The 57,671-nt window shown below is 40.4% G+C and carries 47 protein-coding genes and 1 pseudogene (1 of these 48 running past the window's edge); 32 read left to right on the forward strand and 16 right to left on the reverse strand.

The annotated features are described in order from the left end of the window. A partial coding sequence (locus FCR06_RS09125) for a transposase (RefSeq protein ID WP_145973336.1) occupies window positions 1-278 on the forward strand: 278 nt, incomplete at its 5' end. A gap of 127 nt (window positions 279-405) precedes the next feature. On the opposite strand, the gene FCR06_RS09130 is transcribed toward FCR06_RS09125, so the two are convergent. After that, window positions 406-1,785, reverse strand: coding sequence for a UDP-N-acetylmuramoyl-tripeptide--D-alanyl-D-alanine ligase (locus tag FCR06_RS09130; protein WP_138498801.1), 1,380 nt, complete (start codon window positions 1,783-1,785; stop codon window positions 406-408). 278 nt (window positions 1,786-2,063) lie between these two features. Here FCR06_RS09130 and FCR06_RS09135 point away from each other — a divergent pair, with 278 nt between their 5' ends. Then, window positions 2,064-2,528, forward strand: coding sequence for a hypothetical protein (locus FCR06_RS09135; protein ID WP_138498803.1), 465 nt, complete (start codon window positions 2,064-2,066; stop codon window positions 2,526-2,528). Between the two features lie 85 nt (window positions 2,529-2,613). Here the strand turns inward: FCR06_RS09135 and thrC (FCR06_RS09140) are convergent, their stop codons facing one another. After that, on the reverse strand, window positions 2,614-3,705 hold the full coding sequence (gene thrC / locus FCR06_RS09140; RefSeq protein ID WP_138498805.1) for a threonine synthase: 1,092 nt from the start codon (window positions 3,703-3,705) through the stop codon (window positions 2,614-2,616). A 579-nt stretch (window positions 3,706-4,284) separates the two neighbouring features. Here thrC (FCR06_RS09140) and FCR06_RS09145 point away from each other — a divergent pair. Next, window positions 4,285-4,476: a hypothetical protein gene (locus FCR06_RS09145; RefSeq protein ID WP_138498807.1), complete on the forward strand. Its 192-nt coding sequence runs from the start codon at window positions 4,285-4,287 to the stop codon at window positions 4,474-4,476. Window positions 4,477-4,558: 82 nt separating this feature from the next. Here FCR06_RS09145 and FCR06_RS09150 read toward each other — a convergent pair whose 3' ends face one another. Continuing rightward, window positions 4,559-6,964 (reverse strand): hypothetical protein, encoded by a 2,406-nt coding sequence (locus tag FCR06_RS09150; protein WP_317616808.1) that lies wholly within the window; start codon window positions 6,962-6,964, stop codon window positions 4,559-4,561. Window positions 6,965-7,173: 209 nt separating this feature from the next. On the opposite strand from FCR06_RS09150, the gene FCR06_RS09155 reads away from it, so the two are divergent. Both FCR06_RS09155 and FCR06_RS09160 read left to right on the forward strand, forming a co-directional pair. Continuing rightward, entirely contained in the window at window positions 7,174-8,850 is a 1,677-nt protein-coding gene (locus FCR06_RS09155) for an iron uptake porin (RefSeq protein WP_138499179.1), read from the forward strand. Between the two features lie 1,387 nt (window positions 8,851-10,237). Continuing rightward, window positions 10,238-10,591, forward strand: a complete 354-nt coding sequence (locus tag FCR06_RS09160; protein WP_138498809.1) for a hypothetical protein — start codon at window positions 10,238-10,240, stop codon at window positions 10,589-10,591. A gap of 161 nt (window positions 10,592-10,752) precedes the next feature. Here the strand turns inward: FCR06_RS09160 and FCR06_RS09165 are convergent, their stop codons facing one another. Both FCR06_RS09165 and thrC (FCR06_RS09170) read right to left on the reverse strand, forming a co-directional pair. Beyond that, window positions 10,753-11,028: a MoaD/ThiS family protein gene (locus tag FCR06_RS09165; RefSeq protein ID WP_138498811.1), complete on the reverse strand. Its 276-nt coding sequence runs from the start codon at window positions 11,026-11,028 to the stop codon at window positions 10,753-10,755. A 78-nt stretch (window positions 11,029-11,106) separates the two neighbouring features. Next, window positions 11,107-12,414: a threonine synthase gene (gene thrC, locus FCR06_RS09170; protein ID WP_138498813.1), complete on the reverse strand. Its 1,308-nt coding sequence runs from the start codon at window positions 12,412-12,414 to the stop codon at window positions 11,107-11,109. Between the two features lie 929 nt (window positions 12,415-13,343). Here thrC (FCR06_RS09170) and FCR06_RS09175 point away from each other — a divergent pair. The 4 genes from FCR06_RS09175 (at window position 13,344) to FCR06_RS09190 (ending at window position 22,113) form a co-directional block, all read left to right on the forward strand. Next, window positions 13,344-15,878 (forward strand): beta strand repeat-containing protein, encoded by a 2,535-nt coding sequence (locus FCR06_RS09175; protein WP_138498815.1) that lies wholly within the window; start codon window positions 13,344-13,346, stop codon window positions 15,876-15,878. Window positions 15,879-16,057: 179 nt separating this feature from the next. After that, on the forward strand, window positions 16,058-16,618 hold the full coding sequence (locus tag FCR06_RS09180) for a DUF11 domain-containing protein (RefSeq protein ID WP_138498817.1): 561 nt from the start codon (window positions 16,058-16,060) through the stop codon (window positions 16,616-16,618). Window positions 16,619-16,807: 189 nt separating this feature from the next. Continuing rightward, window positions 16,808-18,358 (forward strand): DUF11 domain-containing protein, encoded by a 1,551-nt coding sequence (locus FCR06_RS09185; protein WP_138498819.1) that lies wholly within the window; start codon window positions 16,808-16,810, stop codon window positions 18,356-18,358. Next, window positions 18,355-22,113, forward strand: a complete 3,759-nt coding sequence (locus FCR06_RS09190; protein ID WP_138498821.1) for an Ig-like domain-containing protein — start codon at window positions 18,355-18,357, stop codon at window positions 22,111-22,113. Before FCR06_RS09185 ends, FCR06_RS09190 begins: the two co-directional genes overlap by 4 nt. 214 nt (window positions 22,114-22,327) lie before the next feature. Here the strand turns inward: FCR06_RS09190 and FCR06_RS09195 are convergent, their stop codons facing one another. The 4 genes from FCR06_RS09195 to FCR06_RS09210 form a co-directional block, all read right to left on the reverse strand. Continuing rightward, a complete protein-coding gene (locus FCR06_RS09195) occupies window positions 22,328-23,410 on the reverse strand; it encodes a peptidoglycan-binding domain-containing protein (RefSeq protein WP_138498823.1) in 1,083 nt (360 codons plus the stop codon). An 871-nt stretch (window positions 23,411-24,281) separates the two neighbouring features. Then, a complete protein-coding gene (locus tag FCR06_RS09200) occupies window positions 24,282-26,936 on the reverse strand; it encodes a TonB-dependent siderophore receptor (protein WP_138498825.1) in 2,655 nt (884 codons plus the stop codon). A gap of 441 nt (window positions 26,937-27,377) precedes the next feature. Next, window positions 27,378-30,044 carry a TonB-dependent siderophore receptor gene (locus FCR06_RS09205; protein ID WP_138498827.1) on the reverse strand — a complete coding sequence of 889 codons (2,667 nt, stop codon included), beginning with the start codon at window positions 30,042-30,044 and terminating at the stop codon, window positions 27,378-27,380. 191 nt (window positions 30,045-30,235) lie between these two features. Continuing rightward, a complete protein-coding gene (locus FCR06_RS09210; RefSeq protein WP_138498829.1) occupies window positions 30,236-31,213 on the reverse strand; it encodes a helix-turn-helix transcriptional regulator in 978 nt (325 codons plus the stop codon). Between FCR06_RS09210 and FCR06_RS34220 the strand changes: the two genes are divergently transcribed. From FCR06_RS34220 to FCR06_RS09240, 7 genes and pseudogenes are all read left to right on the forward strand, one after another. Further along, window positions 31,200-31,334, forward strand: coding sequence for a hypothetical protein (locus tag FCR06_RS34220; protein WP_262984660.1), 135 nt, complete (start codon window positions 31,200-31,202; stop codon window positions 31,332-31,334). The genes FCR06_RS09210 and FCR06_RS34220 overlap by 14 nt on opposite strands. Window positions 31,335-32,081: 747 nt before the next feature. Next, the gene (locus FCR06_RS09215; protein ID WP_138498831.1) at window positions 32,082-32,822 is read left to right on the forward strand and encodes a DUF2993 domain-containing protein; all 741 of its coding nucleotides are present in this window, start codon (window positions 32,082-32,084) and stop codon (window positions 32,820-32,822) included. 33 nt (window positions 32,823-32,855) lie between these two features. Continuing rightward, window positions 32,856-33,407: a DUF2231 domain-containing protein gene (locus tag FCR06_RS09220; RefSeq protein WP_138498833.1), complete on the forward strand. Its 552-nt coding sequence runs from the start codon at window positions 32,856-32,858 to the stop codon at window positions 33,405-33,407. Between the two features lie 792 nt (window positions 33,408-34,199). Continuing rightward, a pseudogene (locus FCR06_RS09225) lies at window positions 34,200-35,160 on the forward strand (orange carotenoid-binding protein). Between the two features lie 132 nt (window positions 35,161-35,292). Continuing rightward, window positions 35,293-35,619 (forward strand): hypothetical protein, encoded by a 327-nt coding sequence (locus FCR06_RS09230; protein WP_317616809.1) that lies wholly within the window; start codon window positions 35,293-35,295, stop codon window positions 35,617-35,619. A gap of 142 nt (window positions 35,620-35,761) precedes the next feature. Further along, window positions 35,762-36,178 carry a DUF2809 domain-containing protein gene (locus tag FCR06_RS09235; RefSeq protein ID WP_138498835.1) on the forward strand — a complete coding sequence of 139 codons (417 nt, stop codon included), beginning with the start codon at window positions 35,762-35,764 and terminating at the stop codon, window positions 36,176-36,178. Further along, window positions 36,156-36,383, forward strand: coding sequence for a DUF167 domain-containing protein (locus tag FCR06_RS09240; RefSeq protein WP_138498837.1), 228 nt, complete (start codon window positions 36,156-36,158; stop codon window positions 36,381-36,383). The genes FCR06_RS09235 and FCR06_RS09240 overlap by 23 nt, the downstream gene beginning before the upstream one ends. Before the next feature lie 108 nt (window positions 36,384-36,491). Here FCR06_RS09240 and FCR06_RS09245 read toward each other — a convergent pair whose 3' ends face one another. Continuing rightward, window positions 36,492-37,124 (reverse strand): glutathione S-transferase family protein, encoded by a 633-nt coding sequence (locus FCR06_RS09245; RefSeq protein WP_138498839.1) that lies wholly within the window; start codon window positions 37,122-37,124, stop codon window positions 36,492-36,494. Between the two features lie 198 nt (window positions 37,125-37,322). On the opposite strand from FCR06_RS09245, the gene FCR06_RS09250 reads away from it, so the two are divergent. From FCR06_RS09250 to FCR06_RS09265, 4 genes are all read left to right on the forward strand, one after another. Further along, window positions 37,323-38,000, forward strand: a complete 678-nt coding sequence (locus FCR06_RS09250; protein WP_138498841.1) for an SOS response-associated peptidase — start codon at window positions 37,323-37,325, stop codon at window positions 37,998-38,000. A gap of 86 nt (window positions 38,001-38,086) precedes the next feature. After that, window positions 38,087-38,608 (forward strand): photosystem I assembly protein Ycf3, encoded by a 522-nt coding sequence (locus FCR06_RS09255; RefSeq protein ID WP_138498843.1) that lies wholly within the window; start codon window positions 38,087-38,089, stop codon window positions 38,606-38,608. Window positions 38,609-38,714: 106 nt separating this feature from the next. Then, window positions 38,715-39,005 (forward strand): Asp-tRNA(Asn)/Glu-tRNA(Gln) amidotransferase subunit GatC, encoded by a 291-nt coding sequence (gene gatC, locus FCR06_RS09260; RefSeq protein WP_138498845.1) that lies wholly within the window; start codon window positions 38,715-38,717, stop codon window positions 39,003-39,005. A gap of 1,055 nt (window positions 39,006-40,060) precedes the next feature. After that, window positions 40,061-40,573: a hypothetical protein gene (locus FCR06_RS09265; protein WP_138498846.1), complete on the forward strand. Its 513-nt coding sequence runs from the start codon at window positions 40,061-40,063 to the stop codon at window positions 40,571-40,573. An 80-nt stretch (window positions 40,574-40,653) separates the two neighbouring features. Here FCR06_RS09265 and FCR06_RS09270 read toward each other — a convergent pair whose 3' ends face one another. Both FCR06_RS09270 and FCR06_RS09275 read right to left on the reverse strand, forming a co-directional pair. Further along, window positions 40,654-41,235 carry a thioredoxin family protein gene (locus FCR06_RS09270; protein WP_138498848.1) on the reverse strand — a complete coding sequence of 194 codons (582 nt, stop codon included), beginning with the start codon at window positions 41,233-41,235 and terminating at the stop codon, window positions 40,654-40,656. Window positions 41,236-41,378: 143 nt separating this feature from the next. Next, on the reverse strand, window positions 41,379-41,594 hold the full coding sequence (locus tag FCR06_RS09275) for a chlorophyll a/b-binding protein (RefSeq protein ID WP_138498850.1): 216 nt from the start codon (window positions 41,592-41,594) through the stop codon (window positions 41,379-41,381). A gap of 191 nt (window positions 41,595-41,785) precedes the next feature. On the opposite strand from FCR06_RS09275, the gene thyX reads away from it, so the two are divergent. Then, complete coding sequence (gene thyX, locus FCR06_RS09280; protein WP_138499183.1) at window positions 41,786-42,508, forward strand: FAD-dependent thymidylate synthase; 723 nt, start codon at window positions 41,786-41,788, stop codon at window positions 42,506-42,508. A gap of 407 nt (window positions 42,509-42,915) precedes the next feature. On the opposite strand, the gene dcd is transcribed toward thyX, so the two are convergent. Together dcd and FCR06_RS09290 are read right to left on the reverse strand one after the other, a co-directional pair. Next, a complete protein-coding gene (gene dcd / locus FCR06_RS09285) occupies window positions 42,916-43,485 on the reverse strand; it encodes a dCTP deaminase (protein ID WP_223280087.1) in 570 nt (189 codons plus the stop codon). Window positions 43,486-43,571: 86 nt separating this feature from the next. Continuing rightward, a complete protein-coding gene (locus FCR06_RS09290; RefSeq protein ID WP_138498854.1) occupies window positions 43,572-44,108 on the reverse strand; it encodes a P-loop NTPase family protein in 537 nt (178 codons plus the stop codon). A 343-nt stretch (window positions 44,109-44,451) separates the two neighbouring features. Here FCR06_RS09290 and FCR06_RS09295 point away from each other — a divergent pair, with 343 nt between their 5' ends. The 5 genes from FCR06_RS09295 (at window position 44,452) to FCR06_RS09315 (ending at window position 49,300) form a co-directional block, all read left to right on the forward strand. Further along, window positions 44,452-45,087: an adenylate kinase family protein gene (locus FCR06_RS09295; RefSeq protein ID WP_138498856.1), complete on the forward strand. Its 636-nt coding sequence runs from the start codon at window positions 44,452-44,454 to the stop codon at window positions 45,085-45,087. A gap of 76 nt (window positions 45,088-45,163) precedes the next feature. Continuing rightward, a complete protein-coding gene (gene rph / locus FCR06_RS09300) occupies window positions 45,164-45,910 on the forward strand; it encodes a ribonuclease PH (RefSeq protein WP_138498859.1) in 747 nt (248 codons plus the stop codon). Between the two features lie 382 nt (window positions 45,911-46,292). Next, window positions 46,293-47,015 carry a 6-phosphogluconolactonase gene (gene pgl, locus FCR06_RS09305; protein WP_138498861.1) on the forward strand — a complete coding sequence of 241 codons (723 nt, stop codon included), beginning with the start codon at window positions 46,293-46,295 and terminating at the stop codon, window positions 47,013-47,015. Between the two features lie 374 nt (window positions 47,016-47,389). Further along, on the forward strand, window positions 47,390-48,271 hold the full coding sequence (locus tag FCR06_RS09310; protein WP_138499185.1) for an FHA domain-containing protein: 882 nt from the start codon (window positions 47,390-47,392) through the stop codon (window positions 48,269-48,271). Between the two features lie 291 nt (window positions 48,272-48,562). After that, a complete protein-coding gene (locus FCR06_RS09315; RefSeq protein WP_138498863.1) occupies window positions 48,563-49,300 on the forward strand; it encodes a M50 family metallopeptidase in 738 nt (245 codons plus the stop codon). A gap of 379 nt (window positions 49,301-49,679) precedes the next feature. Here the strand turns inward: FCR06_RS09315 and FCR06_RS09320 are convergent, their stop codons facing one another. After that, on the reverse strand, window positions 49,680-49,994 hold the full coding sequence (locus FCR06_RS09320; RefSeq protein ID WP_138498865.1) for a hypothetical protein: 315 nt from the start codon (window positions 49,992-49,994) through the stop codon (window positions 49,680-49,682). A gap of 525 nt (window positions 49,995-50,519) precedes the next feature. On the opposite strand from FCR06_RS09320, the gene FCR06_RS09325 reads away from it, so the two are divergent. After that, complete coding sequence (locus FCR06_RS09325) at window positions 50,520-51,812, forward strand: hypothetical protein (protein WP_138498867.1); 1,293 nt, start codon at window positions 50,520-50,522, stop codon at window positions 51,810-51,812. A gap of 559 nt (window positions 51,813-52,371) precedes the next feature. Further along, on the forward strand, window positions 52,372-52,650 hold the full coding sequence (locus FCR06_RS09330; protein WP_138498869.1) for a hypothetical protein: 279 nt from the start codon (window positions 52,372-52,374) through the stop codon (window positions 52,648-52,650). Window positions 52,651-53,026: 376 nt separating this feature from the next. Here the strand turns inward: FCR06_RS09330 and FCR06_RS09335 are convergent, their stop codons facing one another. Further along, a complete protein-coding gene (locus tag FCR06_RS09335) occupies window positions 53,027-53,275 on the reverse strand; it encodes a Ycf34 family protein (protein WP_138498871.1) in 249 nt (82 codons plus the stop codon). Window positions 53,276-53,361: 86 nt separating this feature from the next. On the opposite strand from FCR06_RS09335, the gene FCR06_RS09340 reads away from it, so the two are divergent. From FCR06_RS09340 to rtcA, 4 genes are all read left to right on the forward strand, one after another. After that, window positions 53,362-54,681 carry a CCA tRNA nucleotidyltransferase gene (locus FCR06_RS09340; RefSeq protein WP_138498873.1) on the forward strand — a complete coding sequence of 440 codons (1,320 nt, stop codon included), beginning with the start codon at window positions 53,362-53,364 and terminating at the stop codon, window positions 54,679-54,681. Window positions 54,682-55,145: 464 nt separating this feature from the next. After that, entirely contained in the window at window positions 55,146-55,628 is a 483-nt protein-coding gene (locus tag FCR06_RS09345; RefSeq protein WP_138498875.1) for a tetratricopeptide repeat protein, read from the forward strand. Window positions 55,629-55,649: 21 nt separating this feature from the next. Continuing rightward, window positions 55,650-55,934: a hypothetical protein gene (locus tag FCR06_RS09350; RefSeq protein ID WP_189523360.1), complete on the forward strand. Its 285-nt coding sequence runs from the start codon at window positions 55,650-55,652 to the stop codon at window positions 55,932-55,934. A 771-nt stretch (window positions 55,935-56,705) separates the two neighbouring features. Beyond that, on the forward strand, window positions 56,706-57,671 hold the 5' portion of the coding sequence (gene rtcA, locus FCR06_RS09360; RefSeq protein ID WP_138498877.1) for an RNA 3'-terminal phosphate cyclase. 81 nt of this gene lie beyond the right edge of the window; 966 of the gene's 1,047 nt are visible here — the first part of the coding sequence; it begins with the start codon at window positions 56,706-56,708; the stop codon falls past the right edge of the window.

The raw sequence follows: 57,671 nt of genomic DNA on the forward strand, positions 1-57,671 counted from the left end.
AGCGCGGATTGCAGTTAGTCACAAAATCTAAGAAGAAAATGAAAAATCGTTTGGTAAAACTGATTGATAAGATTCTGTTACGCAAACGTGCTGTAATTGAGTCAGTCAATGACCATTTGAAAAATATATGTCAAATAGAACACTCTCGTCATCGTAGTCCATTTAATTTTTTAGTTAACTTGATGGCTGGTTTAGCTGCTTATACCTATTTGCCTAAAAAACCCTCGATTGACATTTACCCAAAAAATTTGCCTGTACTACCTCCTGCCATTTTTTAGTTCCGTCGAACTCACGTTGACCTATGGTTGAAATACTTAGTGTTCTAACTTATCTAGCGATCGCTAAATCTTCTTCGCTATTAAGGACAAAAGTCAAATAACGTACAACTTGACGATCGCCAGCCTATCAGACGTTCGATTTGTAAGAGTATAATTTGGGATATTCTGCACGTAACTGATTAACAACCCGATCTAGCCCCACTGAATGTGCAGCTTTGAACAGTAAACGATCGCCTGCTTGGACAAATGTCTTCAATCTCGCCACCAATTCCCCATGAGTTGCAAAGCACTCCGATGGGATACCTTGAGCACTTTTAGCGATAGCTTCGGCATCTTCTCCATCTACCAACACCAACAAGCCGTCTAATTTCAACTTTCGCACTGTTTCTCCGACTCTTTGGTGCAACTGCAAGGAGCGTTCTCCTAATTCTTTCATTGCACCTAAGACGGCAATTTTTCGCTTTCCGGGTGTGTCTGCCAATAATTGCAATGCTGCTAACATCGCTTCTGGCGCAGCATTATATGTCTCATCTAAGATTACTACATCGTTGGGCAAACTAAACCGTTGCGATCGCCCTGTCGGCATATCCACCACCACGCCTGCTTTCAAACTTGCCCAATCAATTCCCAAGACTTTTGCCACCGCTAAAGCCGCTAAGAAATTAGTCGCATTGTGACGACCAGGTAGCGGTAAAGGCAGTTGGATTCCTGCAACTTCTACAGTTTCGTTATCAATCAGCACTGCTGGAATATCCCCCCCAGAAAAGCCGTAAGTTATGACTTCTCCTGTCCAAAATTTCGCTGCTGTGGCCATTAATAGAGGATTGTCGTAATTGAGAATTGCTACACCATCAGCAGGCATTTCGGCTAATAACTCACATTTGGCCTCGGCAATTGCTTCTTCGGAACCCAATAACTCAATATGTGCCGTCCCCACATTGGTAATCACTCCAATATTGGGACGCGCTATTTGTGTGAGTTCGGCAATTTGTCCCCTACCGCGCATCGCCATTTCAATCACAGCGTGGTCATGTTCTGTACCCAATTCTAGGAGAGTTTTCGGGACACCGATTTCGTTATTGTAATTGCCATGAGTTTTGTGAACTGCTTTTTTTGTTCCTAAAACTGCCGCAATTAATTCTTTAGTAGTAGTTTTACCTACGGAACCTGTAACCCCAATTACAGGAATCTCAAAGTTATCGCGCCACCATCTGCCAATTTTTTGATACGCCTTGAGGGTATCTGATACCTGCAATACAGGAAATCCGGGATTTTCGTATTCCAGATCTACAATTGCAGCTATTGCACCCTTAGCGATCGCTGTTTGCACAAATTCATGTCCATCAAACTTATCGCCTCGTAAAGCCACAAACACTTCACCCGGTTTGAGGATGCGCGTGTCTGTTTGTATACCATTACTGAATTGTGTTAAACCAATTTCATGTAAATTTACAGGACGAGCTAAAAGAACTTCGGCCAGTTGAGCAAGGGTGGCAGAACAAGGCATAAATAGAGACTTGAAAATTATAAAATCGAATTATGACACAATCCGATTCATAGCGCTTCTGGTTTACAGCAATTTTCAGCCAAATAGACCAAGTAAAAAATTGTAGATTTGAAATTTTCGATAAAAATACTTTTTATCGAACTCATAATTTGATTTTTAAAAAAACTCAGTATACTTTTATTCTTCTGTTAAGAGTTTCCTGCCTACGCAAATGATTTGATTCATCAAATCGGATTTCTGTATGTAATAGTACTTGCATAGTAAGTGTGAGGATAAAAATGGCTGAGAATATTAATCAAGCAACCGCTTTAACACAACAGTGGTTGACAGAAATTCAGACACTCAAACAGCAGATGGCAGAACTTCAACACGATCGCGATGCTGCTTGGGAAAGTGCCCAAAAATGGCGTCAGCTTTACAACACAGAAGCAGAACAACGACGCACAGATGCCCAATTGTCCCAACAGGCGATCGCATCTCTGAAGGCAGATTTACATAAACTCCAAGGTTTAGAGACAGGGATACTGGCTGATACACCAGTCACGGCTATCCAACAAGAAATAGAACAGTCACAATCTGTGGAGGAATTACAAGCTAAACTGGTCGCTGCAATAAAAGAACGTGATCGCCTTTTGCAAGCCTTGAAAACTGAGCAGGAAAACCACGCTCAAACTCGCAAAAGTCTGACTACTGCCTTGGGTGATGCTATTGATAGTTTGACACAGGAGCGAGCAGGGAGATGAGGAGATAGGGGAGTGTGGGGAGAGAGGGGGAAAGATTTGTTCCCCATCCTCCAACACTTGCCAAACTTTCTGTTTGCCCCATGCCCTAAAATCCCATTGCTTCGGCTACTGCTTTGAGTTCGGCTGCAATACCCTGTTTAAATTGACTTTGATTGTGCTTAATAGCTGTATCTGGGTCTTTTAAACCATTGCCTGTGAGGACGCAAACCACGGTTGCTCCTGTGGGAATTTGGTCTTTCACCTGTAGCAAGCCAGCTACAGAAGCCGCGCTAGCAGGTTCGCAGAAGACGCCTTCTGATGCTGCCAAAAGTCGATAAGCGTCCAAAATCTCTGCATCGGTAACGGCGTGGAAACTTCCCTGACTGGCAGATTGGGCGGCGATCGCTAATTCCCAACTAGCAGGGTTACCAATACGAATTGCTGTGGCGATGGTTTCCGGATGCGCCACTGGCTGACCGTGTACTAAAGGGGCTGCACCTGCGGCTTGGAATCCCATCATCTTGGGTAGGCGATCGCATTTTCCCGCTTGATGATATTGACAAAATCCCATCCAATATGCTGTTATATTTCCCGCATTACCCACGGGAATGCATACCCAGTCTGGGGCATCACCTAGCACATCGACGATTTCAAAGGCTGCTGTTTTTTGTCCTTCCAAGCGATAGGGATTAACCGAATTAACCAAAGTCACGGGATAGCTTTCGGCCATCTCGCGGACAATTTCTAAAGCTTGGTCAAAATTTCCTTTAATTGCTAATACTTCTGCCCCGTAGACTAAAGCTTGGGCTAACTTACCTAATGCTACATAGCCATCGGGAATCAGCACAAAAGCGCTCATCCCGCCACGCGTAGCATAAGCGGCGGCGGCGGCAGAGGTGTTGCCTGTGCTGGCACAAATAACTGCTTTTGCCCCTGCTTCCTTTGCCTTGGAAATTGCCATAGTCATCCCTCGGTCTTTGAAGCTGCCAGTGGGATTAAGACCGTCGTATTTGACAAATACACGTACTTGTCTGCCAATACGTTCTGCGATCGCTGGCACTGGTATTAGGGGCGTATTACCCTCCAATAGAGTGACAACCGGGGTTGTTTCGCTGACAGGCAAATATTGGCGATAGGCTTCTATCAGTCCGGGCCAAGGTTGGCGATGAGATTTAGCAGCAGACAGGCTCAAAGTCACAGGATTTAAAATTCTTTAATTACGGATTAGGGATTAGGGACTAGCGACTAGGGATTAGGAAATTGGTTATTTTGCAGTTTCCAATACCCACTTCCCAGTTCTCAGCCCTTTAATTCCAACATATTATTCAGAATATTATTTTTTGTGGTGCAAGGCGTCCCACTTGCCATTTTTATTTTATAAGAACACTCTTTGAAAACCCTGTGCGTTGATGCTAGGGACAAAAACGGTTTAAGGCGTTTACGCCTAAGTGAAGTTTTGTTTTGTGCTAGACCGGGAAGTGTCAATTAGGATGTAAGTCTATCATAACGAGTGGAGAGTTTGTCATTAAGCATCAATTATTAATTATTGCCTTCTGCACCTGAAGCCCCTTCCTTAGAACCTCAGGGGTTGCTATAGACCTCTGCTCTCCTGCCTCTTGTGTTGGAACACGCCCATTACCATCACCGTCTGTTATTATCTAACCTGAAACCTATTAGACTATATGATTTAAAATTCATAATATTTTAATAAATCTTAAAATAGGCTTATTATAATATTTCTAATGGTGTGAGTTTAAGAAAGCGGATTTAATTAAAGATGCCTACTTGTTTATCCAGTGTTTCCGATCGCGAGTCCCAAACTAGCTTAGTTAGTAAGTTAACCAAGTCTTATTATCAAGACGATCAGCAAGCTAAATTTATGCATTTACAAGCAGAGGTAGACTCACTCTTGCAACAGTTGGAAAGCCTGAACCACCAACGTTTAGCTGCAACTAGCGAAAAAGAATAACTTAGGATTTTAGATGGCGATGTATACGACGGGCTACGCCAACGCCAGCAAGCCTTTGGGCTAAATTTTAAGTAAGTGCATGTTATTCAAAGCGCTGATTTTTCTCTGACCAGCGCTTAAGGCTATACTTACCAGCATTTTCTACTAGTAAAGCTAAGGATGGCAGGCCTGAAAGCTTGGCGATCGCAGATAATCTTTGAGAAGAATTTTTTTGAAAATCTGTGTAAATCACTTCATTGCCATCGGACAAAATGATAGTGCGGTCAGGAGATTGATTTGTGTTTTTCTGGGCAATTCCAGCTTGGGGCTGATTCAAGGATGCGATCGTTGTTCCTGAAATTGTCAGTACTATCTCCGGCTTACCATTATTTGTTAAATCAATAGTTTGAACAGGCCAATCGCCTAACTTTTCTTGCATTTGTTCAAAATTAGGAATAGCACCAAGCGGAACCTCACCGGATTTCTGTAAAGATTCCCACAGACTTGATAATAGTGCCTTGACTGTTAACGGATTTTGTGCGTACAGTTCTTGGAGAGTAATGGGAGATGGTTGCACCCATTCCAGTGCTGAATTTGTCAGCGCTAGGGGTTTGGGTTGGAGAACATTGTTTTGATTCTCTGGAATTTTTGGCGCAGCAACTAGTAGGCGCAAGACTTTATCCCGTAGTTGTACCGCTTTGATAGTAGCTATAGTAATTTGCTGTTGTCCGTTTGGTAGCCAAACTACTATCTGCATTTGCGGGTCAGAATTAATTCCCAAAGTTTCCCACAAAAATTTTCCAGGGGAAGTTTTAGGTGGATTCAAATTCTCAAAAGGAAAATTTAGCCAGCGTTTACCATCAGAAAATGCACTCACTTGTACTTGATACCAAACTTCGTTATCTGTAAGTTTCAAGTCTGCTGGAGAATTTGGTTGTAGCCATTCGCTATTAGTAACTTGAGCGATTGGTTGGACTGTACCAACAATCTGACTAGGATGGGATTGCGACTTGGTAGCCTCACCATTGAGTTTTGTTAACAGACTTTGAATATAAGCAAGACTATCTTTGGGAATTTGTGGTTGCGCCTTCAACCAGGAATCAGCAGCTTCTTGCCCCTGTTGAACTGCTAAAATCAAGGCAAACCAAGCTTGCACCTCTGGTCTATTTGGATTCACCCGTAATGCTGCTACTGTGCGATTCCACAAGCGTTTTTCATCAGCTTTTAGCAAGGTAGCAATTTCTTGGACATTATGTGCCGACTCTTCAAACACCTGTAAAGCTTTCTCCCAGCGTCCATCAATTAAATCTGCTAGTACTTGTTCGCTAGGACTTGCCCAACTTTTCTCAGCTTGAGATTTAGTCAGTTGGGAGTGCAAGCCAATGAGATCCATTTGGGCTTGTGCCGCCTCTGGTAATCCTTTACGCTGTTTTTTGATAAATTTCAACCATTCAAAAGCTGGCGTCCACAATCCGCTACGGGCAATTGATAACGCATTTTGATATCCAGAATCTTTAAGGACTGGTGATTCGAGGCTAATTGCTTCTAACTCAATTGGTTTAAGAAATAGCTTCAGAGGCTTGACTTGGTAAACCTGCAAGTGTGGTTCCAAACCTACAGTTTGATCGATAACTAACTCTTTTGTAGCATCACCAGTTACCTGCTGCCATTTGGGTAATTGACCGCTAGGACTTGCCCAAGCCAACATCTGTTGTAAATTGTTGCGTTGTGGATTGTAGTATACGATCTGACCATAAGCGATCGCATTAGTTCCTTGTTGGCGTTCTCCCCGCAAATTAAACCAAACCCCTGGTGATGGCGTCTTGTCGTCAAAGCGTTGTACTTCAGTTAAAGGTAGGGGAATACTGATATCCTGGGGTTCTAATGCTGCATCAACCAAGCTAGAAATTACAAAGGATTCTTCTAGTCCAGTTATTGGTAATTGAGTTTCTAAATAATAATAATTTTCCGACTCAGACTTAAACTCTAACTCTTGTGAGCGTTGATAAACCCTGATTTCAACAAGTTTTTGACAATCAAATTCACAATTAGCACGCTGCTGAAAAACTGGCATGAAAAACGAGTTTTTTGTACCTTGGTACAAAGGCAGAATTTGCTTGACTATGAGCTTTTTTCTACTCAAATCGAGTTCAATTTGTTTAAGAGTTTGGGGGCGTTCGTGGTTAGTGAGGGGGATTTGTAACCATGCAGGTAAAATTTTATTTAGCCAGCTTACTTGATCTGGATTGAAGATAAAGAGAATACTAATCCAGGCAAAAGCCATAACTAAACTAGCACTACTCAACAGAATTGCGATCGCTAGCATTGACGGCAACCAACTTCCCCGTTTCGGTTTTTGAGGCGGTTTTTTAACGACGCGTTTAAACGCACCAGTACAAGACTCATTGAGTTTAGAAGTTTTTGGTGTCAACTTGCGTGAGCGGTTTGCCATCGGTGGGGAGTGGGGAGTGGGGAGTAGGGTGATGGGGTAATGGGGAGAGAATTTCACCCCACCCCTCCCACACTCCCTATTGCTTAATAGTTATACTCTTCCTTGCTGAAGTTGCCCAGAACAATAATGTCTAATTTTGTACAAATTCAGTAAATTTACTCATGTTAGTGCTAAACAATCGCGAATACACTCTTCACTTAAGTATGTGAGCAGAGTATAAAAAATTGAAAGGTAGACTTATTAGCCGCAGCCATACCAAAATCTGGATGCTCGCATTGTTACTTGTTGCGGGAGTCAATACAAACTTTGAAAAAGCGATCGCTATTCCCACTGACACAGGAACTACTCAGAATCCAGAATTCAGAATTCAGAACTCAGAAATTGGGAGCAATAGTATCTCTTCATCCCTGCTGACAGTAGATCCGATGGCACAAGTCACATCAGTGTCCCAACTAAAAGACGTACAACCTAGTGATTGGGCATTCGCTGCATTACAATCTTTGGTAGAACGCTATGGTTGCATAGCTGGTTATCCAGATAGCAACTATCGCGGTAATCGCGCCCTAACTCGGTATGAATTTGCTGCTGGTGTAAATGCTTGTTTAGATAGAATCAACGAGTTAATTGCGACAGCTACCAGTGATTTAGTTCGGCGTGAAGATTTAACAAAATTACAAAGATTGCAGTCAGAATTTGCAGTTGAATTAGCGACTTTACAGGGTCGTGTTGATAGTTTAGAAGCTAAAACTGCTGAAATCCAAGCCAACCAATTTTCAACAACAACTAAACTCAGCGGATTATTAATAGTTGGGCTTCAAGGACGGACTAGTAATCGTGGTGATGTTAATCCAAGAGATGGACAAAAAGATACAGATGATGGCGGGACAAATATTGATGTTATTTCCTTGGCGCAGTTGTATTTAACTAGTCAAATTACTCCTCGTAGTTACTTATTAACAGGTCTGTTAGATGGTAAAGGCACTAGTGCACCAAGATTTACTAATAGCGTTTCTCGGAATGATGTTTTACTTGGCTACGAATTTCCTACAGATAATTTGATTATTAGTGACCTCAATTTTCATTGGCTAGTAACAGATAAATTAGCAGTAATGGTGGGAACAGAAGGCGTAAGTATGCCAGCTGCTTTCCGAGGACCAAATCGGGTAGAAGGTGCTGCAACTGGGCCGCTGTCTTATTTTGCTCAAAGAAACCCAATTTTAAATATGGGATACGGTCACGGTGGTATTGCTATTGATTGGCAATTTGCTAAACGCGCTAGTTTGCAGGCAATTTATACTAGTTATCAACCAGGAAATCCGAGTAAAGGTAGCGGTTTATTTGATGGAAACACCACTACAGGTGTACAACTGTTGTTGACACCAACTAATACTGTAGATTTAAGTTTATATTACGTTAATAATTATTCATCAAATGGTTGTCTATTAACTTTTGTTGGCGATGAATGCTTAACTGCAATTAATAGCACTACTGGCAAATCAGCACCCCTACAAACTAACGCTGTAGGTGCAACTGTAACTTGGCAAGTTTCAAAGAGTATTAGTTTGGGTGCATGGGGTGGTTATACTAAATCTTATATTCCTGGGCAATCGGGAAATGTTGAAACAACGAATTATATGGTATTTTTGAATTTCCCTGATTTATTTGCCAAGGGCAATTTGGGCGGAATTTATATCGGACAGCCTCCGAAAATCACTAGTAGTAATTTATCTATAGGGAATAATGTCCCTAATTTTATTAATACTGGTTTAGGACGCGCAGGAGGACAACCAGGGACAACTACCCAAATTGAAGCATTTTATCGCTTCCAAATAAATGATAATATTAGCATTACACCAGGCATCATTCAGATTTTTGAACCTGGTCACACACCAGATAGTGACTCAGTTACGATTGGTATTCTGCGGAGTACTTTTAGTTTTTAGTCTAAAAATCGAAAATTTACAATCTTAGATTTAGAATTGAGAACTTTCAAGACTTTGATACCCAAATTTAATATTTTAAGTTTATCCCTTTGAATGTAAATAAAAATTTTAAAAAATATAAATTTTCATATATTTTGTGATACTTCATGATGTTATTTACTTTAAGAGATCAGACAGACCAGTTTCTCCACTTTAGTAAACACCAAGACTAGACTGGCTTCCCCATACTCTATATCCTATTTTTAGGAGATATAAAAAAGGTTTGGTAGTAAACCAAACCTCAATATAAATCCAGTGCATAACAACATCCCGAATTAATTTACTCAATATTATATTCATTAGGCATCTTCCTATAGGAAGTGTGCAAATATCCTCAAACCTGATAGGAAACTGATTGAGTATCACTGAATACTTGAAATAGAATATTTTTCTTCCATAGCATAAAGGCTACAGCATAAAGATATAGAAGTTATAGGGTTATTTTAAAAGTTATTATGTTATTTTAAACACTTTTTAAATACTTTAAATCATCCTTAAGATAGGTGAATTTTCAAATTCTAATGATGCCTTATTAAAAACAATTGAAAAAGATCTCTTTACAACTTAATGCTTTACAAATCTCCTCTAAAGATTCTTGTTCACAATTAGCAGCCAAAATAAAAGACGGAATAATTTATCCCATCCAAATACCTTCAAGTCCTAATAGACCTTGGATTATAGAAAAAATAGTATAAATAAAATTTAATAGGAAGAAAGGTTAATAAATAACATCAACTCTTGAAATACTAATTTACTATATTTAAATTATTGATATTCAAATCATTGTATTATGAGCAAATTATAATAAATGCAAAAATCTACAATAAATAGCAGTAAAAAGCACGTGCTTTAGCCCGGCCCGTGCTTTGTATAACAAGTAAAAACATCTTGATAATTTCTACAATATATCAAAATACCAAAATTACAAAATGCCAAATTGCCAAATAGCCGCCAATTATAGATAAGTATGGATTTATCTTGATTTTAGATATTTTTATTTGTAATAAATTTGACTGTAAACATAAATTAGTAGCTACTCTCTAGTTATTAAATAAAAAATATGTTTGAGTATTGTTATTAAGTTATTTGTTATAGTATAGATAAAATATTTTTATTAATACTTTATTTTTAATAATGTTGAATTCTGACGCTCGCCAAAGTCTTATTTTAGATGAATTAACAAGTATTTGGTATTTTTTATAGTATTCTATCAACAACACTAACGCAGCACAGTATTTATATAAGATTGCTTAATAACCTTGACCTTGTTAACATATAATAAATACTGCTTATGGTAGGACTTTTGTGAGTAATACTAGATAAAAAATTACTGACGGCGAAATAGATTGTGAACCTAAGTATAATTGATGATAAATTTCAGATTGAATTTACCCTCAAAGAGCAACTGCTAGCAGTTCGCTTGAATAAACTTTGGCAAATACCATTGGCCCATATTGAACAAGTTATGACAGCCGAACCCCAAAGTAATTGGCGAGAATTACGTGCCCCTGGTAGTTTTGTTCCAAAAGTGATTAAGGCTGGAACTTATTACACTAACAGGGGTAAAGAGTTTTGGTATGTGAATCGAGAGACAAATTATTTAACCATTGAATTACTAGATCAATCCTATAAACGGATTATCATAACTGTTGATAACAATGAATCTTGGCAACAAACACTTGCTCAGATAATTGCTGTTTAATCAGTCAAGTTAAATTAAAATAATAAGTTTTTTAAAGCAAATCATAATAATTTATTCTTTGAAGTTGACTTCACAATCATTCCCAGTCTAACGACTGGGAACGAGGAAATCTCTCAAAGATTTGTCTAGTCAGGATTCTACTTGATTTAGTGTTCTGAGTATTAACCACCAGCAACAGCAGGGACAATACTTACTTCATCACCATCATTAAGGTGTGTATCTGCACCTTTTAAAAAACGAATATCTTCGTCATTCAGATAAAAATTTACAAACCGCCGTAGTTTTCCTTCGTCATCACACAATCGTGATTTAAACCCAGGAAAGCTTTGTTCTAATGAATCCACAAGTTCAGCAATGGTGCTGCCACTGGATTCTACACTAGCTTGGTTATTAGTAAATTGTTGAAGAGCAGTAGGAACTAAGACTGTTACGGCCATAGAAGTAGAAAGTTAAGAGTAAAAAGTAAGGATTTGTCCTTTGTCCTTGGTTTTAGCAAATGACTAATGACAAAATAATTAAACGAGGACTTGTTGCCATTCCAAGCGATCAAGAGTACGCGATCGCTCTAGCGCACGTTCAAAACTATCGAGTTTAGCATCAATAGTCAAAGGTTCGCCAATGTAGCCTTGTACTGCTTCTTGGGTTTTGAGTCCATTGCCAGTGATGTAAACCACGGTAGTTTCATCTGGGTCGATCTTGCCAGCTTCTACCAGTTTTTTCAGGACGGCGACGGTTGTACCACCCGCTGTTTCTGTGAAGATGCCTTCGGTTTCTGCTAGCAGCTTGATGCCATCAATAATTTCTGCATCGTTGACTGATTCAATGTTACCACCAGTCTTCTGAGCTATATCCACAGCATAAATGCCGTCTGCTGGATTACCGATCGCAATTGATTTGGCAATTGTATTTGGTTTCACTGGCTTAATAAAGTCGCGCCCTTCTTTAAATGCTTGGGCAATGGGTGAACAACCTTCAGCTTGAGCGCCGCTGAAACGGACGTTCTTACCTTCTACCAAACCAACTTCTACGAATTCCTGGAAACCTTTATAAATTTTAGTAAACAGCGAACCAGAAGCTAAAGGAGCAACGATATGGTCGGGTAATTCCCAACCTAATTGTTCTGCAACTTCAAAGCCTAGCGTTTTGGAACCTTCAGAGTAGTAAGGACGCAGATTAATATTGACAAAACCCCAGCCATGCGTGTTAGCAACTTCCGAACAGAGACGATTTACTTGATCGTAGTTGCCCTTAACAGCCATCAGGGTAGGACTGTATATTAAACTACCAATAATTTTACCAGCTTCCAAATCTGCGGGGATAAACACACAGCAGTCTAAACCAGCATGAGCGGCGATCGCAGCTGTAGAATTTGCCAAGTTACCAGTGCTAGCGCAAGAAACTGTAGAAAAACCCAACTCTCGTGCCCTAGTCAGGGCAACTGATACCACCCGATCCTTGAAGCTGAGGGTGGGCATATTCACAGCATCATTTTTAATATAAAGCTTGTTTAGACCCAGGCGGCGGGCAAGACGATGGGAACGAACCAAGGGAGTCATACCAGTTCCCACATCTATAACATTATCAGTTGCGACAGGCAAAAACGGACGGTAGCGCCAAATTGAATTAGGCCCAGCTTGAATTGTTTCACGAGTGACAGTCTGACGTAGAGCGCTGTAGTCATACTTRACTTCCAAAGGCCCAAAGCATAACTCACAAACATTGCTGGCTTTGGGTTCATATTCTGCACCACACTCCTTACATTTCAAGGCTTTAAAAAATGTGGCATTACTGACTTGGGATTGGGTTGTGATTGCCTGAGTCATAAACTAGCTTTCCCTGTCTGTCCATCAACTGTCGCCTGATAGTAACACGAGCAAAAATACCAGTCAAACATACCCGATAAAATTTGTCGGGTATGTTTAGTAGTAAAAGTACTAATTTTTGTCAAATTTTAATGTCAATAAATCCTTATATCTAGTACTTACACTTAGTTAAGTATAGTTGTGAGACTAGATAATAATTTTGATTATTCAGTTTAAATACTGTTAGTAGTTATGATTAAGTTGCATTTATACTATGAGAATTTACATTAGTCTTAATTTTTAGTGTTTTAGTTCGGTTACTGAATTTATTCAAAGAGCTAGAAGTATTTTTATATAATTTTTAGTGTTTTTTATTTGAAATTCACTAGGAAATATACTATTGTTATTGAAACAATAAAGTTGATTTTTAACCTTGAATACACTCATTCATCTTTAGAGAAGTTACTTGTTTATACGGTAGATTTTTTTTGCAGTCAAAGTTAAATTTTTACTTGTATAAACGATTGGGCAGTACGCAACAGTAAGTTCCCTATACTTATGATTACCAGCCTTAATTACCAGAGGCGATCGCAAATTAAGATAGGCGAATCATTTCAAGGTATTGCTTCAATATATTTGATCAGGAGTGTCAATAACTGACAGCGAATTTCAAGAAGTATAAAATACACAAAGTAACTCTCCAAATCTGGTGTCAAGAGTGTTTTACTTTGTAAAGTTTCGATACCTAGTAGGGGTGGTGCGAATGTCAGCATTCAAAATTCTCTGGTGAATTCTGTTCAAAGAATTCACCAATTCTGCTTTAACTCCTCAAGTTTGCATTCTCAAAACATTAAAGTTTTAAGCAAATATCATCGGTAATTTTTTAAAAATTGCCGAACTTTCTCCTCCTTGAAAATCCAGGACACAAGTTCAGCAAACAAACTATACCTATGGAAAAACAAAATAAATTTGTAAACAAGCAGCATCACTACTATCAATCTTTAATAGCAACAGCATTATTAACTGGCAGCCTTTTCCAATTTATTGCACCTGTGTTAGCTGATGGAACTACTGCGGGTACATCTATCAGTAACACAGCTACAGCAACTTATGAAGATCCTAATAGTCCAGGAACAACAATCAACTCCACTTCCAACACTGTAGTTGTCACCGTGGCAGAGGTTGCTGGGATCACTGTCACTGCTTCTGGTGTCACAGATGCTACTACTAGTGCTACCAATACAACAGTCCAGGTTGGTGACTTACTCATCTACACCTACACTCTAACCAACGTAGGTAACGATCCAACCAAATTTCACATTCCTAACCAAGCTACAACGACTGGGCCGGGTACAGTTTCTGGCACATTACCAAATGGTGGTACAGCTAATAGCCTGCAATATAGCACTGACGGCGGTCAAACTTGGACAAATATCCCTCAAGGCGGTGTAGATACACCTTCTGTTCCGGTTGGTGGTACTGTGTTGGTGCGCGTACCAGTTACCGTCCAAAATGGCGCTCAAACCAATGACGTAATTACTGTTACCTTGGGTAATACCCCTGGTGATGCTCAAAACCAGCTGCGGAGTCCTGATGGTGGTGACGTGTTCACAGTAGATAACCCCGATGGTAGTGCTGGTGAGGTAGCTGGCGCGCCAGTTAATGGTACACGGGAAGCTAGCGCCACCGAGCAAATTAAAGTTGGTTCAACGCTAAAAACCTATACTTTAGCCACCATTCTCAAGATTCGCAGTGGTTATAACAATGCTGGCACGACTGCAATTACAGATGACAAGCTAACCTACGATTTAAGTTTACGAGTAGAGTCCAACGATCCTACTGGACAGGGAATTACACCAGCAGCCTTGACGGGCACAACTATCAATGTCAATGGTGCGAATGGCACCTATATATTGGTTTCTGATGCGATTCCTCTAGGTATGAATTTGGCAGTAGCACCAACTCCACCACCTGGTTGGCAAACTGTTTATACGACTACTCCAGTTACAACTAATGCTAATGCAGCCAGTTGGACTACGATACCACCAACTCTTACCTCAGTCACTCGTGTTGGTTTTATCAATAATCCAGCAACCATTACTTCCATTGCTCCTGGTACAACGGTCAATGGCTTCTCGATTCAGTTAGCTGTTAAATCGACTGCAACTTCACCGTTAACCGTTGCTAACATCGCTCAATTATTTGGTCAAACACCTACCAGTAATTTCCCGGTATACGACGAATCGGGCGACCAAAATCCCAGCAATTACGACGGTTCCCCAGGAAATATGACACCTCCTGCGGGTACAGATACTAATAATGATGGTGTTCCTGATACTCTACCATCTACCAGCGTTGATGATGGTTATATTAATACTCCAGCATCTCCGGAAACTGGAACTGACACAGGCAATAACAACAGTGGTAGTGGTCCTGGTGGTGAGGCGAATGTCTTTACTGTGCAAGCACCTGTGGCTTCAGCGGTACTCAACGGTCCCCAAAATGCGCCAGATGCTACTGGTCCATCGGGTCTGACCAACGATGACTTCACTAATAAATCTTCTCTAGTTCCTGCTGGTACGGCACCTAATAGTACACTCGATCCTCAGTCAGTTGGCTTCACCAACACAGTTAAGAATAGTGGTACTGACCCAGGCGTTTTGAAGTTAGAGCCAACGCCACCAGCAATTCCAGGAAATTTACCGAATGGTACGAAGGTGACTATTACTTATAATAGTCAGTCGGCTGTCTATACTTACAATAATGGAGCGTTTACAACACCTGGTACAGCAATTACAATTCCCAACTTTGCTACTGGTGCAACTATTAACTATGGTGTAGAAGTTGATTTACCTCCGGGTACGCAGTTATCTACTGATATTAATAGAGGTTTCCCAGTACCCATTACTGCTTCTATTGATAACTACACAACGGACACTAACGGTGATGGAATCAAGGATAGTGGAAACGATAATACCTTTGATTCATCCAATATCACTATTGATCGCGTCTACACTGGCTTCCTGAAACTGCTGAAAGTATCGCGAGTTTTACAAGGAAGTGGGCCTGTAGTCCAGGGGAATGATGGCTCATTCAGTATCGATCCTAAGAAGCCTGCACCAGGAAATATTATTGAGTACCAAATTCAGTACAGTAATATTTCCGAATCTCAATCTGGAACTGGTAACGTGATTTTGAATGCTGACAAAGTTGTAATTACTGAAGATGGTACGCAAAGCCCGAACAACTGGGCATTAGACAACGATGCCAGCGGTCAAATTGATACTAGCAATATTGTTGGCTCAGCTAAGGATTCTGGAAGTGCAACCATTCGATTCTTTAATGGTAATCCAGCTAATAGCTCTGGTATCGACCAAACTGGAACTACGGTAAACACTGATATTACCAAGTATGTGGATAGTGTATCTGGCGTAATCGCACCCGGTATTCAAAGAACATTTACCTTCCAACGCAAGGTCAACTAATTCGTTGAGATTGGGGATTAGGGACTCCAAAGCTTGCAAACTTGGAGAGATTGCACTATCACCGCAACCAGTTAACTTAACTCCCCAATCTTTAAACACTAAGCAAACACGAGAGTGACTATTTTTGAGTACAAGCAGGGAAAGATAAATCAACAATCAAGATTCTGGAAGTTATTTATATGAAAGGTATTTCTTTTGCAGGTTTAGCTACGTTCGCACTAATAGTTACAGTTCCGTTTTCCAATCAAATTCCCGGAGTTGCAAATATTTGGCATTCAGAAAGTGCCTATGCCCAAAATATCAAAACTCAAGCGCTTCAATTGCGTTTAGAAGCCGAAAAGCAAGTCATCGCTCAAGATCAACAAGGTAAACAAAGTCATAAATGGCAACCTTTAAAAGGTCAAGCTGTAGTCAGACCAGGAGATGTATTAAGATATACCTTAAGTGGCGAAAATCAAAGCGATCGCCCAGTGAAAAATTTAGCTTTAAATCAACCTATTCCCAAAGGAATGGTCTATGTACTGAAATCTGCTGATGTAAATAATAATGGAAAAATTACTTATAGCATTGATGGTGGGCGTAGCTTCGTCGAAAATCCCACCGTTAAAGTTACTCTTCCTGACAGCAAAGTGGAAACAAAACCAGCGCCAGCCATTGCTTACACCCACATCCGTTTACAGGTTCCGTCAGTTGCAGCAAAGACGACAGTTAAAGCGACTTATCAAACCCAAGTGCGTTGATTGAAATTGGGGTTGTCCTTTGTTATTAGTCATTAGTCATTGGTCATTAGAAAGGACAACCATTAGACAATATTTTACAAATAAAATTGCTTAATTTTAGCAGTTAAATTGCATAAAATATCAGTAATTTTTGGGAATTTATCTAAGTAAATAATTTTTTATTAACAACGAGCTTGGTATCCAGAGGAGATGTGTTCAGTGAGCCGTCCTCAAAAACAAAAGCAAATTACTTTTAGTAGTAGCTGGTGGCAAAGATTAACAGCAAGTATTTTATTGGGAAGTTTTTTATATACTAGTTTAGCTATATCAACGAAAGCACAGCAAAATAATAGTCAAGCTGTATCTTTACCAATCAAAAATCAAGCTGATTATACTTATACAGACCCAGCTACTAATAATAAATATCAAGGAACTTCTAGTCAGCTTAGCGTTACTCCCAACCCATTATTTGACCCATTAGGACGGATATTAGGTTGTGCTGGCACCGTTTTACCTGATTATACAGGTTTTTCAGTTGGGGTATATGAACCATTACCTAGCGACCCAACGGGTACAGAATTGGGTAGTTTAGTTGCTTTGACTCGAACAGAGTTACCAGATATTCCTAACAACAATGTACCTGGAGGTAAATCGCCAAATATTGAGAATAGTAACCCATATTTTATTACAAATAATCCTGCGGGTGTCTACAATTTTTTACTCGATCCAAATAAAGGTCAAACTGCTCCAGGGAAAACTTACATTTTTGTAGTTAATCCACCACCAACTTCTATCTATAAACAGCGGCGGATCAAGATTCAAATCCTTGATAGTACTGGTACACAAGGTAATAATATCATCCGATATATAGCTAGTTCTTTGGATGGACAACCAATTAATATTACAGGTGAAACCAGGGTAGAGCAAACTGTTGTTTTAGTTCCGAATGCAGAAGTGGTGGGACTGGACTTATTAGCCTTTGAATTTACTACAAATATGTGTCAAGCTAATCAGTTGCAGATTATTAAAACAGGCGATCGCGCTACTGCTGAACCTGGAGATACGGTAATCTATCGCCTCTCGCTTAAAAATCTTGCTGATGCTGGTTTGAATAATTTAGTTGTTACTGACAACCTACCTTTAGGATTCCAGTTTTTGCCGAAATCTGTACGTGGAGAGACGAGTGGGACAGCAGTCGCTATCACCTCACAACGGAACGGAAACACGGTGATCTTCCAGACAGACATGACAATTCCCCCAGGGGAAGTCTTGAATATTGCCTACGCTGCTCAATTAACCAGCGATGCTTTGCGTGGTAATGGGCGTAACAGTGCGATCGCTAATGCCCAACGAGCTGATAACCGTTTTAGCACTAAGGACGGCCCAGCAACGCACCAACTAAAAATTCGTCCCGGAATTGTTTCTGACTGCGGCACGATTATCGGTCGGGTGTTTGTTGATAAAAATTTTGATGGCGAACAGCAGCGTGATGAGCCTGGGATACCCAATGCAGTGGTTTTTTTAGAAGACGGTAATCGCATCACTACAGATCCAAATGGTTTGTTCTCCTTAGCTAATGTCTTACCTGGATACCACACAGGTGTACTAGACCTCAGCAGTGTACCTGGTTATGCCTTAGCTCCCAATCAAAAATTCCGCGAACGAAATAGCCAATCTCGCCTAGTGCATTTAGAACCAGGTGGCCTAGTACGCATAAACTTCGGTGTCACCCCCACATTTCAGGAGCCAGTCAAGAAATGAAACCCAGACTGCACTGTGCAAGTATTTTCAACTTGAGGTTGATGGGGGCAATGCCGATAGCTCTATGCCTCGTTTTGTATCCTGCCATAGTCAAAGCAGAACTTACTGGGGAAAATCTGGATTCTCCTTTGCAAGCAGAGAAGGGCGTCGAAAATCGAGTGGTTGAAAATAAAGTGGTTGAAAAAAGTATGGCTACTGTTACTTTAACTTCAGATGTGCAGCTAAGTGAAACGGAAATACAACCATTTCAACCAGCAACTTCTGTAGAATTGCCTAGAGGTTTACGCAAAATTGCCAGAATAGAGGAAAAGAAAGACCAATCTTCAAAGGAAATACAACCATTTCAACCAGCAGCTTCTATAGGTTTGCCTAAAGGTTTAAGTAAAATTGCCGGAGTAGTTAGTGGGGACAAGGGGACAAGGGGACAAAGGGAAAATATGCCTGTGTCTCCTACTCTCCCTATCTCTACAGCAATCAAAATTCTGACTCCCACAGCTAACAGTGTTTTGGATGTACAAGCTACTACGGTGATTGTACAGTTTCCATCTGGTAGTCAAGTAGAACTGCGAGTAAATGGTGCGTTGGTAGATCCTTCCTTGGTGGGGCGGACGGAAAGCGATGCGAGTACTAACTTGGTAACGCAGACATGGTATGGTGTTTCATTACAAGAAGGTCAAAATACTATCTCTGCACAAGTAGTGGGGGCAACAGAACCGCCTGTAACGGTGCAGGTCGCAGTCCGGGGAGCACCGCAGCAACTAACTTTGGAAACAGTAGAGTCTCGTATCCCAGCTGATGGACGTTCTACGGCTACAATCCGGGGTCAACTGCTCGATGCAAGTGGCAATCGCTCTAATCGTGATGCTGTTGTCACTTTGATACCAACTGCTGGGGAGTTGGTGGGGAAAGATTTCAAACCCGATCAACCTGGATTTCAAGTGGAGGCGAAAGGGGGGCAATTTACAGCAACGTTACGATCGCAATTGAAGGCGGAAGCTGTGACAATTCGGGCTGTGAGTGATAGTTTAGAAGCCTTTACCCAATTACAATTTGAAACGGCATTACGTCCGAGTTTGCTAACTGGGGTAATAGATTTACGTTTGGGCGCCAGAGGTACAAATTATTACGGCAGTTTCCGTGATTTCCTGCCTCCAGACAAAGACAATAGAACACAATTAGATTTCCATTCGGCGATATTTGCCACAGGTGCGATCGGAGAATGGTTGTTTACAGGTGCATATAACAGTTCTCGTAACTTGAATGAAGATTGCAACTGTGATAATCGCTTGTTTAGAACTTACCAATTTAGTGAGCAAAACTATCCTGTTTACGGTGATAGCTCGAAAGTTGATGTGGTTGCTCCTTCCATTGACAGCGTATTTCTGCGTTTCGAGCGTTCGAGTAGGATACCTGGATCTTCCCCTGATTATGCCATGTGGGGTGACTATAACACAGAAGAATTTGCGCGGCGATCGCAGCAATTTACTTCTATCACTCGTCAACTCCACGGTTTTAAAGCTAATTACAATTTGGGAAATTTACAGATTACAGGTTTTTATGGCAACCATTTAGAAGGGTTTCAACGAGATACTATTGCTCCTGATGGCACTAGTKGTTATTATTTCCTCTCTCGCAGACTTCTACAACCAGGAAGTGAAAATGTCTTTATTGAATTAGAAGAACTGAATCGTCCTGGTACTGTATTGGAACGCAWACAGCTTAACCGAGGCCCAGACTACGAAATCGACTACGACCGCGGTACTTTATTATTCCGCGAACCGATTCTTCGTACCGATATTGATGAAACTGGACAAGTGTTGGTGCGTCGGATTGTTGTTAGCTATCAATATGATGACCAAAACTCTGATAGCAATATCTTTGCTGGTCGTTTGCAATATAATCTTTCCCGAAAGCTGAACCAAGAAAGTTGGATTGCAACAACTTACGTCCAAGAGAATCAGGGAGTGCGTGATTTCCAACTGTATGGTGCAGATGCGCTGATAGCTTTGGGTGATAAGGGTAAGCTAATTGCAGAATATGCCCATTCGAGCAATGATTCTGATGTTGTGGGAAAGGTTAGAGGTGATGCATATCGTTTGGAAGCAGAGGGAGAAATTACTAATGGTATCCAAGGACGTGCTTATTATCGGTTTGCCGATACGGGTTTTGCTAATGACGCCACCATCAGCTTTGTACCGGGACAAACCCGTTATGGAGCGCAGGTTATAGCTAAACTGACTCCAACTACCAATGCTAGAGTCCAATACGACCACGAAGACAATTTTGGCATTGCTCCCCAACCACTAGACACTTTTGAAGAACTTTTTGCACCCCGTTCCGAGGCCATACCAGGAAGTAAAGTAGATAATTCCTTAACAACGATTACCGCTGGGATTCAGCAACGCTTGGGTAGCGCCATCATCGATCTCGATTGGATTCATCGCGACCGCGAAGACCGCATCCCCACGAATGCTTTGAGTAGTAATTCCGATCAACTGCGATCGCGTTTTACAGTTCCCATTGTTAAAAACCTGACTTTCCAAGCTCAAAATGAACTTAGCTTATCTTCTCAAAAAGATACTGTTTACCCAGACCGTACCATTTTAGGGTTGAATTGGGGGGTAATTCCTGGTGTAAATGTTAGTCTCGCCCAACAGTTTTACACTAGCGGTCAATTTTCTGGTAATTCTATCACTAGCTTGAGTGTCAACGGCGAACACAAACTCGGAAGCGATACTACTATAACTGGTCGTTACTCAATTTTGGGTGGTGCCAATGAAATGACTACCCAAGGAGCAATAGGTCTGAATAACCGCTGGACTATTGTTCATGGATTGCGGTTGAACTTAGCTTACGAACACGTATTTGGCAACTTCTTTGGACGCACTGCGGCGGGTCAACAATATCCTCAACCCTATGCTTTTGGTCAAGCTGCATCAGCGATCGGATTTGATGGTGGCGATAGTTATAGCGTCGGCTTGGAATACAGTGATAATCCCCAGTTTCAAGCCAGTGCCCGCTTTGAGCATCGCTCCTCTTCTGGTGGTAATAATACAGTAATTACCGCAGGTGCAGTGGGTAAAATTTCTCCATCTCTTACAGCTCTGGTACGTTATCAACAAGCAAACTCTTCCAATCAAAGACTTTCAGGACTGCCAGATACCGCTAATCTAAAGGTGGGTTTAGCTTACCGCGACCCCTATAGTGATAAATTTAATGCTTTATTGCGTTATGAATATCGTCAAAATCCGGCAGTGATTCCTGACACTATCTTATTAGGCAGTGGTACGGGTTCCCAAGACCATATTTTTGCTTTAGAAGCTATTTATGCGCCTAACTGGCAATGGGAATTCTACGGTAAGTATGCTTTGCGTAACAGTACTTCTTATTTGGCTAACGATTTGGTTGGTACAAGTACAGTTAATTTGGCACAATTACGAGCTACTTATCGTTTGGGATATAGCTGGGATTTAGTTGGTGAGGTTCGTTGGATTGGTCAATCTAGTTATAGCGAGACTGGTTTTGTTCTGGAAACAGGTTACTACCTGACTCCTAATTTGCGCCTTTCCGCTGGATATGTTTTTGGTGAAGTTGATGATCGCGATTTTTCCGGGACGCGTTCGGCTGGCGGCGCATATTTAGGGCTGACTGTCAAGCTAGATAACTTATTTGATAGTTTTGGACAACAAAAGCCTGTGCAACGTAAACAACAAGAATCTACGGCGCAAAGGCTGGTAGAGAAATTACGACAATAAAATTTGGCGTTCTATAGGTCAAACAGTTTGAGCCGAATGACACGCTTGTCAACGTGAAACCACGAGTAGGGGCGGGGTGTGGTGCAATGGGTGTTGATTATAGGAAAAAATTAAGAAAATTAAAAACTTGTGCCAACATTAATAAACTTCTTTGCTACCCAACGCTGGCGCGAACGTCACTATACCTCAAACCCCACCTTCTATACTCTTTGAACTAATGTCCATCATTAGACCAGTGGGGACGATCGCTAGATAGTTTAATTACACCGTAAGAACGGCCTACCTGCCATAAAGTAGAATTTTCATAACTTGTTCGTGGCTGAGCGATACTAACTGTAGTTCCAATAGCGTTTTTGACATTTAAAGTTCCTAACCAAGTTATTTCCCAATCAATTGCTAATCTTTGGGTATGACGAGAGGTAAGAACAGGTCGAAAAGCAATATTATAAACAGATACCATTTCTTTAGCAGCTTGGACAGAGGCAGCTGGCGTATAATGTAGCCAATTAATATCGACGTTGGGCATAGGTGGAACATCTAATGCAGCAATTTCATGATTACTAATACGGAAAGCGTAATGCATTAAATAAGCCCGTTCTGAAGGACGGAATACTGAAGCGATACTAATATCAGCTCCAGCATTTTTTAAAGCTTGCTCAAAAGCTTGTACTTTTTGACGGAAGGGAGAAGCCAAATCATCAATTGAGTCGCTGTCTGGGAATAAATTAGTCCAGTCTTTTCCACTGAGTTGTTGTCTTAATCTTTTGGCGTATTCTGTTATCTTGTCTAAAGCCAAGTCAAAATCAGTGCCAAGCTTGGTTTTTGTTGTATTAGAAAGCTGCTGAGCTAACTTAGCTCGAAAATTGATGTCTATTTTTTTATAAGTTTCAGTTATTCCCCTAGTACTGTTGGGGCCAAAGTCTCCATCAGGTGCTAATGGAGGATTCAAAGGAGCGATCGCTGTTAAACTTTTTTGTAAGTCTTTGACCTCATTATCGCCAAAGTTGAGATAAGCTAATAATTTTTTTCCCCCATCAGCATAAATAGCAAAATAGGTAAGGAAACCTTGCTCTAGTGCTTTTCCATAAGTCGCAGTATCTACAACTCCCGTGGCAGTTAAACCATTACGAATTTGATATTCACGTGTTGCTTTTTCTGTAACATTCCCAAAATCTCCATCAACCGCACCAATTGGGAAGTCATTCTCTAAAAGAAATTTCTGCCAAGCAGTTACAATCGGTCCTTCAGACTGTTTATTGAGAGTAGTCAGTTGCAAAGCTTGAAGTTTAAAACTCATAGATTTTTCTTGAATGAAAGAATTATTTCTTGTTAATTTTTTGTGTAGATTGAGGAGTTACAATACACCTGTCTGAATAGTTAAATGTCAAGAAATTAGAATAAATTAATATATTAATCATACTAGATTCTTTACCAATACTGACCTGAAAAAGTAGGCGAGCTTTCTTTAGTGTTCTTTTAGGTGCTGAATTCTTACAGATTTAGCAAAAGTCGATGTCTGACTAAGCCTCAAGAATTGCGATCGCTCAATGGAAAAAATTGGTATACAAGTGCTAAGCTGCTAAGTATTTAATTTGCACATTGAGGTTGCTGAGATTTAATTAGCAGTAGTTGAGCAATTTCAACTGTTAATTCCCACTTGCCAATCAGAAGATTAGAAACAGTGCGATCACCTATTCGGTTGCCTTCGGCTAGTACAACACAAATTTTAAATATTTTTATACAGGTTCTTGCTTCAGAACAAAGGCGATCGCTTAAATCAAAAGCTCACTAAATTCATTAAAATTCCAGCATAAACCTGTGAAAATTCTGGTGATGCCGTTAAAAATCACTTATTTCTGTATGATAAACTAGCAGGCTACTAGTTAAACCAGCAATAATCGCAATCAGTCCTACTGCTAACCCAATAGACCTCTTGCAAAAGTCCTTCTTTGTGTTCTCTTCTGTGCGTTTGTGTCTTGCAAAGTTCTGATGCCTCTGGTAAGCTGCCCTCCGGGTGTCTACGCCGCAAGCCGGCGCTCAGACTTTCCGCTGCTCCTCTGCGTCAGACAAAAAATATTTATGCAAGAGGTATAACGTAGCGGTGTAAAGCAAATACGAAGTTACGCAGAGTTTTGAAAGTTATGGTAGATATTCCTGCTAAATAAACGTCAAAACTCCACGGAAATTGTGCCCAACACAGTCAACGGCGCACCGGGATAGATGATATTTCTTGATTGAGCATTTTCGTAGTATTTCTCATCAAAGAGATTCTTGATATTGACGGCAGCTTTCCAGTTGTTGTGTTTGTAATAAAGTGCTGCATCCGTTCGGAAGTAGCTGGGTAACACAACACTGTTCTCAAAATCACCTTCTCTATCTCCCACATAATATAGTCCCAATCCAAACCCCAAACCTTGTAGCTTTCCCTTTGGGATTTCATAGGTTGTCCACAGACTAGCAGCATTCTTCGGAACGTTGTACAACCGATTCCCAACTGCAAATAGATTGTCCCTGGTGATTTGGGCATCCGTATAACCATAAGAACCAATAATTTTTAAACCTGATAGAATCTCGCCTGCAACATTGAGTTCAATGCCTTGACTACGTTGCTCTCCAGTCAGAATGGAGAAATTAGGATTATTGGGATCAGTAGTGAGAACATTCGACTTTGTAATGTGGTAAGCAGCCAGTGTTGCCGACACTCTATCACTCAAATCGGCTTTAACACCAACTTCGTACTGTGTGCCTCGCTCAGGATCAAATGTAGAACCATCGGCGGAAGTGCCAATGTTGAGAACGAAAGAACGGCTGTAGCTGGCGTAAAGCGAGATTGGTGGGATGGGCTGGTAGACAAGACCTACCCGAGGACTGAAGGCATGGTCAGATTGACTGATGTTATCTCCAGTGAGTGTATTTTTATTTTCCTGTCCAGTAAAATCGAAGCGTCCTCCCACTAGCAGCTTCAAATTATCCAGTAGGGTAATCTGATCTTGAAGATAAAGCCCTAAACTATTTGTGTTGAATTGGGTATTGAAGCCAATTGGAAGACCAGTAGGAATAGCAGTGTTGTAATCTGGATTGAAAATGTCAATTGGTGGTAAGTCAGCAGACCTAACTATGTATGGACCAGTATTTCGGTTCAACTCCAACCCGATGAGGGATTTGTGCGTAATTGACCCAGTTGCAAACTTGCCTGTAACCTCAGTTTGAAAGTTGTAGTTATCAGTTGGGAATCTATCATTAGTAAAAGACCTATCAAGGAATCGGTTGTCTGTCAACGGCGAATCGTCTGGATTTGCATAAAGATCGCCTGCTTTCATGGAGGTAATGAAAAGGGCATTGCGAAGCTGCCAATTATCGCTAAACCGATGTTCTAATGTATAACCACCTTTGTAAAGTGTGGTACGTTGGTATCCTTGAGGCAAACCTAAGAACCGACTAATCGGAATTGGCGCTGGTCTATTGCCAAGCGCAGGGATACCTCGATCAAAAACAGAATCATTGTTGAGATACTCAAAATCAAAGTTTAGCTTTGTGTTGGCACTAATTTTCCAAGTTAGAGATGGCGCAATGAAGATACGTTCAGAGTCAACAAAGTTACGAAAACTCCCAGAGTTTTGGTAAGCAACATTTAAGCGATACAACAAGGTTTTGTCTGAATTCAGCGGACCAGAAAAGTCCAACGTTGGTCGATAAAAATCGTAACTTCCAGCAGTAAATTCAGCCGCATAATAAGGTTCACTTAACGGCTGCTTCGTAATCAGGTTAATAATTCCACCGGGTGCCCCCTGACCAAAAAGCACTGAGGCTGGTCCCTTGAGTACTTCTACGCGTTCCACGTTCGCCAGGTCTACAGGAGTGACGCTATAGTTATCAAGAGATCCATTTCTAAAATATCCCCGCTGCTCGAAACCGCGAATGATAAATTGACTAAGTGACGCGCCTCCAAAGTTAGTTGATTGAGTAATGCCCAGGTTTTCCAGTGCATCCTGTAACCGCTCTGCCCTTTGATCTTCTAACACCTGTCGCGGCACAATCTGAATGGAGGCGGGAATATCACGTAGAGGTGTGTCAGTTTTGGTTGCAGTTGATGAATCTGTGGCGCGGTAATTATCTTGTTCGCCAGTCACCACTAACTCAATTGGCTGATCGCTATTAACTGATGGTTGAGTTGGTTGTGTCTGATTCTGTGACTGACTAGTTTGGGGCTGTTGCGTTTGTGGTTGCTGCTGTGATGGCGTCGCAGATGCAGAACTTGCAACAGAGAAAATCAGCCCCTCATTTGGACTGTCATATAACTCCACAACTGGCAAACTTACTTCACCTGTGACTGCGATCCTGATAGTATTGGTATCAAAGTTTGTCACCGTGATTTGGCTAACACCCGCTATTGGTTTATCTGAGCGAAAACTAAATGCATCACCCGACGGTAAACGTAGTTGGGCATTAGGAACATCAACAATGAAGTTATTGCCAGCACTGCGATTAACCAGTTGTAATTGTTGTCCTTGAAGTGTCTGTAAAATTACCTCCAGACCTTTATTGGTAGGGTTTACCTTCACTTGCGTAACTTGGACAATTTCTGATGTGGGTGTTGGCGACTGCACTAATAAAGTTTGAGCGCTAGTTGAAATCGGTTCTAGCTCACTTAATTGCTTAATTTTCCTATTTGCATTAGTTGCTGGGATTATCTGGGGTAAGCTACGATTTTCTCGGTTGTTTGTCAGATTGTCGCTACGACTGATTTGCTGTGCTGATACAGTTTGTGTAAAAAATACCGACACCAAACTAGCCGCCAACAATGGCAGTTTGAAATTCCACATCTTTTCCTCACACCAAGATAAACAGAGCAAGTATTTTTGTTCATTTCTCGAGAATACTTCTCAAATTGCTCTTAGTAGTACAATACAGGATTTCAATCAAAATAAATGGCTCCAAAACGGAATTTTTTTGCGTCTTAACCGAAGTTTTTGGCGTTGCTGAGATTGTAGTAAGCAGTAGTTGAGCAATTTCAACCGTTAATATCCATTTGCCAGTCAGAAGATTAGAAACAGTGCGATCGCCTATCTGCCTGCCATAAACTAGTACAACAAGACAAATTTTAAATATTTTGACACAGCTTCTTGCTTGAAAATAAAGGCGATCGCTCTAATCATTGGTACAGTCAAAACTTAGGACTGACGCTTTGCCATTGAGCCGTTATTGAAGGGGTGCACAGCGGGAGCATCCCTTTAACATATGGTGTTTAGGCATAAGTCATGAACTCAAAACTCCCAAGAAATTCTTCCCTCAATCGTGGTCGGACTACCGGGAACAACTTTTGTGATTTGACCGCCAGTTGTTTCAAAATAATCGATATTAAACAGATTTCTAAAATTCAGCTGTGCCCGGAGTTGCCCATACTTGTAGAAAAGAGATGCATCTGTTCGCACAAAAGAAGGTAGTTGAAAATCATTCTCTAAATCTCCTTCTCGCTCTCCGACGTAGAACAAACCTAACCCTACTCCAAAGCCTTTTAAGCCACCCCTTTGAAATTCATATGTTGTCCACAGACTGACGGCATTTTCCGGTGTTGCAAAAAGCCGACTCCCGACGCGGTAGGTGTTGTCTTTCGTGATTTGGGCATCCGTGTAGGCATAGCCAGCATAGATATTCCATCCTGGTAAAATCTCGCCATCGATGTTCAATTCAATGCCTCGACTGCGCTGTTCACCCGTTTGAATCGAAAAGCGGTCATCGTTGGGATCGCTCGTCAACACATTGGAGCGTTCCAGGTCATAAAAAGCCAAGGTAGTCGAGAGAGTTGGACTCAAATCGGCTTTTACACCGACTTCATACTGTMTGCCCCGCTCTGGGTCAAATAGACGGTTATCAGCCGACCTGCCAAAGTTTGGCGTGAATGACCGAGAATAGCTGCCATAGAGCGAAATCGCTGGAATCGGCTGGTAGACAACCMCTACACGCGGGCTGAACGCATCTCCTCCTTGGGATAGTTCACCATTATCCAAATCTTCATTTACCTGTGTAAACAGATCAAATCGCCCACCCAGCAGCAACTTTAATTTTTCGGAAATATTAACCTGATCTTGAAGATAGATACCCAAAGAATCAGTTAAAGAAAAAAGCCTATTGCTTCGGTTTAAAGGCACCCGCGGTGGCTGACCATACACGGGATTGTAGATGTCAAGCAGTGCTGCATCTCCGGAGAAACTCTGGTATGGACCCTCACTTCGATTGAGATCGACTCCAAACAGTAGCTGATGTTGAATCGAACCTGTTGAGATTTTGCCTATTAGATTGGTGATCAGGTTGTAGCTATCGGTAGAACCATTTTCAGTAAAGTAATTGCGATCAAGGGTACGGTTATCGTCTAGAAGGTCGTTGCGTGCGCCTCGAAAACTATCGAAACTTAAAAATGATGCTTGAAAGTAATTGCGGATTGACCAGTTGTCGCTAAATTGATGCTCCAGATCGTAACCAATGCTGCTAACTTTAGCGTGGGTGTAGTAATTCGGCTCACCGGTGTTCCGGTTGATGGGAATTTTGCCATTGGGGTTGGGTAACACGGTGCCAAACGCCGGTAGACCGAGAGTAAAGCCATCGTCACGCGTATCCCTATATTCCCCTTCTATTGTTAGCTTGGTTTTTGTCCCAAGCATCAAACTGATCGCTGGGGCAATGGAATAATTCTTAACGACCAGAAAATCGACAAAACTACCCGTATTTTGGTAAGCGGCATTCAACCGGTATAACACCGTTTTGGAATCGTTTAACGGTCCCGACAAATCGATCGCACCACGATAAGTATCGTAGTTGCCAACTGTGGCATCAACTGCATAGAACGGATCTCTTAGAGGTTTTTTGGTAATCACGTTGATGGTGGCACCGGGAGTTCCCAAACCAAACAGCACAGAAGCGGGACCCTTGAGCACGTCAAGGCGTTCCACATTGGCGAGATCGGCGGCATAAGCAGCATTGGAATCAGGCAAACCATTTCTGAGATAATTACCGCTGAACCCTCGCAGCACAAAGGAGTTGTCGTGGAAGCCAGGAAGATTGGCCAAAGACGCTCCACTGACATTTCTGAGGGCATCTTGAATGGTGGTCGCTTGTTGGTCGCGTAAAACTTGTTGCGGGATGACCTGCACTGATTGAGGAACATCACGTAGCGGCGTATCAGTTCTGGTAGCAGTTGATGAATCTGTGGCGCGGTAATTATCTTGTTCTCCTGTTACCACTAACTCAATCGGCTGATCGCTATTAACTGATGGTTGAGTTGGTTGTGTCTGATTCTGTGGCTGACTAGTTTGAGGCTGTTGTGTTTGCGGTGGCTGCTGTGATGGCGTGGCAGATGCGGAACTTGCAACAGAGAAAATTATCCCCTCATCTGGACTATCGAACAACTCCACAACTGGCGGACTCACTTGGCCTGTAACACTCACCCTAATAGTATTAGCATCAAAGTTACTTACCGTGATTTCACTAACACCTGCTATTGGTTTATCTGAGCGAAAACTAAAGGCATCGCCCGACACTAACCGCAGTTGGGCATTTGGAATATCAGCGATAAAATTATTGCCCGAAGTGCGATTTATAACTTGCAACTGTTGCCCCTTAGATGTCTGTAAAATTACCTCCACACCTTTATTGGTAGGGTTTGCTTTAACTGCTGTAACCTGCACAATTTCTGATGTGGGTGTTGGTGACTGCACTAATAACATTCGAGCGCTAGTCAAAACGGGTTCTAGCTCGCTTAATTGCCTAATTTTTCTAGTTGCATTAGTTGCTGTCAAATTTATCTGGCGTAAGCTACGATTTTCTCGGTTGTTTGTCAGATTCTGGCTACGAATAATTTGCTGTGCTGATACAGTCTGTGCAAAAAACACCGACACCAAAGTAGCCGCCAACAATGGCAGTTGCAAATTCCACATATTTTCCTCACACCAAGATAAAGAGAGCAGGCATTAGCAACAGAGCAAATATTTTTGCTTGTTAGTCGAGAAAGGTTCTCAAATTGCTCTTGGTAGTACAATACAGGATTTATGTGCAAAAAATGACCCAAAAACGGAATTTTTTTGCACGATAATCGGAGTTTTTGAGTAGATTAATCTAGTAATAGTGTCTAAATATTCTTTTGCATTTGATACGCTTTGGGATTTACACCGTATTTTTTTTTAAATGCAGTCGCAAAATGACTGCGGTTTGCATAACCAACTATTTGAGCAATTTGTTCAATTTTCATTTGACCTGACAGCAGTAATTGCCTGGCTTGTTCCATGCGATAGTCGTGTAAGTAACCAAACACTGTAGTCCCAAAAATTTGACGAAATCCGCGTTTAAGAGTGTATTCGTTAATACCCACCTGTTGTGCTAGATCGATTAATGAAGGTGGATTACCGATATTCCTTAGTAAAATCTCTCTGGCGTGATAGATGCGATCAATTTCTTGAAGCCGTAACAGCTTTTCTGTTGGCGCTGCTACTTGATCTGCTAGCTTGAGGGAAACCAATTCTAGCACTTTGCTTTCTAGATACATTTTGCGTGTTAGTCCCTGATAAGGACAATGAAGAATCTGCTGGAGGGCGACTTGTTTAGCTGGGGTAATCAAACTGGGGCGTAGATTAAAATATTCTGGTACACCTGCGATCGCTTTTTCTAAATCTGACGGTACTTGTTCCCCGTAACTTTCGATCAACGTCCTTAGCGTTTCTGGTTTAATTATCAAACTCACCCATCTCAGATTACCTGCTCCATCAATGTTGTTATTCGACTGTGGATATACACCACCAAATATATAGTCTTCTCCTGACTTTTTCGGTTGTCCATCACAATCTTGCCCTGACCCAGCTAAAATAAATCCAAATTCTAAACTTTTTTGATGATGGGCATGAGTAATCCACTTGATTGGCTGTGGCAAATAGGTATCGAAAATTTCGATGATAATGCCTTCACGCATCGGTATCCAGCGATAATAGCCTTTGCCCAGTTCTTGAGGATACCGACAAAGATAATCTTCTGGATGGATTGGATCGATTAGGAGTTCTGGATTTGCTGCTTTCCTCAAATTCCAAAAATCATAAACCGTGATGTTAATTGTCATCGTGACTTGTACTGTGCGATCGCTGTGTTTAGATATATTACATGTGTGCGATCGCTCAAATTTATATTCCTATTCTGCAATGCTGTGGAAAAGCTTTTCTGAGCGCTCTCAAGGCTGGTAAAGCACAAATTAAATCACCTAAACCAGGAAGCGCTTAACAAACTTTTAAAGTAACTTCTATTTTTAGATATTACAGCAAATCTAAATAGCGCGAACCCTTAGAAGTATATCAAGACCTTATTCTAATAACAAAGTTGTCGGTTAACAGCAAACTCACACCCGTAACTTAATAATACCAAAGCAGTTGCCCAACATATAGAATAGCCAGATAAAATTCTTGGCTTGCAACTCAATATCTTCTACAGTATCAAAGATAGAAGAATATATTGCTAATAGTGTTTAATTAGTATGATATTTAATTTTTAGTAAAAATCACCAATCTTTAATTGCTCGTAAAGACGATTAAATTACTCAATATACCGTTCCAGTAATCTTCAATTAATAAAATATACTACCTGAGTTTTTACACTTTATAAAACTTATTTTATGAATAATTTATTGATAATTTGTGTCAACTATTTTTAAAAAGGTCTTAAAAACAATATTACAAGCTTTTAAAAAAATCTGAATACATTTTACTATTTAAATAGTATTATTTTAAATAGAATTTATTATTTTATCTTTCTCCTGAGCAATTTGATGGAAAATTAAGGTTATAAAAGCAAAAAAATATTATGATTTCTATGATTCTACTTTTAGGTAGACAATATTTAGAAATTTACTACATCGGCAGATAGATAAAATTCTGATGGTGATTTATTAAATTGACTCAAGGATATAATATTTTCAAGTAGGAGTTAATTTAATAATGTCAGACAATCCTGGATTAGGAGAACAAGCGCTAAATAAAGGGGCAGAAATAGCTATATCTAGCCAGTTAGATGAAGTAGAAAATTTAGATATAAATATTAAAACTGACCCGCTCAAAGTGGTTCAGGGAGAGATAGACGCAGTCACAATTGAAGGTGAAGGTTTAGTAATACAGAAAGACCTTCGGATGGAAAAATTGGAAATGCAAATGAGTAGTGTTGCCATCAATCCTCTGAGCGTGGCTCTTGGGAAAATTGAACTCACAAAACCTACTGAAGCTAAAACACTAGTTATTTTAACTGAAGCTGATATCAATCGCGCCTTTAACTCTGAATATGTGCGATCGCAACTACAAAATCAAAAAATACACATTAACGGTGAACAAAGGACTATTGAACTGCAACATGTAGACTTTAAATTACCTGGTGAGCAAAAAGTCGTAATAAACGCGAGTGTAAAATTAGTAGAAACAGGTGAGAATCAAGAAGTTGGCTTTTCAGCAGTACCTTCTATTGATGCTAATGGAAAAAGTGTTTCACTAAAAAACGTCGAGTATAGCGAAAGTGAGGAAATATCACCAGACTTGACAAAAGCTTTGATAGACCAAACCAGTGAAATCTTGAATTTGAGTAACTTTGATTTAGAGGGAATCAGCCTAAAAATTAATCAATTAAAAGTAGAAGTTGGCAAATTAACACTGGAAGCTCAAGCTTATGTAGAACAAATTCCTTCTGCTTAAAAATCTGACACTAATAAATTCAGGATACTAATAATGGAAACCACAGAAACAACCCAAATAAATTCAACACCTTTTCCAAATATTCCACCAATTATTGAAAGTAACGATAGTGAGTATGTTGATAGCGGCGTACCCAGCACAGTTGCGATCGCCGGACATCCCCTTCACCCCCTGAGTGTAATCTTTCCCATCGCCTTTTTAGCCGCCGCCTTGGGAAGTGATTTCGGTTACTGGTTAACCCGTGATTTTTTTTGGGCTAGGGCTTCGCTATGGCTAATCGGACTTGGATTAGGGGGAGGAGTTCTTGCAGCTGCCATCGGTCTGAGTGACTTTTTTAAAATCGAACGAGTTCGCAAGCGGAGTGCTGGTTGGGCACATTTGATACTGAACGTTTCTATCCTAGTTTTAACACTCATCAACTTACTTCTGCGCTTAGGCGATCCGGAATCTGGAATATTACCTTGGGGATTGGTTATCTCGCTGATTGTTGGCACGCTAACTAGCGCTTCCGGTTGGTTCGGTGCCGAACTTTCCTATCGCCATAAAATTGGTGTAGTGGGTGCTGGAAGTCGAAGATATCCTTAAAAAAATTTGCAATTACGTTCAATGGAAAACCCACTTGAACCTGAGATAGGCGGGGATATCCATTCCATAGCCCTTTCAAAGTCAACGTTTGTACTATAGACATCTCCAGAAATTTATTCTGCCTTACCCGCAACTTTTGTAGAGACGTAGCAATGCTACGTCTCTACATTCATTTTCACCAGATGTCCGATCGCAAAAATCATGTTTCTCACTAAATTTTTATGATTTTGGCGCAGGCGATCGCTTCATTTACATCTAAAATTTTTTCTTCAATTCCAGCCAATGTCTCAAATGCGGTAAAAACTTAGAGAGTACATATGCTCACCTTGAAAGGGCTAATTAGTAAGACTTACACACTGTACAAATTAACCATGATATGGATAACCGTATTTAGTGGTTTCAGACGCTTCGTATAATCCTGATTTATTGGCTTGCTTTGCGTAGGCGTAACCCGTCGTAGACCTCGCTGAGTGCTAAACATAGCTGAAAGACTGAAATTGCGTGTAGTACTTACTTATGTATGATGCGTAAGCCTCAAAGATAAAAACTCCACGCTACTGGTGGGGTAGAGCTTCCCGCCACTTTCGATAAATGTAGTTCCTGTCTCATACCAGTTCAGAGCTCACCTTAGCAGCTATGAGTAGAGTTACATTTATTCAAGTTGTAAAAATTTTTATGTACTTTTGTTAAGTTTTGTGATATTTCTGGATATGTGAGGTAGTGGTTCCTGCCCTAAAAACTTTTAGTTGAACTTTTTTCAGTTACCAATTTAGTAAGGTAGAAAACTGTAATATGCCATTTACCATTGATTCAGCTCGTGGTATCTTCCCCAATACATTAGCTGCTGATGTTGTGCCTGCAACAATAGCTAGGTTTAATCAGCTCAGTGCTGAAGATCAACTTGCACTGATTTGGTTTGCTTACCTAGAAATGGGCAAAGCAATCACAATTGCAGCTCCAGGAGCTGCCAGTATGCAGTTTGCTGAACCAACATTGAATCAAATTCGGCAAATGTCTTTTATCCAGCAAGCACAAGTGATGTGCGATCTGGCAAACCGAGCGGATACACCTATCAGTCGCACATATGCCATTTGGTCTGCAAACATCAAACTAGGTTTCTGGTATCAGCTAGGACAATGGATGGATCAGGGGAGTGTTGCACCAATTCCCGAAGGGTATCAACTTTCTGCTAACGCTGCTGCTGTTCTGCAAGCAATTAGAGGACTAGATTCAGGTCAGCAAATTACGGTCTTGCGTAATTCTGTAGTTGATATGGGATTTGACCCAAATAAATTGGGTGGTGAAAAAAGAGTTTCCGAGCCTGTTGTCGTTCCTAAAGAGATATCACAGCGGACTAAAGTCACTATTGAAGGCGTTAGATAACCCAACAGTGTTAAGTTATATGAATAATCTTAACGCTAACGATTTTGATGTGCTGATTGAGCTATTTACATCTGATGGTGCGTTGCAACCTCCCTTCCAAAAACCGATAGTTGGTAAAGATGCCGTCCTACGGTTTTTTAGAGAAGATTGTCAAAACCTCAAATTAATCCCAGAAAGAGGAGTAGTTGAACCTGCTGAAGATGGTTTTACCCAAGTGAAAGTCACCGGCAAAGTTCAAACTCCTTGGTTTGGTGCTGGTGTGGGTATGAATATGGCTTGGAGATTCTTGCTGACTCCTGAGAATAAAATTTTCTTTCTAGCTATTGATTTGCTGGCATCTCCCAAAGAACTGTTAAACTTAGTTCGTTAGAAAGGTACTCAGTTTGAGTAAATTGTGACAAATTGGTGTGAACGCTCTGTAATCCAGGGCGTTCCCCTATTGTGGAGTTAAACGTGCAAGTCAATACAAAATGACTCGATCAATGAGATTTTAGGTTTGATAATGCAAGTGAGTGACACAGAGTGGTCTACAACAGAGAAACAGTTGGCTCAAGCAATCTTTAAAAGAGCCTACGAAAGAGAAATCAATGCTTTGATCGAAGAAGTTCGCGCCAAAGCAAGTGCGATCGCAGAACTTGATGATATGTGGCGTTTACATGACTTCTTAAGTGCAAGAAGACATGACATAGATGGGAAGTACGACTACAGATATTCTGTACTAATCTTTGTGTTTGCTAGGTTAGTCAAAGAGGGCTGGTTATCTCTTGATGAATTAAACGAACTCAACAAAGATAAACTTACCAAAATAGCAGCTCTTGCAAGAATGTAAACTAAAACTTTCAAAGCTTACCCCTACCTGAAAATTTCTTTTGACTCTGTGTTCTCTGTGCTTCTGTAGTTAAAAAAATAATTGATTTAACTATAGAGACGCAGAGAACACAAATATCAGGTAATTTTATCAAGTTGAAAAAATGCGCCGAAACCGAAACCAAACAATATATATTATTCTTTCCATGCTCATCGTTGTACCGATGGGCTTTTTGTTTAAGTATTACACTGGCTCTGGTCATAAGTGGTTTAATGACTATGGAGGAGATATACTTTATGAAATATTTTGGTGTCTGTTCGCATTTTGGTTTTTTAGAAGTCGAGCGGCAGTAATCCAAATCCCAATATGGGTTTTTATCATCACCTGTATAATAGAATTCTTGCAACTTTGGCATCCGCCACTATTAGACGAAATTCGCACCAGATTCATAGGCAAATTATTACTTGGTACCACCTTTGTTTGGTGGGATTTTCCTCATTACCTATTGGGTTGTGTTTTAGGTTGGTTATGGCTGCAACAATTACTAAAAATTGGTTATGCGAAAAAAAGTCAAGGTTAAACCTAACTCCAAGCAGCAAAAAATCACAGAACAACGTGATGGTAGCCTGATTGTATATTTAAAATCGCCCCCAGTTGATGGGAAGGCCAATGAAGAGTTAATTAAGCTTCTTGCAAAGAAATTTGGTGTAGCTAAATCTGATATCACAATTAAGTCTGGTTTGTCCTCTCGGCAAAAGCTGATTGAAATTGACACACTTATCTAGTGTCGATTATTTTATCTTTACTGGTTCGCTGCTTGGTAATACTTGATGTAATGGTATGTATCACCTGCAACTAAGAATTAAGAGGCACAGACTACTAAAACGGGGTTTTTAATAATATTGTAGATCTTTGTGTACATCGTTGATACTAATATACCTCGACTGCGCTTTGATTCTTTCTATCCAAGCTTGGATAGCAGGAAATTGTGTTAAATCAAATCCACCTTCATCAGCTACATGAGTATAGGCAAACAAGGCAATATCAGCAATCGTGTAACGCTGTCCTACAAAAAAAGTTTGAGCGGTTAAGTGTTTCTCCATCAAGTTAAATGCTGCATAACCTGGTTCGCGTCTTTGCTTTAATGCATCACTATATTCTTCAGCTTTACCTAAAATAGAGATCCAAAATCTTGATGTGCCAATAAAAGGTTGATGGCTATACTGCTCAAAAAATAACCATTGCAGCACTTGCGCTCGCAAAAAGCGATCATAGGGTAAAAATTCTGTACCTTCACTCAGATAAACCAATATAGCATTTGATTCTGCCAAATATTTTTCTGGCTCGATTTCCAAAACAGGAATCTTGCCGTTGGGATTTTTACTTAAGAATTCTGGTGTTCGAGTCTCGCCTTTCAAGATATTAACCTCTACCCATTCAAAAGGCATACCTAGTTGTGTCAATAAAAGACGTATCTTATAGCCATTCCCAGAAGGTAAAAAATCGTACAAACGCAGTAGTTCCATGCTAAAATACAATAAGGAATATGTTGAGAACTTAAGGTTCAAAATAGAATATCTTACCAAAATATTTTCACAAAACCGGATAATTGTCTTTTATATTTAACTTCTTAATACTAGATAAAATAATCTCTAAAAATAAAAAAAGTATTATTTATTTCAAGGATGAGATGTTTAATTTATTCAAGCCGAGACAATAAAAGTATGTGTGGAAGATTTACTCTAAACCAATCAGCAGAAGCTTTAGCTAAAGTTTTTGATGTTCAACAACTTCCTGATTTACCAACCGGATATAACATTGCACCTACGCAGATAGTGGCAACAGTGTTACAAAATCCAGAAAGCAAAAAGCGTGAATTTCAGCAGTTGCATTGGGGGTTAATTCCCTCATGGGCAAAAGATCCAGGAATGGGGGCAAAATTGATCAATGCCAGAGCAGAAACGGTTGCGGAAAAACCCGCTTTTCGTTCAGCTTTTAAGCATCGACGCTGTTTAGTTCTAGCTGATGGGTTTTATGAATGGCAACGTCAACAAGGCAAAAAGCAGCCATTTTATTTTCGTCTCCAAGATGGCCAACCGTTTGGTTTTGCAGGTTTGTGGGAGAAATGGCACTCACCTGCTAACGAAGAAATAATTTCTTGTACAATTTTGACAACAGCAGCCAACGAATTACTCCAATCTATCCACGAACGGATGCCAGTGATTCTAGAACCCCAAGATTACGAGTTATGGCTAGATTCCCAACAGCAAACGCCCCAAACCCTACAACAGCTATTGCGTCCTTATCCAGCCCCAGCTATGACAGCCTATCCAGTTAGTACCTTAGTCAACAACTCTCGGCATCATAGTCCAGAATGCATCAAACCGATTAGTGGGGATTAGGGATTGAGGGCTAGGACTGTATACTATGGACTAGAGAAGAGTTTTCCTAATACCCAGTTTCTAATACCCGGTACCTCGAGACAACTATGCCAAGAACGCAAAAAAACGACAATTTTATTGACAAATCCTTTACAGTGATGGCAGATATTATTCTGAAGATCCTGCCAGCCAACAAAAAAGCTAAAGAAGCCTTTGTGTATTATCGAGATGGCATGTCGGCCCAAGCAGAAGGAGAATATGCCGAAGCATTAGAATACTATGAAGAAGCTTTAACACTAGAGGAAGACCCCAACGATCGCGGCTACATTCTTTACAATATGGGGTTAATTTACGCCAGCAATGGCGACCACAACAAAGCTTTAGAATTGTATCACCAAGCAATTGAGTTAAATCCACGCTTACCCCAAGCCTTGAACAACATCGCTGTGATTTATCACTACCAAGGCGAAAAAGCAAAAGAAGCTGGAGATAACGACGCTGGCGAAGCACTGTTTGACCAAGCCGCAGACTATTGGATTCGAGCTATTCGCATGGCTCCGAATAACTATATTGAAGCTCAAAACTGGTTGAAAACTACAGGGCGATCGCAAATTGACGTATTCTTCTAAAAGTGAGTTAAAAGTGAGGAATTAGGAGTTAAGAGTTATAAATTATGACTATTGACTATTGACTCCTGACTCTTGACTCCTGACTTATAACTTTTAATTAAAAAATATGATTGACCAAGAACAAGTCCACAAAGTAGCTAATCTTGCTCGCTTAGAGTTAACCCCAGAAGAAGAAGAACAATTTACCACTCAATTGGGAAGTATTCTCGATTATATTCAACAACTGAACGAACTTAATGTTAATGAGGTGTCTCCAACAACACGGGCAATAGATGTTAGTAATGTCACACGCCAAGATGAGTTACAACCTTATCCTGACCGTGAAAGCATCCTTAATGGTGCCCCTGAACAAGAGGGTGAATTTTTCAAAGTACCAAAAATCCTCAACCCTGAATAGTCCAAAGCTATTCTAATTTGGGACTGCTGCTCTATAAATTAATATTATTCTGCTGTCGTAAAAAACGTTGAATTTACCAAAATCCACATGAAAAATTACTAATATTGAAATTTACGACATGCCATTCGTGTCTAAGAGAATGTTTCAAAAGTCAAAACCGTGTCATTCACTCACAAGGTGCTATTTCTACAAATTTCAGCATTCGCCTTGTGAGCTTTCTTGGAATATCCTCCTACTTTTAAAATATCTTCTCAGTATCAGGTGCTTTGCTTTTCGGCAATTCGTCAAATGTAGATGCTTCTACAACCTTTAGTAGCTGGTTAGCCGAGTTGCATGTTAGAGACATGTTTGGTATGGGAAACGCAGCCGCAGTAATTTTCAGATAGCCGCTTTACCGACAGTAAACAAAGGGAATTACTATTTATCCAGAATACACGACTCCTTACCATTTAGAAACTTTCTTTAACTACAGGGTCAATGACTAATATCAGCATTACCCTTGGTATATTTTGGCTATTCAACCGCGAAGATTTAAGACCAAGGGACTGACAAATAAAAAATATTCCACTGTTGACACTCAACGGTCAACAGTCAACATTCATCACTCATTTGGAATTTCTACGGTCATAACAGAAGCCAACAGTGGGATACACTGGCTTTTGAATACACCAGAGATTGATCGGCGAGTTGATTTATCACTGCTGGTTAGTTCTTTACTTAGTATCTTAAGCTTTTTCTGGTATGAAACTTACTCAAATTTACGGTAAGTCCCCCCAAGAAGGTTTTTTAGCATTTACTAAAGACTCCCACTGTTTTGGTCTATAGCTTTAGAATATTTACAAGCTTTAATTAGAAATTAGCTCTCTCCAGAAAAACCGCTGTTTTTGCTGTGTCAGCTTACGTGTTACCAGTTTCTACCTCAATTTGTATAGCTTAGCCAACCATCAAATTCAGTTAATATTAAGCCTGTTTTATTATTTAGTTTCTTACCCTGACCATTAGACTCCTAGTGTTCATTTCATTTTGTTCAATAGCTTTTAGCCTTTATCGCTCCCATGCTGACCCATCATCGCAAGCCCGTGTGCTTATCAATTATTTCTACTGACCTACCAATCTGGTCTGTTGTTGAAACTGCCGGGACATTATATCAAAAAGATACTGACCGATTTCATTTACTGTTGACCGCACCGCCCCTAATTTCTTGTGAAGTAGAAAGTGTCCTTAGTCCTGAGGATACTTCTTCGCAAAGTCAAAGAAAAGCTTATGCCCCTAATAGTCCCAGAATTTTGTGGTTGGAGATTTCTCCATATCGAGTAATTATGACTATGCAAGGTAGCGCTCAAGTCAGTTACCGTCACTTTTGGGAACAGGGTGTTTATGGTATTAGTCGTTATTGGTTGCCAACTGAATCATTGCAATCTAACGATCCAATTCGTTTACGAAATTTTACTAGTAGCTTAGCTCTTAACGGACATCCCTTACCAGAGCATTTACGATTAGAATATGAATTATGGGCAGAAAAAATCCAACTAGGACGTTACATTCTGAATTTGGAAATTAAGCACTGATATGTAGGGAGTGGGGGAGAATAACTCCTAACTCCCAACTCAGCAGTTAGCTACTTAGCACTCCGCATAGCTTATGCTTTTCAACCAAAATAACTAGGTTGGTTTCCAGGTTTCCATTTAATATTGCAACCAACACTCGGCTTCTGGTCGCTTGTAACACGTTTATCGGTCAGTACTGCTTCAATAGCTGCGCGTAAATCTGCACCCGTTACAGGTTTACCATTACTGGGACGACTATCATCTAATTGCCCTCGGTAAACAAGTTTGCGTTGTTCATCAAATACAAAAAAATCTGGCGTGCAAGCTGCTGTGTAAGCTTTTGCCGTTTCCTGGCTCTCATCATAGCAGAAGGTAAAAGTAAACCCTTGCTCTGTCACAAATGCTTTTAATGAGTCTGGCGCATCGTCGGGGTAATTCTTTGCATCGTTAGCACTAATGGCAACGATCGCTAAATCACCTGTAAAATAATCTCTCCCTAACTGGGCTAATTCTTGTTGCACATGCTTGACAAATGGGCAATGCCGACAAATAAACATTACCAGTAGTACTTTTTTTTCGGCAAAGGTGGAAAGTGAGGTTGCCTTTCCAGATACCACTTCCGGTAGATCAAAATCTGGTGCTTTTGTGCCTAGTGGCAACATTGTTGAAGCTGTTAAAGCCATAGTTCACCCGATACTTTTACGCTGATAAGGGCTTTCACTATCAGTATATTTTCACTCTAGCACTAAGTTTTACATAAATTAAAGAGACGGAATATATCCCGTCTCTTTAGTTTGTTAAGAGTTTAGATTACAAAAATCGGTTTTTATAAGCTTGTCAAAAGACCAACAATGCCGTGTCCTGTCAATACCTCTAATGCAATTAAGGAGACAAAACCAATCATTGCTAAACGACCGTTGAGCAGTTCTGCAAAAGGAGTAAAGCCTGTGCGGTCACCTTGCTCATCTATATAAACTCTTGGCTCGATCGCAAAATTGTTCAGTTTGCCCTGGTCGTCAACTATAGCAGTGGTTGCACGCATAAAATTTTCTCCATCTCTTTGTTATGTAAATAAGTGTAACAAATTTATTAATATTTGTAAAGTATCTTAATCTGATTGAGTAGAAGTCCAAGCCAGAGATATGATGGTTCGAGTTCAAAGCCGTGTTAACCAACAAGGAGCAAAGCTTGTTGGTAAGCACTTTCAGTTACAAATCCGTTCCCCAACAGCAAATGCATCGATTTCGAGTAGAGGTTATTGCCAAAACACCTAACCCGCAGCAGGTGATTTACGCTGCGATGCACCAAGACTATACCGAGTCTTTCGTCTTTGACGAGCGTGACTCCTGGCCCTCGGAGTCACAAAGTGGCGAAATTATTGTTAAGCGACTTTTAGCGGGTGAAAGGGGACATTACGGGCCTCTAGAGCATCCTCAGATTGTTTTTAACTGTGGCTACTTTCCTCACAGTGTCATGCAGCAGGCTCGTACTCATCGAGTTAGCGTATCATTTGATGTTCAATCATTTAGATATACAGGTAATCAATTTATTGATGTAGTAGAAGGTAAGAAAAACATAGAAGATGTTTTTTATTTACGTCCCATTGGTTATTACACTGATAGACAAGGAAAAAAGTACTACTATTCACCAGAACAGCGAGCAGCAGATTTGCAGTGGTGTGAAGACGCTATCTTACGCTATAAAGCTGATTTTGAAGCTGGCATGTCTGAAGAACACGCAAGAGGTAAAGTACCTTTTGACTATCGCCAGCATTTTGTAGTTAGTTTCAATCTCAGGTCTTTCTTACACTTTTGTGACCTGAGAAATAAGAAAGATGCTCAACTTGAAATTCAAAAGTTGTGTGAAATGATGTGGCCTCATTTTGCAGATTGGGCACCTGCGATCGCTCAATGGTATGAAAAACAGCGTCTAGGTAGGGCAAGATTAGCACCTTAATTATCAGATGCCCCTTTCATTTTTGAATTTAACAAGTCGATATGACAATATTAAGAGAGTTACATTGGTATCAAAAATTTTTACATAAAGGCGAAGCGCACGAAGAAGTCCGTGGAATCATGTCTAGTATTTAAACAAGTTTAGAGGCTAAATTTGGCAGCGATAGCTTAAAGTTGATGTCGCTAATTTTACAATTTCTGACTTAGAGCAATTAAAAAAGATTTACGCACAATTGTTGTAGCAAATATAATTGAAGGCTTAGAGAATGTTTTGTAATTAGATTTTTGATTTGGCTTAAACTCAAAAAGCAGAGGTATTTTTTGAATTTCTTGAGTTTAAGCACTCGTATTGATATTAATAGATCTAAGTTCTACCTTTGTGTAAAATTTTTTTAGGTATCATTCAATTTAAACACGAGCCAAAGTCACAATTTCTAACTGATCCTGGTATTTACCTTGTCTTGCTTCATAACTAATAGCACAAGGTTCACCTTCTAAAAATAGCAATTGCACTACGCCTTCGTTAGCGTAGATGCGACAGTCAGCGCTAGAAGAATTAGAAAATTCCAAGGTAAGATGACCCCGCCATGCAGCTTCAGCTGGGGTTAAGTTTGCTATTATACCACATCTAGCGTAAGTAGATTTTCCTATACAAATCACTGTAATATTATTTGGAACCTCCAGTTTTTCTAAAGCAACTCCCAGACCATAACTATGAGCAGGTAAAATAAAGTAACTGCCATTTGCATCTGTATGCAGTGCTGTTGGCTCCAGATTTTGAGGATTAAAATTTTTCGGATCGACTACAGTTCCAGGAATATGCCGAAAAATACGAAACTCAGCCGGGGAAAGGCGTATATCGTAGCCATAAGAAGATAAACCGTAGCTAATTACAGGTATAAGTGCTAAAGACTCATCTTGTTGTAGTTTTCGGATTAAAATTGGCTCAAAAGGCGAAATCATACCTTTTTGAGCCATTTCAGTTATCCAGATATCGTTTTTAATCACAAGTTCACAGCTAATTCAAACCGAATTACTAGGATATCCTGAACTGAGTATTTTGTTTAGGGTCGATGACTGCGGCGGATTTCTGTAATTTGATCTGCTACACCTAACAGCGATTTCGGCATCTCTGGCCCTGTGAGAATGATATCGATATGAGGAGGGCGTTTTGCTAAAAAGGCTAAAACTTCGCTTTCTGAAATTAAACCAAAATTAATCGCTAAACTTAACTCATCTAAAACAACGAGAGAATACTTACTTTCATCCACTACCTGTTGTGTATACTGCCACAGCTTTTGTAAGGCTTGGTTTTCTGTATCGTCGAGATGCGGTGTATCAATACAACGTGGTAAATCACAGCGAATCCAATCTAAATTTTGTCCTAGTTGTATAGGTCGTTCTTGTCCTTGACGAATACCTCCTTTAAGAAACTGTACTATCAACACTGACGTTCCTTGTCCAGCAATTCTCAGTGTTTGAGCCATTATACTTGTAAAAAAGTTTCGATAAGAGCTAGTAAAAACTTGCACTATTCCTTCTACTGGATATGGTAAAGTAAGAGTCGAATTTATACTTGATGTTTCTATCTGGGCAACCATATATAAAGTTAAAAAAATTACAATAAATTATAGGCTTTTACTAGAGTGAGTTCTGATGAATCTACCTGTATAATCAATCTGTTTTTCACAGGTGTAGTGGATTTAGCAAATTGCATTCTTAGTCAACCACTACCCTTGTCCGGAAGTCAAGAGTTATTTTGACTGAAATTATCGTTTTTTCTCGGAAACTAATCGTAAAAATGATAACAAATAAGTTAAAGTTACGATCGCTTAAAAAAGCTAGAATTAGCAACTCAAAGTCTTTATATATTCAACTTTCCGATTGTTTGGAGCAAACAAGGTTATAAAGTAGTGAATTTGACAGGGTGAGGAGTGAATTGTTGTGAGATTAGTGATTCTGGGAGGTTCAGGATCGGGTAAAAGTACTCAAGCACAAAGGCTTTGCAGATACTTTGATATTCCTCTAATTTCTACAGGTGAAATTTTACGGCAAGCCATATCTGGTAACAAACCGCTACCGAATTTCCAATGGCTGCAAGCCGATCCCCGGACTTATCTTTCTGTTTATACTAGCTTGAGTACTAGCTTGAGTGAATTAGGCTACCACGCACGACCATACGTAGAAAAAGGGGAATTAGTCCCAGACGAAGTGATTGTTGAATTGATCACAATTCGTCTGGGACAACCAGATATTAACTACACTTGGGTATTGGAGGGCTATCCCCGGACTGCCTATCAAGCCGAAGAATTAGATTGTTTATTAGATGATTTAGGACAAAAGCCACATTGGGCGATTTATCTACAAGTTCCAGAAGCAGTGATGGTTAGCCGATCTTTAGGGCGATCGCTACCAGATGACCAACCAGAAATCGTACAGCGGCGTGTAGAATTATTCTACGATCGCACCATCCCCATTTTAGAATATTATGATCGTCGTCGCTGCCTATTAACTGTCAATGGCGACCAATCACCAGAGATGGTGCTACAAAATATTTTAACTTTGCTTTCAGTTCCTTAGAGACGGCATTGGCTAATACTCCACTAAGGTAACCTGAAGGCAGTATATTTCATCTAAAAATCTTGAGGCAACTCTAATGGCTTGGCAGCGTCCAGACGGTCGTCTTCCCAACGAATTACGTCCGTTCAGCTTTTATCCTAGTTTCACCCACTTTGCTCCTGGTTCTGTTCTGGCAAGATGCGGTGATACTCAGGTACTTTGTACTGTTAGCGTGACTAAGGGAGTTCCCAAGTTTCTTGAAGGAACTGGTAAGGGCTGGTTAACCGCTGAGTACCGAATGCTACCATCGGCAACACAAAAACGGCAAGAAAGAGAACTGTTAAAATTATCTGGACGGACGCAAGAAATTCAACGTTTAATCGGACGTAGCTTACGCGCCGCACTCAATTTTGAGGCACTGGGAGAATATACCCTGACGGTGGATGCTGATGTGTTGCAAGCTGATGCTGGAACTAGAACAGCAGCGATTACAGGTTCTTTTGTTGCCTTGGCTCACGCCATTTCTAAATTGTTACACCAGGGAACATTAGAGCGATCGCCCTTATGTGGACAGATAGCAGCCGTTTCCGTAGGATTACTCGAGAAAGAACCATTTTTAGATCTAAATTATCTAGAAGATGTGGCTGCAACAGTAGATTTTAATGTAGTGATGAATCAACATCTAGAAATTATTGAAGTCCAAGGAACAGCTGAAGAAGGTAGCTTTAGCCGTGGTCAGTTGAATCAACTGCTAGATGTCGCCCAAAAAGGAATTGAGCAATTGTTAATCGCTCAACGCCAAGCGATCACTGATTGGGAAGAACTATTTGTGGGTAATTATTAATATGTTATTGTCCCGATTCACAACTAGTAAAAATAAAGCAATTAATTATTTTTAGGAATTTTTGTTAATTTTTAAGAAAATTTTCCTTTTACAATCAATCAAGAAAGTATGAAATAACTGGGTGTAAATAAAAGTAATGATAATAGTGCCTAGTAGTTAGTACAACTGACTACTGACAAATTACTCGTGAAGCTGATAAGTGCGCCTACGTTTATTTAAGCTAGACGGCCATGTAATAACGAGGGCATAAGAATACTTCTTTCCCAGTCATCAGTCAACAGTCAATAATCAACACTATGTTAAATGTTTCAAAAGTTAAAAAGGGGAATTGTCAGAAGTTCGGTAATGTATTGCTGGAAGCCAGCAATATGATGATAAAGCTATGAACAAAACGGTTGAAGTTCTACCAGATCAGCCAGCGCTGGTTGCAAGAGCGCTAGAATTAATTCTGTCCAAGTTAGAAACAGCCATTGAGCAGCGGGGGCGATTTACCATCGCTTTATCAGGTGGAAGTACACCTAAGCCGTTATACGAAGCGATCGCTAATCAAAAATTGCCTTGGGATAAAATTCATATATTCTGGGGGGATGAGCGTTTTGTACCACCGGATCACCCCGATAGCAATGAACTGATGACGCGTCGTGCATGGCTAAATCATGTTGACATCCCAGCTGCTAACATTCATCCCGTACCAACTTTAGAAGCCGATCCAGCCTTGGCTGCTGCTAAGTATGAACAGCATCTAAAAGAATTTTTCAATTCTTCTGGGGTGGAGTTTCCCGTGTTGGATGTAATATTGCTGGGGATGGGTGATGATGCACATACCGCATCTTTGTTTCCCCACACAGAGGCTCTCAAAGTACGCGATCGCCTGGTTACTGTGGGTAACAAAAACGGAAACCTGCGGATAAGTTTCACATACCCCTTCATCAATTCTGCTCGGAGCGTGATTTTTCTAGTTGCTGGTGCTAACAAAAGACCGGCTTTAGCGCAAGTCTTTGCACCTGTAGCCGATGACTTCACTTACCCATCCCGTCTAATTCAGCCCCCAGGAGAACTTTGGTGGCTGCTTGATGCAGCAGCAGGTTTGGAACTCCAACCTTAACAAACAAAAGGCAAAGGGGCACAAGGACATTGGGCAAACAGGAAGTGTTGAGTGTTGAGTGAGGAATTCTGTCTTTTGTTTGCCCCTCATCTTTCTCACTCTCCCATCCTCCATCCCCCCATCTTCCCCTGTTCCCGTATCCCCGTGTCTTTCCATCCCCTCAAAAGTAATTGCTACAATCGAAAGCTAAGGCCGCCCCTGGAGCTTGCCAGTCCTAAGCTATTACGCTTTCAAGTTGCACACTCACTCATGAGGTTTGTTAACTGTTGATGGTTAACTCTCAACTGTCAACAACCAACACGAAAAGATGTGCTGCCTTAGATGCGCGACAGCTTACCTTATTTTATGATGCTCTTGAACAAAGGCTAAAATCGATGATCGTCTGCCCTAATTGCAATCATCCCAATCCTGACGGCGCTGTCCAGTGTGAAGCTTGCTATACGCCGTTACCAGCAACTACTCACTGTCCCAGTTGTGGGGCAACGGTGCAGGCAGATGCTGCATTCTGTGGTCAGTGTGGCTATAACTTGCACTCAGCAGCAGTTCCACACGTTCATGCCCCAGTGGCTGCAACAGTAACTCCTGATATGTCCGTTGAAGTACCGCCGTTAGTTACACCCGATCCTCTAGTAGAACTTTTACAGCCAGATGCCTTAGGAATTAGCACTGCTAACTCCCATCCTCCCGTTACCTCATCTTTACCACCAACAGCGGTGGCGGTTCCTCCAGCAACTTTGCCAGAGCCATCTGTTTCAGAAAACAGCCCTCCAACATCACCACCAACTGTTGCAGCTGAGCCTGTGGTATCTAGCCAAGGTATTCCGACGCCCCCACCTTTAGAACCAGCACCAGTTTCACAAGCTGAAGTAGAAGTACCCCCATCAGTAGCACCACCAACCGTAACTGCTGCTAGAACCCAGTTGCAGCAAGTGAATGCGCGGTTAGTCCACGTTCAAACTGATAGGTTAATTGAATTGCCGCAAAATCTGTCTGTAATTCATATCGGCAAGCCTAATGACCGGATTCCTCCAGATGTTGATGTTTCGGGATTTCCCAATTCAGAAATTGTCTCTCGCATTCATGCAGATATTCGTGTCGAAGGAGACTCTCACTATGTCGAAGATGTAGGAAGTTCCAATGGAACCTACATTAATAATTTGCCTCTTTCACCAGGCAATCGTCACCGTTTACGACCAGGCGATCGCATTAGTTTGGGCAAAGGAGACTTGATGACATTCCTGTTTCAACTTGCTTAGCTAATTGGCAATTTTAAATTTTGAATTTTGCGGCAAGTCTGAGCGCCGGAAGTCGGCGCTCAGACGCCACCTGCTTTCAGTCGGGAGACCCTTTAACGCAGTGGCTCAACTTTTAAAAACGGATTTACGATTGAAGATAAAATCTAAAATCTAAATTTAGAAGAATTCAGGAKCCATAATAGTTAAAGAATCAAGAGAACATTTAACGAATTAATATTATAAGCATTCTTCCGAACGTGATATGACTCCTGAGTCTGGAATTTTAATCTAAAATCTAAAATTGAGTTATTTATGAAAGAACCAAGCAAAAATTTTGAAAATTTGTTAACAAGAGAAGCTCCACCAGTTATTGAACGCATGGGGCTAAAGTGGCTAATTGCAGCAGCGATCGCTACTGCTTTATTATGGCAACTTCCAGCAGGAAATTATATCTTATACCCATTTACAATCTTGGCAACTTGGTTTCATGAAATGGGTCACGGCTTAATGGCACTCCTATTAGGAGGACAGTTTCAAAAATTGGAGATTTTTAGCAATGGTTCTGGTGTTGCAACTTATGGTATTCGGTCGTCATTCGGGCCAATTGGCCCAGCTTTAGTTGCAGCAGCAGGACCAATGGGGCCACCTGTTGCTGGTGCAGCATTAATTCTGGCTTCCCGTAGTTTTAAAGCAGCTTCCCTGAGTTTGAAAATTTTAGGAAGCTTTTTGCTATTGTCTACATTAATTTGGGTGCGTTCTTGGTTTGGGCTGGTGGCAATTCCTTTGTTGGGTTTAATAATTTTAGGTATCGCTTTGAAAGCACCTCGTTGGGCACAAGGGTTTAGCATTCAATTTTTAGGTGTACAAGCTTGTGTGAGTACATACCATCAACTAGATTATTTATTTAGTAGCTCTGCTGGCCCCCTTGGACTCTCAGATACAGCACAAATGCAGCGGTATTTACTTTTACCTTACTGGTTTTGGGGTGGGTTAATGGCGATCGCATCTGGAGTGATTTTAGTCCAAAGTCTCCGCATTGCCTATCGTTGAGCATAATAATAGTATATTTATACTTACAAGCCAATCATGGCAAAGAAACTTACAGGGAAAGTTACCTTAGTCACTGGTAGGTCCTGTGGGTTAGGGCGGCGATTGCCAAACGTTTGGCAAATGATGACCGAATAATTACTAATTCGTAATGACGCTCCTACGTAGCCTTAGCGAGTAGAAGCGTCATTAAATTATAGCAGGAGGCAGAACTATTACTATTCCTACCATTCATGCTTGTCATATGTCCTAAAGGGTGTGAGAGACTAGGGCTATAATTACGAATTACGCCTTGCAGTACAGTGGTGTTTATGCGTTGACCAAAGTTGCGATGACGCCAAGGGCGAACAGTGACTCAGCAGCTTTTTGATGATTATTTTGATTACTGCTGCATCAAAGGTGAGCGAAAAATTCTACTAAATATAGGAATTCGTAATTGAGCCTGAGTTGCAGTTAGATTTGGCTTAGGAGCAGAAGAGTTACTAACTGTCTCAGAAATAATAGTCTGTTTATTATTAGTAGAATTGAGCGAATCATGCATTTGGATAGTAGAAGGAGAACTTGAAGATGTAGAACTAATATTATTAGTATTTTGACTATCAGATTTTACCGCAGTTTGAGCATGACATGGAGTAATAATGCAGGTTGAGACTGTTCCTAATACCAGTATTAGGAGATGAGAAATATATTTGGACATGGGGGGTTTCAAATTTTTTAATAAATATTCAAAGCTTATAAAGCTTGGGCTTTTCCATCTCTCAGAAAACCGCTATTTCTCTCAAATAATTTTCTGCGCTCTGCAAACAATCCTGTTACCTATTTTCAGCCTTTCTTATAAAATCGCGCAATTGAGAATATTAATAATTTAATTATATTTATTAAAAATTGAAACAGAAATATTACTGAATCTCTAGAAAAAAATTTTATTAATGAATGTACTTTTGATATATTTAATAAATTACAATAAAAAGTTTATATATTTAGTCTTTCATAAATTATACTTTTGATAAAGCAGTTTCCGTAAATCAATACATACATGTGTTTAGGAACCAGATCTAAATCTAAGCTTGTTAGGTAAATACTGAGAAAATTATTTGCCTGTGAGCTGATGGGATTTACCATCCGCATTAGAAACTTTTCAGCATCTACTTATTCTTAAAAATTAGACTAGCTTTTCTAGTTAGTAATGGCGACACCCACATCCTTATCCTTTTAGAAATTTATGAAAATTAGCATCTTCAAAATTCCCTTGGCACTCATGCTAGTTAGTTTGACAGTCTTACAAACAGCTAATGCTCAAACTCCGGTAACTGAAACTTCCAAGCTATCTCAAGAAGTTCATGTGCTTCGTAAACAAGGGCCAAAGGGGTTACAGATATTTCTTAAATCCCATGCCAATCAGCTAAAGACCTACTCTTCAGGTGCAGTTCTACCTTCTGCTGCACTCCGGATGGCTTTAGACGAACTCTGCCAACAACGGGACTGTTACGCTTCTCGTTTGTACTGGTACACCGACATAGAACAAGCCAAAGCTGCTGCCAGAACCAGTGGTAAACCCATTCTATCTCTGCGGTTATTGGGCAGACTTGATCGCGATTTGAGTTGTGCTAATAGTAGATTCTTTAGGGTAGCACTGTATCCCAACAGTGAGATTTCTAAAGTACTTCAAGACCGCTTCATTTTGCACTGGGAATCAGTACGTCCCGTACCCAAAGTGACTATTGATTTCGGTGATGGACGTAAGTTGGAGCGGACAATTACAGGCAATAGCATTCACTATATATTAGATGCCTCAGGTCGTCCGATTGATGCAATTCCAGGATTATATAGTCCTAAAGCATTTTTGCGTCAGTTAGAGCAGGCTGAAGTAGCAGTAAAAAGTTATAGCAAACTGACACCAACAGCTCGCGAGGCTTTTTTAAAAAAATACCACAGCGATCGCTACAATTCTACTCAAGCCCAATGGCTTGCAGATTTATCTCGTTTGGGTATCCAGTCTCCCCCTAAGTTAGTAGAATTTTCTAGCAATTCCACTCAACCACCGACAGCAGAAACCGCAAGCTCTGTAGCAGTTTCTAAAATGTTAGTTGAAAGGCCTATGCTGAGCGCTCTCCAGCCTGATGCCGAACGGAATCAAAAGGCTTTAGCTGAAATCACCGATCAAGAAGCCTGGAATAAAATTGCTCAACTCTATACCAGCGATGACAAGCTAGATCAAAACAGCATTTCTTTAATTAGAGCTAAAAAGTCTCAGTCTGCTAATACTCCAAAAGATAATTTGCCAATAATAGTGAAAAATTTTGAAGCTGCAATGGCTTTAGATACAGTCAGAAATGAATATATACTGCACAGCCAAATTCATCAATGGTTTATGGGAGGTAACCAAACAAGGACTGTAGAAGCACTCAATCAGCAAGTATACGCCCAACTCTTTTTAACTCCTAGTTCTGATCCTTGGTTGGGGCTTTTCCCCAGCGATAGCTACAGTGCAATTGATAATGATGGTATTCGTTAAGCTAATAAACCTCATTTTTACGTTGCATATTTTGGGAATGATTTTGTTCGTTTTGTGGGATAGAGAGAAGTCTGAGCGGTGGAAACCACCGCTCACAACTTTGGAGTGTTTTGTGCGTCCTTTATGTTTTAGGGTGATAGGCTAATCGTTATTCAACTTGCATCTCCGTGTCCACCCGTTTTTCTAGCAAGTAGAGTTATGCAACTTCAAAGCGCATCAGCTTACTACATGGAATAATTATTTGTTGTAGACCTAACCCAGGAAATTATGTCTAAATTATTGAAAATATAGACATATTATTGAGATTAAACAGATATTTGTAATTTTTTTATTCGTTGTTATCTATAATTTCATTTGTCTATAAAAACACAATTGATTGAGCTACATTGTTTTATTTAAAAAAATAAAGCTCATAACTAAAAAACATAATTCCTGCAATTATGTCTAAGTTTATAATTTACAAATACTAGAATCTGCCAATTTGGCTGTAACAATAAATATAGGACTCAATAGTTACGCAATTAGTAAAGGTSACCAACTAATCTTCAAAGGAGCAAAAATGGCTGATATCAAAATATCTGAAAATTTGACTAAAAACCAGATTTTCTTGCTAAATTATGAGAGCTTTCTCAACGAATTACAAACACATGAAATCATCTTTATCGAAGGTGGAGGTGGTTATTATCGTGATTGTGGTTATGCAAATGGCTGTCATGATTACGGTTACACAAATGGCTGTTATAACTACGGTTATGCAAATGGCTGTCATGATTACGGTTATGGAAATTACGAGGGGAATGCATTTTATGGTGGGGGTAGCTATTTCAGAAGAGTCTAGATAGGGGTAGAGGTAAGGAATTTGTTGTCGTATATCCTAGCGGTCAATTCTATTAATTGATTCAGAAGCGATCAACAAAGGACTAACTTCGACTTTATCGAAATCAAAGAAGTTATAGCGATTTTCATTTGAATGAGTTAGACGGTAGGATAGCATAGCTGTGCTATCCTACAAATTGTCCATACTCCACGCAATTGCAAACCGCTATAATATCACTTGACCAAATATCCTATACAGACAGATATATAGGAGTTTACAGCTGTATACCCCTACAGTTGATTCATGTGTTACGAAGATTTTTGTGAATAAACTTTGGAATTGAATTGTTAAGGTTCTGTTATTAATGGGCTGAGAGATAAGATACTACCTTAAGTTTTTAAGTCGGCACTAATTCTCCAGGACGCAACTTCGACCACTTACCCGTTTCTCGCTTAAAGCTCAGACAACCGACAACATCCCATTCCATTTCAATCAAATCGTCTTTAGTGCGGATGTTGACGTTGATAGAAGGTTCATTTGGGTCAAAGTCTGGTGTTTGAGTCAAGTGAGGTTGTTGGTGCTGCCCTTCTACGGCATGATAGGTGAGACAGCGATCTACATAGTGGCAGTTCACGCAAATACACATAATAGAAACAACTCCGGGGGCCTTTATTGTTAATCTAGCTTAAGCCCGACTGTTATTCATTAGTTGCCGGGTTGATTTTTATTACAATGCGTTTTTTTGTTGCTTCTACACTAGCTCCCGAAAATTGGCCTTTTAGCTTGGCATTATTGCCACAAACTGCTTATATGGTAGGTGGAGCTGTACGGGATGCTATCCTTGGCAGAACTCGCGAATACCTGGATTTAGATTTTGTTATACCATCTAACGCAGTAGAGGTTGCCAGAGCGATCGCTCATCATTACAATGCTGGTTTTGTCTTACTCGATGCAGAACGACAAATAGCCCGTGTGGTTTTTCCCCACGCCACAGCTGACTTTGCCCAACAAGAAGGAGATAGTTTAGAAATTGACTTGCACAGACGGGATTTTACAATCAATGCGATCGGCTACAATCCCCACACGCAAGAAATCATTGATCCTCTGCAAGGCTGTGCAGACTTACAACAGGGCATTTTGCGAATGGTTTCACCTGCTAACCTCGAAGATGACCCTTTGCGGTTAATGCGAGCTTATCGCCAAGCTGCCCAACTGAATTTTACTATTGAGCCAGCGACCCAAACCACAATTCGTTCTCTGGCATCACATATTAGCAAAGTTGCACCAGAAAGATTTCGGGTGGAAATCGCTTATTTATTGGCAAATTCTCAAGGTACTCCTTGGGTAACGGCTGCTTGGGAAGATGGCTTAGTTACCCCTTTCTTCAAAAATGCCACCCATGAAAGCTTAATTAAACTAGCAGCAGTTGATAATGCAGCAGCCTTACTTACGCAAAATTGGCAACAACTAGGAGTACAACTAAAAGCATATGTCCGCGATACTATCAAAACCACTTGGTTAGCTATTGCCAAACTTGCTTGTCTTATCAACCCAAATCCGGAATTAGCAGAAATAGAACTACAGGAACTTACCTATAGTCGTGCCGAAATTCGGGGTATAATCACTGCTGTGAAACTATCATCGCGGCTGAAAGTAGCAAATATGTCCTTACGAGAACAATACTTTTTCTTTCAGGACGCAGATATTGTATTTCCCGCCACGGTAGTCCTAGCCATAGCATTTGATAATTTGGTAGAGGCGATGTCTGGCGACAAGCAGCTAAACACAGGCGTCGCTATAACAGAACAAACCCATGCAAGGCATTACCTTGTCTTTGCACCTTTAATCAACCGCTACCTGAACCCTGACGATCTGGTCGCTCATCCCACTCCACTAGTGAGCGGGAAGGAGTTGATTATAGCATTAGATATTCCAGCTTCGCCAATGGTAGGCAAACTGTTGACAGAAATTGCTGTAGCACAAGCTGAGGGTGAAGTCTCAACACCAACAGAGGCGATCGCATTTGCACGCAAGTTACTTGATAATTCCTAATTAGTTAATGCTAAGTCAATAAATATCCCTGTAGTGTGACTTCGCTGCAACGATGTGCTTGTTTAATCAGCGTAGCAATAATCAGCCTACGTTGTATCAAAGCAGCTGCTATTTAAAGAATGGGAATTAGTTTTAGGACTAAAGTTACTAGGATGGGAAGTAAGAATAATATCCGGAGAAACTAAGTTTTTTTGTAATATTTTTATAAACTATTAGTCACTAAGGAGTTGTCAACTACCTATAGTCAGTTTTTATGTTTAAAAGCGTGGCATCCTTACCACTAAACACTTATAAGTCTGAGTATTTGGTTTGGCATTGCTGAGCTTGTCGAATACAAAAAWTCACACATAAATTTCATAAATAGCAATTGATATCCGTAATTTTAAAGATGACTTTAAAAATGTTTTAGAAGAGAAAATTTGTGAGAAAGTAAAAATAAAGGTATATTCACTGATCTCAAATTTATGGATTCTTTATCTATCAATTTCTTACTTGAAGAGTTGAAAAATCCCGATGCTACAATCCGGGAACAGGCAACCAGAAAAATTTGGCGGATCTGGTTTCAACAAAAGGGAATTTATGGGCTTGAAAGGATTGACCGCAGTCAAAAGTTACTTGATGCAGGTGAAATTACTGAAGCCGAAACAGATCTGACGGAACTTCTCAAAGAACAGCCAGATTTTGCTGAAGCTTGGAATCGGCGGGCTTTTCTCTATTATAGTATTGGCGATTATCAAAAATCTCTAGCAGATTGTCAGATGGTTGTGCAGATAAATCCAATACATTTTGGTGCGCTTCATGGCATGGGTTTGTGTTACGCAGCACTTGGAAAGTATAGCGAAGCTATCCGAGCTTTTAAACGCGCTCTAGAAATTCAACCGTATTCGGTAGTGAATCAAAAGTTAATTTTAGAATGTACATTTAGATTGAGTTACGACGGTAGATAGGAGAAAGCATCATACTGTTTTATGAATCCGTCATCACCCTCATCAATAACAATTCATCGCCAAAGTAGTCGCAATTTTCTTCAATACAGTTTTATCAATATTGCTAGCAGCTTGATAACAGCTTGTACTAACAGCAACCAACCGTCAACTAGCAATTCTAAGTTAGATAAAGTAACGTTTGGCACAAACTGGATTGCACAAGTAAAACACCCCGGATTTTACGTGGCGATGTCTACGACCAGTTGCACCAAGGCCACTGGTATCTACAAAGACTACAGTTTAGATGTCACTATCCATAATGGGTAGTCTTCAAGTTGGTAGTACTAAATTGTTGAGGGGGGGTACGGTAGACTTCCATTATGGGTTATGGTGTCGATCCTGTGAACGCCATAGCGCAAGGTATTCCCCAAATCACAGTCGCAGCAATTTTTCAGTAAAAATCCCTGGTGTCTCATTGCCCATCCCAACACAGCAATTAAAACCCTTGGCAACCTTAAAAGCAAACCAATTTATGTTTATGCTAATATTAATAATTGCCCTTTACTCAAAACCAAGTTTAGTTTTAGTGACAACCAAAAGCGTCCTTACAACTTTAATCCTACTTTTTTAACTGATAAAAACTCAGACAAATATTTGTTTTTGTCAGCTTGAGTGCCTGATCCGACTTGATATTAAATAAGTGCCATGAATTCTCAGAGAGTAAACTGGGATAATCTACATGGCAAAACAGCGTCTATTAGCCTCATTCCTGGTGATTTGCAGCTTGTGCGCTACACATAGAAGAACGTCTCAACAAAATTATTCGCTATCACCAAGAACAGAGTGTGGCTATTGACAATCCTTACACCTATATTATTGAAGAAACTGGGAGGAAAAGTTATTGCTCCTCAGCAGTTCAAATTTTGAGAAATAATAGACCTTTATAGGTTAATGAATTCTGGATAAAGCAAAGTTCTCCAATTAAAATTTAAAAATTGAATTCTAAATTCTCAATTATGAATTGTGAATTCCACACATTATCTATGCTTTAATTTCCAAAACCTGGGGAAAACCCAAAACAACATCCCAAAATCACCCATGATTGAAATTGATGGTTCTTACGGAGAGGGAGGCGGACAAGTTCTTCGCACTTCCTTAAGTCTAGCCGCTATCACTGGCGAACCCATACGGATTGCAGGTATTCGCGCCGGACGCAAAAAGCCAGGATTAGCACCACAGCATTTAACAGCCGTTCGTGCCGCAGCTAGAATTTGTAATGCCCAACTACGGGGTGATGCTTTGGGTTCAATGCTGCTGGAATTCATCCCAGGTAGTGCCGTGCAAGCTGGAACTTATGCCTTTGATGTTAGTAAAGCACAACCTGGTGGTTCTGCGGGTGCGATCGCTTTAATTCTCCAGACAATTCTCTTACCTTTGGCACTAGCATCTGGCAATTCCCAAGTAACACTCAAAGGTGGAACTCATGTAAACTTTAGCCCCACAGTTACATACATTCAGCAAGTTTACCTGCGGATATTGCAACGCATGGGAGTAGAAGCAAAAGTCAAGTTAGGCGCTTGGGGTTGGTATCCCCAAGGTGGCGGAGAAATCGAGTTACAAGTTGGTGGTAGTAGTCAACTTGGCGGGATTAACTTATTGGAGAGGGGGAACTTACAGCAAGTGCGCGGACTTGCGGTGGTGACAGAATTACCTTCCCATATTCCCCAACGCATGGCCAATCGTGCCGAAAGTTTGTTAAGAGAAGCGCATTTAAAAGTTACTGTACAAGCGTCGCGAGAAAAAGGTGTCGCACCTGGGGCGGGTATTTTCCTCACTGCTGAGTATCAGAACAGCTTAGCTGGTTTTGGTGGGTTTGGGCGTTTGCGGTTATCAGCGGAGACAGTTGCAGAAATTGCTTGTCAGCAACTACTTGAGTTTCATCATACAGGCGCACCAGTGGATGAACATTTAGCAGATCAATTATTATTGCCTGCTGCTTTAGCTTCACAAGCAAGTCATTACCGAGTAGCTGAGGTGAGTAGTCATTTAACTACAAATGCTGGG

This window comes from Nostoc sp. PA-18-2419, from assembly GCF_005869855.1.
In the GTDB taxonomy this organism is placed as follows: domain Bacteria; phylum Cyanobacteriota; class Cyanobacteriia; order Cyanobacteriales; family Nostocaceae; genus Nostoc.

Bases quoted from the DNA above. Each gene is read 5' to 3' on its own strand.
- FCR06_RS09315 (WP_138498863.1), top strand. From the start codon at position 48,563: ATGAAAGAACCAAGCAAAAATTTTGAAAATTTGTTAACAAGAGAAGCT.
- FCR06_RS09165 (WP_138498811.1), bottom strand. From the start codon at position 11,028: ATGGCCGTAACAGTCTTAGTTCCTACTGCTCTTCAACAATTTACTAAT.
- FCR06_RS09200 (WP_138498825.1), bottom strand. From the start codon at position 26,936: ATGTGGAATTTCAAACTGCCATTGTTGGCGGCTAGTTTGGTGTCGGTA.
- FCR06_RS09325 (WP_138498867.1), top strand. From the start codon at position 50,520: ATGAAAATTAGCATCTTCAAAATTCCCTTGGCACTCATGCTAGTTAGT.
- FCR06_RS34220 (WP_262984660.1), top strand. From the start codon at position 31,200: ATGTTAATTGTCATCGTGACTTGTACTGTGCGATCGCTGTGTTTAGAT.
- FCR06_RS09245 (WP_138498839.1), bottom strand. From the start codon at position 37,124: ATGGAACTACTGCGTTTGTACGATTTTTTACCTTCTGGGAATGGCTAT.
- FCR06_RS09320 (WP_138498865.1), bottom strand. From the start codon at position 49,994: ATGTCCAAATATATTTCTCATCTCCTAATACTGGTATTAGGAACAGTC.
- FCR06_RS09130 (WP_138498801.1), bottom strand. From the start codon at position 1,785: ATGCCTTGTTCTGCCACCCTTGCTCAACTGGCCGAAGTTCTTTTAGCT.
- FCR06_RS09265 (WP_138498846.1), top strand. From the start codon at position 40,061: ATGCTGACCCATCATCGCAAGCCCGTGTGCTTATCAATTATTTCTACT.
- FCR06_RS09340 (WP_138498873.1), top strand. From the start codon at position 53,362: ATGCGTTTTTTTGTTGCTTCTACACTAGCTCCCGAAAATTGGCCTTTT.
- FCR06_RS09235 (WP_138498835.1), top strand. From the start codon at position 35,762: ATGCGCCGAAACCGAAACCAAACAATATATATTATTCTTTCCATGCTC.
- FCR06_RS09310 (WP_138499185.1), top strand. From the start codon at position 47,390: ATGATCGTCTGCCCTAATTGCAATCATCCCAATCCTGACGGCGCTGTC.
- FCR06_RS09250 (WP_138498841.1), top strand. From the start codon at position 37,323: ATGTGTGGAAGATTTACTCTAAACCAATCAGCAGAAGCTTTAGCTAAA.
- FCR06_RS09185 (WP_138498819.1), top strand. From the start codon at position 16,808: ATGTGTTCAGTGAGCCGTCCTCAAAAACAAAAGCAAATTACTTTTAGT.
- FCR06_RS09345 (WP_138498875.1), top strand. From the start codon at position 55,146: ATGGATTCTTTATCTATCAATTTCTTACTTGAAGAGTTGAAAAATCCC.
- FCR06_RS09330 (WP_138498869.1), top strand. From the start codon at position 52,372: ATGGCTGATATCAAAATATCTGAAAATTTGACTAAAAACCAGATTTTC.
- pgl (WP_138498861.1), top strand. From the start codon at position 46,293: ATGAACAAAACGGTTGAAGTTCTACCAGATCAGCCAGCGCTGGTTGCA.
- FCR06_RS09195 (WP_138498823.1), bottom strand. From the start codon at position 23,410: ATGAGTTTTAAACTTCAAGCTTTGCAACTGACTACTCTCAATAAACAG.
- FCR06_RS09240 (WP_138498837.1), top strand. From the start codon at position 36,156: ATGCGAAAAAAAGTCAAGGTTAAACCTAACTCCAAGCAGCAAAAAATC.
- FCR06_RS09145 (WP_138498807.1), top strand. From the start codon at position 4,285: ATGCCTACTTGTTTATCCAGTGTTTCCGATCGCGAGTCCCAAACTAGC.
- FCR06_RS09155 (WP_138499179.1), top strand. From the start codon at position 7,174: ATGCTCGCATTGTTACTTGTTGCGGGAGTCAATACAAACTTTGAAAAA.
- gatC (WP_138498845.1), top strand. From the start codon at position 38,715: ATGATTGACCAAGAACAAGTCCACAAAGTAGCTAATCTTGCTCGCTTA.
- FCR06_RS09175 (WP_138498815.1), top strand. From the start codon at position 13,344: ATGGAAAAACAAAATAAATTTGTAAACAAGCAGCATCACTACTATCAA.
- FCR06_RS09275 (WP_138498850.1), bottom strand. From the start codon at position 41,594: ATGCGTGCAACCACTGCTATAGTTGACGACCAGGGCAAACTGAACAAT.
- dcd (WP_223280087.1), bottom strand. From the start codon at position 43,485: ATGGCTCAAAAAGGTATGATTTCGCCTTTTGAGCCAATTTTAATCCGA.
- FCR06_RS09220 (WP_138498833.1), top strand. From the start codon at position 32,856: ATGGAAACCACAGAAACAACCCAAATAAATTCAACACCTTTTCCAAAT.
- FCR06_RS09135 (WP_138498803.1), top strand. From the start codon at position 2,064: ATGGCTGAGAATATTAATCAAGCAACCGCTTTAACACAACAGTGGTTG.
- FCR06_RS09215 (WP_138498831.1), top strand. From the start codon at position 32,082: ATGTCAGACAATCCTGGATTAGGAGAACAAGCGCTAAATAAAGGGGCA.
- FCR06_RS09350 (WP_189523360.1), top strand. From the start codon at position 55,650: ATGAATCCGTCATCACCCTCATCAATAACAATTCATCGCCAAAGTAGT.
- FCR06_RS09230 (WP_317616809.1), top strand. From the start codon at position 35,293: ATGCAAGTGAGTGACACAGAGTGGTCTACAACAGAGAAACAGTTGGCT.
- FCR06_RS09335 (WP_138498871.1), bottom strand. From the start codon at position 53,275: ATGTGTATTTGCGTGAACTGCCACTATGTAGATCGCTGTCTCACCTAT.
- FCR06_RS09180 (WP_138498817.1), top strand. From the start codon at position 16,058: ATGAAAGGTATTTCTTTTGCAGGTTTAGCTACGTTCGCACTAATAGTT.
- thyX (WP_138499183.1), top strand. From the start codon at position 41,786: ATGCATCGATTTCGAGTAGAGGTTATTGCCAAAACACCTAACCCGCAG.
- FCR06_RS09290 (WP_138498854.1), bottom strand. From the start codon at position 44,108: ATGGTTGCCCAGATAGAAACATCAAGTATAAATTCGACTCTTACTTTA.
- rph (WP_138498859.1), top strand. From the start codon at position 45,164: ATGGCTTGGCAGCGTCCAGACGGTCGTCTTCCCAACGAATTACGTCCG.
- FCR06_RS09255 (WP_138498843.1), top strand. From the start codon at position 38,087: ATGCCAAGAACGCAAAAAAACGACAATTTTATTGACAAATCCTTTACA.
- FCR06_RS09210 (WP_138498829.1), bottom strand. From the start codon at position 31,213: ATGACAATTAACATCACGGTTTATGATTTTTGGAATTTGAGGAAAGCA.
- FCR06_RS09270 (WP_138498848.1), bottom strand. From the start codon at position 41,235: ATGGCTTTAACAGCTTCAACAATGTTGCCACTAGGCACAAAAGCACCA.